The organism is Klebsiella sp. K4 (genome assembly GCF_014596785.2).
Lineage (GTDB): Bacteria > Pseudomonadota > Gammaproteobacteria > Enterobacterales > Enterobacteriaceae > Klebsiella > Klebsiella pneumoniae.
Window position 1 is genome coordinate 622,750 of the sequence record NZ_CP115021.1, and the last position, 55,945, is coordinate 678,694.

The following is a 55,945-nucleotide window of genomic DNA, read 5'->3' on the forward strand; positions in this document are numbered from 1 at the left end:
AAACGCTGGCGACGTCCGCCGCCGCGGCGGCCATGGTCGCCGTGTTCGCTAGGGTCACCGTGGCGCCCGCGTGGCCCACGCCCTTCTTCATGATGATGTCGCATGGTTACCTCCTGCTGTTTTGATATATCTAATTTATATCTAAAAAATGAATGTTCGCAATGCTGGTTGCTATTTATTTTTTAATATATTGATATATATGAAATTATTTTCTGACTGTGGATTTTGATGCGGTTTGTTTTGACTATATCAAAAAAAGACTTGCATTCTTATTAGTTGGCAATCATTATCATTTGCATCAAGTTTAGATATATCTATTTACCGTTCACGAAGGCAATCGATGATGACAAAAACCAAAGCAGACAAGTACCCGCAGCGTGTCCGCAATGAGCTGCGTTTCCGTGAGCTGACGGTGCTGCGCGTGGAGCGCGCAGGCGCGGCGTTCCAGCGTATCGTGCTGGGAGGCGAGGCGCTGGAAGGCTTCGCCTCTCACGGCTTTGACGACCATACCAAGCTTTTTTTCCCCGAGCCGGGCGCGGCATTTACCCCGCCGCAGGTGACCGAGGAGGGGATTGACTGGGGGGAAGGCGTGCGGCCTGCCACCCGCGACTATACGCCGCTGTACGATGCCGAACGTCACGAGCTGGCTTACGATTTCTATATCCACGATGGCGGTATCGCCAGCCGTTGGGCGCTGGAAGCAAAAGTGGGCGATAAGCTGGTGATCGGCGGCCCGCGCGGCTCGCTGGTGGTGCCGGAAGATTATGCCTGGCAGCTGTATGTTTGCGATGAGTCCGGCATGCCGGCGCTGCGCCGTCGTCTGCTGGGATTACGCCAGCTGCCGGCGAGGCCGCAGGTGACGGCCATCGTTACTATCGCCGATGCGTCGTATAAAGATTATCTGGCGGATCTCGACGGCTTTAACATCGAGTGGGTGGTGGGCCACAATCCGGCCTTCGTCGCCGAGCGTCTGGCGCAGGTGAAGGTGCCGGCGGAGGATTATTTTATCTGGCTGACCGGCGAAGGCGCGGTGGTGAAATCGCTGCTGGCGCGCTTTGAAGACGAGAGCATCGATCAGCAGCTGGTGCGTTCCCAGGCGTACTGGCACAGCAAGTAAAAAGCCATCGTGGTAAAACCCGGATAGCGGCGCGTCGCGCCCTATCCGGGCTACCGGCGGTGCCGTTTTTTGTCGGGTGGCGGCTTACGCCTTACCCGACCTGCTATTCGGCGGTGTTACGTCGCCCCGGTAAGCGCAGCGCCACCGGGGAAGGCTTAGCGTTCCGCCAGCGCCTTAAACACCATTGCCACCGCGTGGGCGCCGGGGTCCATATTGCCGAGCAGGCTCTCGCTGTTGAGATAGGAGGCGCGTCCGGCGCCGGCTTTGCTCGACTGGCAGGTGCGATCCGCCCCGGCCTGCGCCGCGGCGAAAGCGGCCTGCAGATTATCCGGTTCGGCCAGCAGCGCCGCCAGGGCCGGCTGTAGAGCATCAATCATTGTCCGGTCGCCCTCATCGGCGCCGCCGTAAAATTTCATCTGCCCCAGACCGGCGTTCAGCGCCTCGGCCACGCTGGCGCCTTGCCCCAGCTTCTGCCCGGCAGCGGTGAAGAAGATAGACATCAATACCCCGCTGGAGCCGCCCATCACCACCGTCAGGCGTTCGCCGATCAGCGCGAAGAGCGTTGGCAGATCGTTCAGCGGCAGCTGCTGACGCTCGAGCCGCTCGGCAATCTCGCGCGCCCCGGCGGCGAAGGTGGAGCCGGTATCGCCGTCGCCTACTTTGGCATCCAGCGCGTTGAGATGTTCTTCAAGATCGATGAGGGCGCCGGTCACCTGCGCCACGTAATCGCCCACCTGTGGGTTGGCCGAGGGCGTAAAATCCACCCGGGCGCTGTCGAGGGTGGACGGCACGACGTTGATAGTCCGCGGCTGCACCGGCTTCTGCCAGCTGGCGGTTTCCACATCCGACAGCAGCGCTTTCTCAATACTCTCCTCCAGCACGATGGCGGTCAGCGAGAAGCCTTTCATATCCAGCGCCGTCACCAGCGAGGCCGGGCCTATTAACCAGTCAATGCGCGCCTGCAGCGGGGTGTTGGCCAGCTCGCGGGTCAGGATCGCCATCTCAGCCACCGACACGCCGCCGAGGTTATTGAGCATCACCGCCAGGCGGCCGGTTTCCGGTAGGGCGGCGGTCAGTTTTTCCACCATCAGGTTAACGATCTCCGCACTGTTTTGCGTGGCGATCGTCGAGGCGCCCGGCTCACCGTGGATGCCCATTCCCAGCTCGGCGTGACCGGCCTGATGGCGCGGCGCGCTGTCGGCTTCCTGCGGCAGGTGGCAGCTGGCCAGCGCCACCCCGATGCTGGCGGTATGGCTGGCGGCGTATTGCGCTTCGCGCAGGACGGTGGCGAGGTTGAAGCCGCGCTCGGCGAAATAGCCAGCCACTTTATGCACCAGAATGGTCCCGGCGATGCCGCGCGGCTGTTTGTTATCCGGCAGCGAAATATCGTCGCCGACGATCAGCATCTCCACGTTGTAGCCGAGTCGGCGCGCTTTCTCCGCCGCCAGACCGAAGTTAAGCCGATCGCCGGTGTAGTTTTTGACGATCAGCAGGCAGCCCGCCTCGCCGGTCACTGCCTGAATGGCGGTGAGCACCGCGTCGACGCTCGGCGAGGCGAACAGATCGCCGCAGACCGCGGCGGTCAGCATGCCTTTACCAATAAAGCCGACGTGCGCCGGTTCATGGCCGGCGCCGCCGCCGGAGATCACCGCCACGTTGTTTTTATTCAGATCGCGACGGACCACCACCCGGATCGCCGGGTCGCTCTCCAGACGGGCGAGGTTATTCCACGGGCTGGCGATAATGGTACCCTCAATCACATCGTTGACGAGGCTGGCGCGCTGGTTAAAAAAGAATTGAGACATAGTGGTTCCTGAAGAGTAAGCGAAAACTCACCCTCCGGAGGCAGGCCCCCGGAGCGGTAACGGTCAACGTGAATTTTAGTCACGGATAAGGCGCTGGTGGCGCATATCGAGCACGATAGTCTCGCCGGGCTGCACGCTGTTCAGCGCCTCGCCCTGCTGGCTCAGCCAGGCGATCCCCGCCGCGCGGGCGATAATCGCGCCGTGAGCCTGTTCGCTGCCATCGCGCAGGCACAGGCCTTTAACGAAGCTGGCATCCAGCTGTAAGACGGTTGAGGGATAAATGTTGTCGGCAATAATAATTGTTGGCTCGCCGGGCGTCGGCACTCTCTCCTGAACGCCCTGCAGATGGCGCAGGGTGCGCTGCAAAATATCTTCGATATCGATATAGCGCGCCTGCAGGTAGGGGTCATCCAGCTGGCGATACTGCTGGCTGAGCTCCATCAACACCTGATGCCATGCCCATTCCGCCGTGCATTGTTCGGTGAGCAGACGATCGTTGGCGGCATCAAACAGATCGTCATCGTCGAGCAGGGTGTGGTGCCCGGCGAAGATCGCCGCGATATCGGCGTGAAATTTATTTTCCGCCAGCTCGGTCAGGGCGATAAGATCCGCCAGCGTCTGGTCAATGGCCTGGCGCAGGCGCTGCTGCTCGCGGGCGGCATCGGCGGCAGCCGGGCGGAGCGGCTGGATCAGGGCCAGCGGATAGCGCAGGGCAGCGCCTTCGACGCGCTCGGGCGTTGCCGGAGCCGCTGCCGGTTGCGCCGCAGGCGATTCACCGAAGTTATCGGCGGCCAGCGCCTGAAACGCCGCCAGCGCCGCGTCGGCATCCGGACCGCGGGCCAGCAGGCGCAGCTTATCGTTGCGGCGGACCTGCAATAGCGCGATTTGGTTGAGGCTGTCCGGTTTGACGCACTTCCCGTTTTTCTCCAGCAGCAGATCGGCGTTAAAGCCCGCCAGCGCGGCGACCAGCTTCGACGCCGGACGCACGTGCAGGCCGTTGTGATTGTTAATAATGACTGACACCGATTTTGTGTCGCCGTCGTCGGCAAGCATCGGCGCCGGCGCGGCGTCAGAAGTTGGCGAAGGTAAACCCAGCTGAACCCGCTTGGCCTCCAGGGCGCTCATGGCGTCGGCGATCACCTTGTCGATCCCCGCGCCGGAGGCAGCGCTGACGGTGGCCGCCAGCGTCCCTTCCACCAGCGGCGCGGCGCACAGTCGCACCTTCGCGGCAATCGCCGGATCGAGCAGATCGAGGGCGGTTTCGGCGCTGAGCAACGCGCTGCCGATATCCATCATCACCAGCACGTGATCGGTATCGGCCACGGATTCGATCGCCTCCATGACTTTAAGCGGATCGGTGCCGATCGGGCTGTCGGGATCGTCGATCCCGGCGGCGATCGCCAGTTTGCAGCCATCGTTGATTAACATCTGCCGGGCCAGTTCTCCGACACCTTCGCCCAGCCGGGCGCTATGAGAAACAATAACCAGGTTTACCATCGCGATTTCCTTACTCTTTGGCGGCGGCGGCCAGCATCTGAACCATAAACAGCACCGAGGTCGCGCCGGGATCCTGATGTCCGATGCTGCGCTCGCCGAGATAGCTGGCGCGGCCTTTACGCGCCTGCATAGTGATGGTGGCGTGGGCCGCACGCTCGGCCACTTCGCAGGCGGCATCCAGCGCGGCGGCGATCGACAGGTGCTGCTCGCTGGACTGGCGCAGGGAGTCCACCACCGGCAGCCAGACGTCGCACATGGTTTTATCCCCTGGCTCCGCTTTGCCGCGGTTGACGACACCGTCCGCACCTTCGCGGATCATCAGGTACAGCTCGTCGAGCGTCAGGCTCTGGTGGGCCTGGGTCACCTGCGCGGCGCGAATGAAGAAGGTGCCGAACAGCGGGCCGCTGGCGCCGCCGACGTTGGAGAGCAGCGTCATGCCGGTGTTTTTGAGGATAAAGCCAATATCTTTATCGGCAATCGACGGCAGCTTTTCGACCACTTTACTGAAACCGCGGTGCATATTGAGACCGTGGTCGGCGTCGCCAATCTCTTTATCGAGGCCGGTGAGAAAATCGCTCTCTTTGGTGAAAATATCGCCGCAGCGGTACAGCCAGTCGACGATTTGCGTTCTGTTCAGTGACATGTCGTGCTCCTTAGTTTCCCCAGTTCAGCGCCGGGGTGTGAACCGGGGCGTCCCATAGCGTCAGCGTCTCGTCATCCACTTTCAGCAGAGTGATGGAGAAGCCCGCCATATCCAGCGAAGTACAGTAGCTGCCGATGAGGTTGCGTTCGATGATGATGCCGGACGCTTCGCAGCGCTGGGCAAGGCGGTTATACACGCCATACAGTTCGGAAAGCGGAGTGGCGCCGAGGTTATTAACCAGCGCGATAACCCGGTCGCCGTTTTGCAGCGCGGTTTTGCTCTGCTGCACTTCCTGCCACGCGCCCTTGACGGTATCCCACTGGCGCAGCGTGCGGCTGTAAGCGCCGTTTTCCAGCAGGGTATCGAACATCTCATCGACGGTTTGGTCCAGCGAGCTGAAGCGGCGGCGGTCGATGCCCGGCTCGCCGTGAATGCCGACGCCGAACTCCATCTCGTCATCTTTCAGCGTAAAGGATGGCTGCCCGGCAGCCGGTACGGTGCAGGCGCCGAGGGCGATACCAATCGAGTGGCCGAGATTGTTCAGGCGGCGGCCCAGTTCAGCGCAGGCTTCCAGCGAGTCGCCGCGCTCGGCGGCGGCGCCGACCAGTTTTTCGATCAGTACGGTGTTGGCGACGCCGCGACGACCGGCGGTATAGAGGCTGTCTTTCACCGCCACGTCGTCGTCGACCACCACGGTGGTGACTTTAATGCCGCTCTCATGCAGCAGCTCGGTGGCGGTCTCAAAATTCAGGATGTCGCCGGTATAGTTTTTGATAATCAGCAAGACGCCTTCGCCGCCGTCAATTTGCATCGCGCATTCAAACATTTTGTCCGGCGTCGGCGAGGTGAAGATTTCCCCCGGACAGGCGCCGGAGAGCATGCCCTGGCCGATATAGCCGCAGTGCATCGGTTCATGTCCGCTGCCGCCGCCGGAGAGCAGGGCCACCTTGCCAGCCACCGGCGCGTCGGTGCGGGTCACATACAGCGGGTCCTGATGCAGGGTCAGCTGCGGATGGGCTTTAGCCAGCCCCTGTAATTGTTCATTCAGTACATCTTCAACACGGTTAATCAGCTTTTTCATTATTCAGTGCTCCGTTGGAGAAGGTTCGATGCCGCCTCTCTGCTGGCGGAGGCAGTCATCGCGTAGGGGTATCGTCTGACGGTGGAGCGTGCCTGGCGATATGATGATTCTGGCTGAGCGGACGAAAAAAAGAATGCCCCGACGATCGGGTTTCATTACGAAACATTGCCTCCTTGTTTTGTTTCTTTATGGAACGTTTTTGCTGAGGATATGGTGAAAATGCGAGCTGGCGCGCTTTTTTTCTTCTGCCATAAGCGGCGGTCAGGATAGCTGGCGAAGCGGGTGGGAAAAAATTTTTTGCTGATTTTCTGCCGACTGCGGGAGAAAAGGCGGTCAAATACGGAGGATTGTAAGGGCATTATGCGGCAAAGGAGCGGATCGGGATCGCAATCCTGACAGAGACTAGGGTTTTTTGTTCCAATATGGAACGTAAAAAATTAACCTGTGTTTCATATCAGAACAAAAAGGCGAAAGATTTTTTTGTTCCCTGCCGGCCCTACAGTGATCGCACTGCTCCGGTACGCTCCGTTCAGGCCGCGCTTCACTGGCCGGCGCGGATAACGCCAGGGCTCATCATGTCTACATGCGCACTTATTTGAGGGTGAAAGGAATGCTAAAAGTTATTCAATCTCCAGCCAAATATCTTCAGGGTCCTGATGCTGCTGTTCTGTTCGGTCAATATGCCAAAAACCTGGCGGAGAGCTTCTTCGTCATCGCCGACGATTTCGTAATGAAGCTGGCGGGAGAGAAAGTGGTGAATGGCCTGCAGAGCCACGATATTCGCTGCCATGCGGAACGGTTTAACGGCGAATGCAGCCATGCGGAAATCAACCGTCTGATGGCGATTTTGCAAAAACAGGGCTGCCGCGGCGTGGTCGGGATCGGCGGTGGTAAAACCCTCGATACCGCGAAGGCGATCGGTTACTACCAGAAGCTGCCGGTGGTGGTGATCCCGACCATCGCCTCGACCGATGCGCCGACCAGCGCGCTGTCGGTGATCTACACCGAAGCGGGCGAGTTTGAAGAGTATCTGATCTATCCGAAAAACCCGGATATGGTGGTGATGGACACGGCGATTATCGCCAAAGCGCCGGTACGCCTGCTGGTCTCCGGCATGGGCGATGCGCTCTCCACCTGGTTCGAGGCCAAAGCTTGCTACGATGCGCGCGCCACCAGCATGGCCGGAGGACAGTCCACCGAGGCGGCGTTGAGCCTCGCCCGCCTGTGCTATGATACGCTGCTGGCGGAGGGCGAAAAGGCCCGTCTGGCGGCGCAGGCCGGGGTAGTGACCGAAGCGCTGGAGCGCATCATCGAGGCGAACACTTACCTCAGCGGCATTGGCTTTGAAAGCAGTGGCCTGGCCGCCGCCCACGCAATCCACAACGGTTTCACCATTCTTGAAGAGTGCCATCACCTGTATCACGGTGAGAAAGTGGCCTTCGGTACCCTGGCGCAGCTGGTGCTGCAGAACAGCCCGATGGACGAGATTGAAACGGTGCTGGGCTTCTGCCAGCGCGTCGGCCTGCCGGTGACGCTCGCGCAGATGGGCGTCAAAGAGGGGATCGACGAGAAAATCGCCGCGGTGGCGAAAGCTACCTGCGCGGAAGGGGAAACCATCCATAATATGCCGTTTGCGGTGACCCCGGAGAGCGTCCATGCCGCTATCCTCACCGCCGATCTGTTAGGCCAGCAGTGGCTGGCGCGTTAATTCGCGGTGGCTAAACCGCTGGCCCAGGTCAGCGGTTTTTCTTTCTCCCCTCCGGCAGTCGCTGCCGGAGGGGTTCTCTATGGTACAACGCGGAAAAGGATATGACTGTTCAGACTCAGGATACCGGGAAGGCGGTCTCTTCCGTCATTGCCCAGTCATGGCACCGCTGCAGCAAGTTTATGCAGCGCGAAACCTGGCAAACGCCGCACCAGGCCCAGGGCCTGACCTTCGACTCCATCTGTCGGCGTAAAACCGCGCTGCTGACCATCGGCCAGGCGGCGCTGGAAGACGCCTGGGAGTTTATGGACGGCCGCCCCTGCGCGCTGTTTATTCTTGATGAGTCCGCCTGCATCCTGAGCCGTTGCGGCGAGCCGCAAACCCTGGCCCAGCTGGCTGCCCTGGGATTTCGCGACGGCAGCTACTGCGCGGAGAGCATTATCGGCACCTGCGCGCTGTCGCTGGCCGCGATGCAGGGCCAGCCGATCAACACCGCCGGCGATCGGCATTTTAAGCAGGCGCTACAGCCATGGAGTTTTTGCTCGACGCCGGTGTTTGATAACCACGGGCGGCTGTTCGGCTCTATCTCGCTTTGCTGTCTGGTCGAGCACCAGTCCAGCGCCGACCTCTCCCTGACGCTGGCCATCGCCCGCGAGGTGGGTAACTCCCTGCTTACCGACAGCCTGCTGGCGGAATCCAACCGCCACCTCAATCAGATGTACGGCCTGCTGGAGAGCATGGACGATGGGGTGATGGCGTGGAACGAACAGGGCGTGCTGCAGTTTCTCAATGTTCAGGCGGCGAGACTGTTGCATCTTGATGCTCAGGCCAGCCAGGGGAAAAATATCGCCGATCTGGTGACCCTCCCGGCGCTGCTGCGCCGCGCCATCAAACACGCCCGCGGCCTGAATCACGTCGAAGTCACCTTTGAAAGTCAGCATCAATTTGTCGACGCGGTGATCACCTTAAAACCGATTGTCGAGGCGCAAGGCAACAGTTTTATTCTGCTGCTGCATCCGGTGGAGCAGATGCGGCAGCTGATGACCAGCCAGCTCGGTAAAGTCAGCCACACCTTTGAGCAGATGTCTGCCGACGATCCGGAAACCCGACGCCTGATCCACTTTGGCCGCCAGGCGGCGCGCGGCGGCTTCCCGGTGCTACTGTGCGGCGAAGAGGGGGTCGGGAAAGAGCTGCTGAGCCAGGCTATTCACAATGAAAGCGAACGGGCGGGCGGCCCCTACATCGCCGTCAACTGCCAGCTATATGCCGACAGCGTGCTGGGCCAGGACTTTATGGGCAGCGCCCCTACCGACGATGAAAATGGTCGCCTGAGCCGCCTTGAGCTGGCCAACGGCGGCACCCTGTTTCTGGAAAAGATCGAGTATCTGGCGCCGGAGCTGCAGTCGGCCCTGCTGCAGGTCATTAAGCAGGGCGTGCTCACCCGCCTCGACGCCCGGCGCCTGATCCCGGTGGATGTGAAGGTGATTGCCACCACCACCGTCGATCTGGCCAATCTGGTGGAACAGAACCGCTTTAGCCGCCAGCTGTACTATGCGCTGCACTCCTTTGAGATCGTCATCCCGCCGCTGCGCGCCCGACGCAACAGTATTCCGTCGCTGGTGCATAACCGGTTGAAGAGCCTGGAGAAGCGTTTCTCTTCGCGACTGAAAGTGGACGATGACGCGCTGGCGCAGCTGGTGGCCTACTCGTGGCCGGGGAATGATTTTGAGCTCAATAGCGTCATTGAGAATATCGCCATCAGCAGCGACAACGGCCACATTCGCCTGAGTAATCTGCCGGAATATCTCTTTTCCGAGCGGCCGGGCGGGGATAGCGCGTCATCGCTGCTGCCGGCCAGCCTGACCTTTAGCGCCATCGAAAAGGAAGCTATTATTCACGCCGCCCGGGTGACCAGCGGGCGGGTGCAGGAGATGTCGCAGCTGCTCAATATCGGCCGCACCACCCTGTGGCGCAAAATGAAGCAGTACGATATTGACGCCAGCCAGTTCAAGCGCAAGCATCAGGCCTAGTCTCTTCGATTCGCGCCATGGAGAACAGGGCATCCGACAGGCGATTGCTGTAGCGTTTGAGCGCGTCGCGCAGCGGATGCGCGCGGTCCATGGCCGTCAGCAGGCGTTCGAGCCGACGGGACTGGGTGCGCGCCACGTGCAACTGGGCAGAGGCGAGATTCCTCCCCGGGATCACGAACTGTTTTAACGGGCCGCTATCGGCCATATTGCGGTCGATAAGCCGCTCCAGGGCGGTGATCTCCTCTTCGCCGATCGTCTGGCTCAGGCGGGTCAGGCCCCGCGCATCGCTGGCCAGTTCAGCCCCCAGCACGAACAGCGTCTGCTGAATATGGTGCAGGCTTTCCCGCAGCCCGGCGTCGCGGGTCGTGGCGTAGCAGACGCCCAGCTGGGATATCAGTTCATCGACGGTACCGTAGGCCTCGACGCGAATATGGTCTTTCTCGATGCGGCTGCCGCCGTACAGGGCGGTGGTGCCTTTATCCCCGGTGCGGGTATAGATACGATACATTCAGTTTCTCTCACTTAACGGCAGGACTTTAACCAGCTGCCCGGCGTTGGCGCCGAGCGTACGCAGATGATCGTCGCTATCGGTGACGTGTCCGGTAGCCAGCGGCGCGTCCGCCGGCAGCTGGGCATGAGTGAGGGCTATCTCGCCGGACGCGCTGAGCCCGATACCCACCCGCAGGGGCGAGCTTCTGGCCGCCAGGGCGCCCAGCGCAGCGGCGTCACCGCCTCCGTCATAGGTTATGGTCTGGCAGGGGACCCCCTGCTCCTCCAGCCCCCAGCACAGCTCATTGATGGCGCCGGCATGGTGCCCGCGCGGATCGTAAAACAGGCGTACGCCTGGCGGTGAAAGCGACATGACGGCCCCCTCGTTAACACTCAGAATGCCTGGCGGAAAATCGCGGCAATCTCCTGCTCGTTGCCTTTACGCGGGTTCGAGAACGCATTGCCGTCTTTCAGAGCCATCTCCGCCATGTAGGGGAAGTCGGCCTCTTTTACCCCCAGATCGCGCAGATGCTGCGGAATACCGATATCCATCGACAGACGCGTGATAGCGGCGATGGCTTTTTCCGCCGCGTCGAGAGTGGACAGTCCGGTGATATTTTCGCCCATCAGTTCAGCGATATCGGCGAATTTCTCCGGGTTGGCGATCAGGTTGTAGCGCGCCACATGCGGCAGCAGGACAGCGTTGGCCACGCCGTGCGGCATGTCGTACAGGCCGCCCAGCTGGTGCGCCATGGCGTGCACGTAGCCGAGGTTGGCGTTATTGAAAGCCATCCCGGCCAGCAGAGAAGCATAGGCCATGTTTTCCCGCGCCTGCAGATTGCTGCCGAGGGCCACGGCCTGGCGCAGGTTGCGGGCGATGAGGCGGATCGCCTGCATGGCGGCGGCGTCCGTCACCGGGTTAGCGTCTTTGGAGATATAGGCCTCTACGGCGTGGGTCAGGGCATCCATCCCGGTCGCCGCGGTCAGGGCGGCCGGTTTACCGATCATCAGCAGCGGATCGTTGATAGAGACCGACGGCAGGTTGCGCCAGCTGACGATCACAAACTTCACTTTGGTTTCGGTGTTGGTCAGGACGCAGTGGCGGGTGACCTCGCTGGCGGTGCCGGCGGTGGTATTGACCGCGACGATAGGCGGCAGTGGGTTGGTCAGGGTCTCGATTCCGGCATACTGGTACAGATCGCCCTCATGGGTGGCGGCGATGCCGATGCCTTTGCCGCAATCGTGCGGGCTGCCGCCGCCCACGGTGACGATGATGTCGCACTGTTCGCGGCGAAACACGGCGAGGCCGTCGCGCACGTTGGTGTCTTTCGGGTTCGGCTCGACGCCGTCAAAGATCGCCACCTCGATCCCGGCCTCCCGCAGATAATGCAGGGTTTTGTCCACCGCGCCATCTTTAATTGCCCGCAGGCCTTTGTCGGTGACCAGCAGGGCTTTTTTCCCCCCCAGCAGCTGGCAGCGTTCGCCGACTACGGAAATGGCGTTGGGGCCAAAAAAGTTAACGTTTGGCACCAGATAATCAAACATACGATAGCTCATAATATACCTTCTCGCTTCAGGTTATAATGCGGAAAAACAATCCAGGGCGCACTGGGCTAATAATTGATCCTGCTCGACCGTACCGCCGCTAACGCCGACGGCGCCAATTACCTGCTCATTAAAAATAACTGGCAGGCCGCCGCCAAAAATAATAATTCGCTGTTGGTTGGTAAGCTGCAGACCGTACAGAGATTGTCCTGGCTGGACCGCTGGCGTAATTTCATGGGTACCTTGCTTCAGGCTGCAGGCGCTCCAGGCTTTATTCAGGGAAATATCGCAGCTGGAGACGAAGGCCTCGTCCATCCGCTGGATAAGCAGCGTGTTGCCTCCGCGGTCAACCACGGAAAACACCACCGCCACGTTGATCTCAGTGGCTTTTTTTTCCACCGCCGCCGCCATTTGCTGGGCGGCGGCCAGGGTGATTGTCTGAACTTGTTGGCTCTTGTTCATCATTCTCTCCCGCACCAGGATAACGCTGGCGCGAATAGTCAGTAGGGGGCGATAGTAAAAAACTATTACCATTCGGTTGGCTTGCTTTATTTTTGTCAGCGTTATTTTGTCGCCCGCCATGATTTAGTCAATAGGGTTAAAATAGCGTCGGCAAAACGTAATTAAGGGCGTTTTTTATTAATTGATTTATATCATTGCGGGCGATCACATTTTTTATTTTTGCCGCCGGAGTAAAGTTTCATAGTGAAACTGTCGGTAGATTTCGTGTGCCAAATTGAAACGAAATTAAATTTATTTTTTTCACCACTGGCTCATTTAAAGTTCCGCTATTGCCGGTAATGGCCGGGCGGCAACGACGCTCGCCCGGCGTATTCGCTACCGTCTGCGGATTTCACCTTTTGAGCCGATGAACAATGAAAAGATCAAAACGATTTGCAGTACTGGCCCAGCGCCCCGTCAATCAGGACGGGCTGATTGGCGAGTGGCCTGAAGAGGGGCTGATCGCCATGGACAGCCCCTTTGACCCGGTCTCTTCAGTAAAAGTGGACAACGGTCTGATCGTCGAGCTGGACGGCAAACGCCGGGACCAGTTTGACATGATCGACCGGTTTATCGCCGATTACGCGATCAACGTTGAGCGCACAGAGCAGGCAATGCGCCTGGAGGCGGTGGAAATAGCCCGCATGCTGGTGGATATTCACGTCAGCCGGGAGGAGATCATTGCCATCACTACCGCCATCACGCCGGCCAAAGCGGTCGAGGTGATGGCGCAGATGAACGTGGTGGAGATGATGATGGCGCTGCAGAAGATGCGTGCCCGCCGGACCCCCTCCAACCAGTGCCACGTCACCAATCTCAAAGATAATCCGGTGCAGATTGCCGCTGACGCCGCCGAGGCCGGGATCCGCGGCTTCTCAGAACAGGAGACCACGGTCGGTATCGCGCGCTACGCGCCGTTTAACGCCCTGGCGCTGTTGGTCGGTTCGCAGTGCGGCCGCCCCGGCGTGTTGACGCAGTGCTCGGTGGAAGAGGCCACCGAGCTGGAGCTGGGCATGCGTGGCTTAACCAGCTACGCCGAGACGGTGTCGGTCTACGGCACGGAAGCGGTATTTACCGACGGCGATGATACTCCGTGGTCAAAGGCGTTCCTCGCCTCGGCCTACGCCTCCCGCGGGTTGAAAATGCGCTACACCTCCGGCACCGGATCCGAAGCGCTGATGGGCTATTCGGAGAGCAAGTCGATGCTCTACCTCGAATCGCGCTGCATCTTCATTACCAAAGGCGCCGGGGTTCAGGGGCTGCAAAACGGCGCGGTGAGCTGTATCGGTATGACCGGCGCTGTGCCGTCGGGTATTCGGGCGGTGCTGGCGGAAAACCTGATCGCCTCTATGCTCGACCTCGAAGTGGCGTCCGCCAACGACCAGACTTTCTCCCACTCGGATATTCGCCGCACCGCGCGCACCCTGATGCAGATGCTGCCGGGCACCGACTTTATTTTCTCCGGCTACAGCGCGGTGCCGAACTACGACAACATGTTCGCCGGCTCGAACTTCGATGCGGAAGATTTTGATGATTACAACATCCTGCAGCGTGACCTGATGGTTGACGGCGGCCTGCGTCCGGTGACCGAGGCGGAAACCATTGCCATTCGCCAGAAAGCGGCGCGGGCGATCCAGGCGGTTTTCCGCGAGCTGGGGCTGCCGCCAATCGCCGACGAGGAGGTGGAGGCCGCCACCTACGCGCACGGCAGCAACGAGATGCCGCCGCGTAACGTGGTGGAGGATCTGAGTGCGGTGGAAGAGATGATGAAGCGCAACATCACCGGCCTCGATATTGTCGGCGCGCTGAGCCGCAGCGGCTTTGAGGATATCGCCAGCAATATTCTCAATATGCTGCGCCAGCGGGTCACCGGCGATTACCTGCAGACCTCGGCCATTCTCGATCGGCAGTTCGAGGTGGTGAGTGCGGTCAACGACATCAATGACTATCAGGGGCCGGGCACCGGCTATCGCATCTCTGCCGAACGCTGGGCGGAGATCAAAAATATTCCGGGCGTGGTTCAGCCTGACACCATTGAATAAGGCGGTATTCCTGTGCAACAGACAACCCAAATTCAGCCCTCTTTTACCCTGAAAACCCGCGAGGGCGGGGTAGCTTCTGCCGATGAACGTGCCGATGAAGTGGTGATCGGCGTCGGCCCTGCCTTCGATAAACACCAGCATCACACTCTGATCGATATGCCCCATGGCGCGATCCTCAAAGAGCTGATTGCCGGGGTGGAAGAAGAGGGGCTTCACGCCCGGGTCGTGCGCATTCTGCGCACGTCCGACGTCTCCTTTATGGCCTGGGATGCGGCCAACCTGAGCGGCTCGGGGATCGGCATCGGTATCCAGTCGAAGGGGACCACGGTCATCCATCAGCGCGATCTGCTGCCGCTCAGCAACCTGGAGCTGTTCTCCCAGGCGCCGCTGCTGACGCTGGAGACCTACCGGCAGATTGGCAAAAACGCTGCGCGCTATGCGCGCAAAGAGTCACCTTCGCCGGTGCCGGTGGTGAACGATCAGATGGTGCGGCCGAAATTTATGGCCAAAGCCGCGCTATTTCATATCAAAGAGACCAAACATGTGGTGCAGGACGCCGAGCCCGTCACCCTGCACGTCGACTTAGTAAGGGAGTGACCATGAGCGAGAAAACCATGCGCGTGCAGGATTATCCGTTAGCCACCCGCTGCCCGGAGCATATCCTGACGCCTACCGGCAAACCATTGACCGATATTACCCTCGAGAAGGTGCTCTCTGGCGAGGTGGGCCCGCAGGATGTGCGGATCTCCCGCCAGACCCTTGAGTACCAGGCGCAGATTGCCGAGCAGATGCAGCGCCATGCGGTGGCGCGCAATTTCCGCCGCGCGGCGGAGCTTATCGCCATTCCTGACGAGCGCATTCTGGCTATCTATAACGCGCTGCGCCCGTTCCGCTCCTCGCAGGCGGAGCTGCTGGCGATCGCCGACGAGCTGGAGCACACCTGGCATGCGACAGTGAATGCCGCCTTTGTCCGGGAGTCGGCGGAAGTGTATCAGCAGCGGCATAAGCTGCGTAAAGGAAGCTAAGCGGAGGTCAGCATGCCGTTAATAGCCGGGATTGATATCGGCAACGCCACCACCGAGGTGGCGCTGGCGTCCGACGACCCGCAGGCGAGGGCGTTTGTTGCCAGCGGGATCGTCGCGACGACGGGCATGAAAGGGACGCGGGACAATATCGCCGGGACCCTCGCCGCGCTGGAGCAGGCCCTGGCGAAAACACCGTGGTCGATGAGCGATGTCTCTCGCATCTATCTTAACGAAGCCGCGCCGGTGATTGGCGATGTGGCGATGGAGACCATCACCGAGACCATTATCACCGAATCGACCATGATCGGTCATAACCCGCAGACGCCGGGCGGGGTGGGCGTTGGCGTGGGGACGACTATCGCCCTCGGGCGGCTGGCGACGCTGCCGGCGGCGCAGTATGCCGAGGGGTGGATCGTACTGATTGACGATGCCGTCGATTTCCTTGACGCCGTGTGGTGGCTCAATGAGGCGCTCGACCGGGGGATCAACGTGGTGGCGGCGATCCTTAAAAAGGACGACGGCGTGCTGGTGAACAACCGCCTGCGTAAAACCCTGCCGGTGGTGGATGAAGTGACGCTGCTGGAGCAGGTCCCCGAGGGGGTGATGGCGGCGGTGGAAGTGGCCGCGCCGGGCCAGGTGGTGCGGATCCTGTCGAATCCCTACGGGATCGCCACCTTCTTCGGGCTAAGCCCGGAAGAGACCCAGGCCATCGTCCCCATCGCCCGCGCCCTGATTGGCAACCGTTCCGCGGTGGTGCTCAAGACCCCGCAGGGGGACGTGCAGTCGCGGGTGATCCCGGCGGGCAACCTCTACATTAGCGGCGAAAAGCGCCGCGGAGAGGCCGATGTCGCCGAGGGCGCGGAAGCCATCATGCAGGCGATGAGCGCCTGCGCTCCGGTACGCGACATCCGCGGCGAACCGGGCACCCACGCCGGCGGCATGCTTGAGCGGGTGCGCAAGGTAATGGCGTCCCTGACCGGCCATGAGATGAGCGCGATATACATCCAGGATCTGCTGGCGGTGGATACGTTTATTCCGCGCAAGGTGCAGGGCGGGATGGCCGGCGAGTGCGCCATGGAAAATGCCGTCGGGATGGCGGCGATGGTGAAAGCGGATCGTCTGCAAATGCAGGTTATCGCCCGCGAACTGAGCGCCCGACTGCAGACCGAGGTGGTGGTGGGCGGCGTGGAGGCCAACATGGCCATCGCCGGGGCGTTAACCACTCCCGGCTGTGCGGCGCCGCTGGCGATCCTCGATCTCGGCGCCGGCTCGACGGATGCGGCGATCGTCAACGCGGAGGGGCAGATAACGGCGGTCCATCTCGCCGGGGCGGGGAATATGGTCAGCCTGTTGATTAAAACCGAGCTGGGCCTCGAGGATCTTTCGCTGGCGGAAGCGATAAAAAAATACCCGCTGGCCAAAGTGGAAAGCCTGTTCAGTATTCGTCACGAGAATGGCGCGGTGGAGTTCTTTCGGGAAGCCCTCAGCCCGGCGGTGTTCGCCAAAGTGGTGTACATCAAGGAGGGCGAACTGGTGCCGATCGATAACGCCAGCCCGCTGGAAAAAATTCGTCTCGTGCGCCGGCAGGCGAAAGAGAAAGTGTTTGTCACCAACTGCCTGCGCGCGCTGCGCCAGGTCTCACCCGGCGGTTCCATTCGCGATATCGCCTTTGTGGTGCTGGTGGGCGGCTCATCGCTGGACTTTGAGATCCCGCAGCTTATCACGGAAGCCTTGTCGCACTATGGCGTGGTCGCCGGGCAGGGCAATATTCGGGGAACAGAAGGGCCGCGCAATGCGGTCGCCACCGGGCTGCTACTGGCCGGTCAGGCGAATTAAACGGGCGCTCGCGCCAGCCTCTCTCTTTAACGTGCTATTTCAGGATGCCGATAATGAACCAGACTTCTACCTTAACCGGGCAGTGCGTGGCCGAGTTTCTTGGCACCGGATTGCTCATTTTCTTCGGCGCGGGCTGCGTCGCTGCGCTGCGGGTCGCCGGGGCCAGCTTTGGTCAGTGGGAGATCAGTATTATCTGGGGCCTTGGCGTCGCCATGGCCATCTACCTGACGGCCGGTGTCTCCGGCGCGCACCTTAATCCGGCGGTGACCATTGCCCTGTGGCTGTTCGCCTGTTTTGAACGCCGCAAGGTGCTGCCGTTTATTGTTGCCCAGACGGCCGGGGCCTTCTGCGCCGCCGCGCTGGTGTATGGGCTCTATCGCCAGCTGTTTCTCGATCTTGAACAGAGTCAGCATATCGTGCGCGGCACTGCCGCCAGTCTTAACCTGGCCGGGGTCTTTTCCACGTACCCGCATCCACATATCACTTTTATACAAGCGTTTGCCGTGGAGACCACCATCACGGCAATCCTGATGGCGATGATCATGGCCCTGACCGACGACGGCAACGGAATTCCGCGCGGGCCGCTGGCGCCGTTGCTGATTGGCTTGCTGATCGCCGTGATCGGCGCATCGATGGGGCCGCTAACCGGCTTTGCGCTGAATCCGGCGCGCGACTTCGGCCCAAAACTGTTTACCAGTCTGGCCGGGTGGGGCTCGATCGCTTTTACCGGTGGGCTGGCGATCCCTTACTTTCTGGTGCCGCTGCTGGCGCCGGTGGTGGGGGCGATTATCGGGGCGTTTTTGTATCGCAAGCTTATCGGCCGCCATCTGCCGTGCGAATGCGGTATCGATGAGTAAAGCGGGACCCGCCGCAGCGCGGCGGGTTTCCCCGGCCTGATGCCGGGGGGGGGGTTATTTTTTGATGACCGCGCTGAGATCGCCAAGTTTAGCGGCGGGGTTCTTGTGGCACTCCTGCAGCATTTTCGGTACCGAAACGGTCTCGACTTCATGCCAGTCAACATAGTCGCCGCCGCTAAAGTCGGTGTTGCGATTCACTACCCAGAAGGCCACCGGGGTCATGCTTTTTGGGTTCATATCCATAAATTCCTGACAGGTCATATTCTGCGGCGTGGTTTCCTCAACCGCGAACGCCGGGCTGGTCATCAGACAGAATGTGGTAGCCGCCACGGTCAATACGAGTGCTTTAGGTAAATTCATTTTCTTCTCCAGTGACAAAATAGGGCTTAAGCCTGAGCGTGCTTCATTTTATTGCGCAGGACCAACAAGCCGATGGCGCTAAATATCATTTCAACGCCGATAAAGGCGGTAATAAATAACCAGCTTTGCTGCGGGTTCATGGCCAGCCACAGGCAAGCGATAAGTAAATCCAACAGGCCGATAAAAATATTCCAGCCAGCGCCGCTTTGTTTGCGGGTTTGACATCCGTTAACGATGCGGGAAATACCGCCGAGAACAAATAAAAAGCCAAATAAAATGGCCAGACTGCTCATACCGTTGAGAGGATTGACGACAAAGCTCAGGCCGAGCACGATCCAGGCGATGGCGAAGATCAGCGCCACCAGGCGTGATTTCCAGTGCTGCTGGCGGAAGACAATCAGGCTGTACAGCGAATAGAAGCCGCAGATCATCAATAACATGCCGGTTACTGTGGCGAGATACCAGCCGGCGACCAACGGCCAGGCCAGACAACAGGCTCCGCAGATAAACAGCAATACCGCCATCAGGCAGGCATGCCGTTTATATCGAATGAAGACGCGTGGGCTAAACGCATTTAAGGTGTAATGGCTAAACATAAACATAATTGCTCCGCAGATCCCGGTTGGCGGCCTGACGCTGAATAAAAAGCGTGAGGGTTTATTCAGCGGGCCAAAAGAAAGGTCTGAGGAAAATAGTAGGCCGCGCGATCGGCAGGCGTAAATAAGAGCGCCGAGGCCACTTTATACGCCTGGTCTGACAGCTGTCAGACCAGGCCCGCAATATTACTTCCGGGCTCTGATTCTCAATGCCCACGATATTTTTTAAGCTGGCTGCGTTTGGTGATGCTTACCGATTTTAATCAGGAGTCAACGATGAAAAAAGTCATTCTGGCGAGCCTGCTGGCAACCATGATGAGTACCTCTCCGGTATGGGCAACAGATAGCGCGACGGCAGCGCCAGCCGCGGCAGCCACGACGCAGGTACAGAAAGAAGCCGCCGATGTGCTGCAGGTGGCGGTGCAGGGCGCGAATGCGATGCGCGACATCCAGTTCGCCCGTCTGGCGCTGTTCCATGGCCAGCCGGATAGCGCCAAAAAACTGACAGACGACGCCGCCGCGCTGCTGGCCGCCGATGATGCCAGCTGGGCGAAGTTTGTGAAAACTGATGCTAAAGCCAAAATGATCGCCGATCGCTATGTGATCATTAACGCCTCTATCGCCCTGTCTGAAGACTATGTGGCCACGCCGGAAAAAGAGAGCGCTATCCAATCCGCCAACGAAAAGCTGGCGAAAGGCGATCAGAAAGGGGCTATCGATACCCTGCGTCTGGCCGGTATTGGCGTGATTGAGAACCAGTATCTGATGCCGCTTAACCAGACCCGTAAGGCGGTAGCGCAGGCGCAAGAACTGCTGAAAGCCGGTAAATATTACGAAGCGAATCTGGTGCTGAAGGGCGCTGAAGAGGGCATTGTGGTGGATAGCGAGATGCTGGTGGCAGGCAACTGATACTTGTTCCACCCTGAGAGAGCGCAGAGGAAAAAACTGACAAGGATGTCCCCTTAACGCTCGGGCAGGCGGACTGCCCGAGCGGAACGGCTAGCGGCCGATCAGGGCGTCGATTTCGCCATCGATCTCGCGCATGACGCCGGTGATGCGCTGTACCACCTCCAGACAGCTTGCCGGCGTCAGCGAATCAGGCCGCTTTGCCTCAAAAGGGGCGCACAGTTGTTGTAGCGCAGTAATCCCCATAATTTGTGCTGAACCGTGCAGACGGTGCAGCGCCCGCAGAAAGATCTGCGGCTCATGCCGGGCGATTGCCTGTCCGGCAGCCTGTAAATCCGCGGCCGACGCATCGCGGAACGTCTCCAGCATCTCATTCATCAGCGCCTGGTCTCCCCCCGTATTCTCGCTCAGCACGCTGAGCTTCAGGTGCCGGGTAGCGTGAGGTGATGCGCGGCCCACCGCTAAACGGCTGAGCTCATGACTCAGCGTCTGGACCGACACCGGCTTAAACAGACACATATTCATGCCGCTGGCCAGACACGCCTCCCGCGACTGCGGCAGCGCGCTGGCAGTCACGCCCCAAATTACCAGGCCCGGATAGCGACGGCGTAGCGAGGCCGCCAGCGCCAGGCCATCTTTCTTCGGCATATTGAGGTCCGTTATCAGCAGATCGTAATGTTTGCTGGCGAGCTTATTCTCTGCCTCTTCACCGTCGCAGGCTTCATCGACGCTATAGCCGATAGTGCTGAGCTGGCGCTTGAGCAGTAGCCGGTTGGTGGGGTGATCGTCCGCTATCAGTATCGCCAGCCCGGGTAGAGCCTGCGGTCTGGCGGGCGACGCCTGCGGCGCGTGGATCGCGCAGCGGCTCGCCTTGACCGGCAGCGTGATGGTGAAAGTGGTCCCCACGCCCGGACGGCTGACCATCTCCAGGCGACCCTGCATCAGCGCAACCAGCTCTTTGCAAATGACCAGCCCCAGTCCGGAGCCGGTCTGCTGGCGTCCCTGGCGCGCTTGGGCATAGCGGTGGAAGAGGGTGGCCTGCTCTGCTTCACTGATCCCGCAGCCGCTGTCGCTAACCATGAGGGCCAGCTCTCCCTGTGTCTCATTCGCCGGCGTCAGCCGGCAGGAGACCTGAATTGCGCCTTCGACGGTAAACTTCAGCGCATTGCCGATGAGATTATTGAGGATTTGCCGTAGCGCCTGCGGGTCGACCCACAGCATGGTCCCTTCCTGCAGCGCGTTATGGTAGTGCAGAACGATGCCCTTTTGCTGCGCCAGCGCGTCGAAGGTATGACACTGCTGCGACACTAACTGTGCGACATCGCTCCACTGCGGGGTAACCTGGTATTTTCCCGATTCAATCTTGTCGATATCAAGAATATTGCCGATAAGTCCCAGCAGGGTTTGCGCCGTCGACCCCGCCAGCTCGATCGCCTCTTTACGCTGGCCGACGTTCAGCTCAGGTTTCGCCAGCAGCTCCAGAAAGCCGACGATGGCGCTCACCGGCGTGCGCAGCTCGTGGCTCATGCTGGCCAGAAAGCGGCTCTTGGCTTTTGTCGCCTGAATCGCTTTGTCTTTTTCGCGCTCCAGCGCACAGGAGAGGGCCTCCTTCTGCGCCAGCTCCTCCTCGAGCCGCTGCTGGGAGTCTTTGCGTTTGCGCACTTCCCGACACAGGGAGAGTCCCCAGCCGAGGCTGATGGCGATCAGCACCAGCGCAAAGGCGATCAGCTGGTAAAACTGGCGGCTGTACTGGCTCCAGTTCTCTATTTGCTGACTGGAGATTTTCGACCACTTCTCGGTCATCTGCAGAATATCCCGTGGCGGAATAACCTGCAGCGCTTTGTTAAGAATGGCGGCCAGCACCGGTTCATCGCGCGGGATGGCCAGCCGAATGGCCGCGACGGGGAGTCCATCAATGCGGGTGTAGTGCAGACCCTGTGGATAGTAGTGGTCGATCATATAGCGGGCGGAAAGCTCCGAGGCTACGGCGGCATCCACTTCGCCTTCCTCTACCATCTTCATGGCGACGCCAACGTTATCCGTTTCCACCCAGTTAATCAGCGGAAAACGCGCTTTCAGATCATGGGCGGCGATAGGCCCGACCGGCAGGGCGATCCGCGCCGAGCGCGTCAGCAGATGCTGGTTGGGGGCGCTGCCGCGGGCGACCAGCACAAAGGCCACGTTAATAAGCGGATCGCTGAGGGTGACGTAGGCCTGCGGCTGTGGGGTCAGGGTGGCGGCGGGCATGATCGCCCAGTCCTCTTTTTCCATGCGCTTTGCCAGAGCCTGACGGTTGCGCACCAGAATGGGGTCAAACTGCAGGCCGGTCTGGAGTGAGACAATATTCAGCATATCGGCCATGATGCCGCGCAGTTCATCCTCGTTATCCACCAGGGTAAATGGCGGAAAATACGGGTTCACCAGCAGGCGGACGCGACGATGCTTCTGCAGCCAGCGCTGCTCTTCGGGGCTAAAGGTAAGCGGGGTATTGAGAAACGACAGATCGCCACGGTTGAGCCAGTTTTGCATGATCCGCATCGCGGTGTCGCTGTCGACGGCATGGATAAAACGGTCGAAGAGTTGATGCAGCTCTGGCCGATCGTCACGGGTGACAAAGCGGTTGTGTTGCTCCTGCTGACGAAAATAGTGCGCGATAACCAGCGATTGCGAGAAATATTTCGAGATGCAGTGGCCAGTGGTGATGTTGTTGCCGATAAAATACTGATTCTCGCCGCTGACCACCGAGGCGAGAGCCTGATAGTCGCTATCATAAAGTGTGATTTTGGCGTTGGGAAACGCCTGCTGAATAATATCGAAAAAAGCGCAATCGCGGGTGCAGGCCAGCGTGACGCGGCGGTCAGTGGTCAGCGGCGGCAGAGGGGATTTCAGCGAGGTGACCAGCGTCGGCCAGGTTTTAAGCAGCGGCGCGGATTGATCCAGGCCCGGGGCGAGCGCATCCCGGTGCGCCACCTGAGTGAGCAGGGTATCCACCTGGCGGTCGGCCAGGGCGGTGAGCGCCTGCTGCTCGGTGTCATACTGGCGGATAATCACCTTCAGTCCGAGGCTGTGCGCCATCAGCGCCAGATAGTCGGCGTTAATGCCCTGATAACTTTTCTCGTCGCCGTCATAGACGATGGGCGTCCTCTCGGGAAGCCAGGTCCCGACGGTCAGCGTAGGCTGCGCCGCCAGCCATGCTTTCTCCTTACCGCTAAGCGGGATATCGATCGCCGCGATATGAGAATGGCTCTTCAGCTCCAGCTGTTTCATGGCATACGCGGCAGGCGAGAGGCTCAGCGCCAGCCCGACAACGACGGATAAAATAAGACGAACCGCCATGCCATCACCCTATTTTATTGCGTTGCGCAAAGTCATATAGCTCAAGCAGGGTGCTGCAGCCTAATTTATCCATCAGACGGACCTTATAGGTACTTACTGTTTTATTGCTGATATTCATTTTGCTGCCGATGGTGGTGTAGTCGACGCCGCTGAGAATATAGCGGAACACCTTCATCTCCTGCGTTGACAGCGTATCCAGCCGGTCCTGATCGGTGATGCCGTGGGTGCAGAAGCGTTCCAGTGAAAAGGGGAAATAGCTGTAGCCATTATTGGCTGCGTCGATGGCGGCGAGGATATTATTCATTCCCTCTTTTTTACTCACAAAACCATTTGCTCCGCAGTCGGCGCTGCGTTTGCCGTAGAACAGTTCATTCTTGGCGGAAATGATGATGATTGTTCCCTGGTAGCGGCGTTTGCGCAGCTGCTCCAGCACCTCGATACCGCTGAGCTCCGGAATATCGACGTCGACGATGAGCAGGTCAGGCTGCATGCTTTCCGCGGTCTGCACGGCATGAGCGCCGCTGTCGAGCTCTGCCGCGACGGTAATACCGTTGCTGTCGAGAAGGTTGCGAATGGCGATACGTGCCAATGGATGATCGTCAATGATTATCGCATTCATGGGGGCGTAAATCCTGATATGAAAAAAGAAGGGCGATGCCTGGTGCAGGTGCGGCGGGGGTTATTTTTATCGATGCCGTTATAAGGCGTAATTGTAACACAAATCGTTTTGGGCCAGGGAAATATTGTGGAGCTGAGCCAGACGAATATATTTGCATAGCTGGATGACAGCTGTAGGAACGGGCGTTCACTTGCTTCAGCGCGGTCTGCTGTTAAAAAAAATGCAAACGATTAATCTGCTCTTATTAAGGTGAGTTCTCGGGAATATCGTCCGGCGACAACTGGCAGGTAAAATAATAACAATGGCGAAAGAAAAACGCGCCTTCTGGCGAAAATGGGTTTGGAAACATCTGATGGTAGGAATAACAGTACTGGCAATGAGTAGCGCCGCGGTGGGAAAGGATGTCGTCCCCGATGAGGCGCGGACCCGAGATATGATGCGCTGTCAGGATTATCTGCAACTGGATCCGCGCGCCTGGACGCCGATGGTGATTTGGCTGATGAACGATCCTTTTTCACTGGAGCCGCCGGAGTGGACCGACTTCCATGAAGCCGAGCTGGTGCTGACGCCGATCCTCACCGAAATCTGCCGTCAGGAGCCGGATGTCTGGCTCACCTCGCTGCGGGAACGGCTCAATTCTTATCAGCAGGTGCGGTCACTGAACTAAGCGACCGCGGTAAAACGGCAGAAAAAGTGACTAAATGGGCAGTTAGCGGCCTTCTTCTGCGCAAAGGCTCAGCAGCGGCCCGCTTTTTGCGACAGGGCGTCGCAGGTTTTGCTCGCTAGCGTCGGGTTGGCGCCGGCGCAGATGGCATTCAGAGGCGCTGTCATCTGCGCGCTTTCACATTTATTTCCCGGTGGCAGAAAAATTCAGCGTTAATCCAACGCCGACCTCGTTAATTTTGATAAAACGCGCCAGGCTAACCTTCGCCGCAAGATCGGTACAATGGCACGGATAGACGGAGTCTGGGGACAATACTTTAAGGTAATCCCCTGTCTGGGTGAGGCGATCTTCATCAGCATTTTGCAAATGGAACCCGCCAATGACCGAAACAATGTGATTTTCTCCGGTAACCTGTTTTGCATATTCAATAATGTTAGCTATTCCCGCGTGAGAACAGCCTGTGACTACCACCAGTCCATCTTCTGTTTTTATTGCCAGCGCAGAATCATCCATAACGTAATCATCTGTGATTTCGCTTTTATCATCCACCGTTTGGCCTACCGGTGTCAGCATCTCAAATTTATTGTCCCTTGGTATTTGACCGAGGAAGATAATGTTTTCAGTGAGTGGATAAGGTTTTTTGCTGCAAATTTTGTCAAAAAAGGGATCATTTTGATCGAATCTGTAGTTTATCCCGATGGCTTTTGCATCAAAGTATTTTGGGGTTAATGCATCTGGGTGACAGATTAAGTTTATCTTTCTTTCAGGAATGAAATTTATCCGGTCATAATATTGAACTAAATGATTTAGCCCCCAGGTATGATCGTTATGCCCATGAGAAAAAACGATGCTATCGATACTGGTTAAATCAATTTTCAGCGTCTGCGCATTCTTCAGGAAAACATCCGAATATCCGGTATCGAAAAGGATTTTTTGACCATCATACTCAATCAGATAAGACACACCAGGTTCACCGATAAGGTACCTGTCAATTAATGTATTATTATCAACCAGAACCGTCAATCTCATCAGCCAATCCTCGATGTGGAGCCAATAATATAAAAAACTACATCTTTCTATTCTGGACTGGTGTTATGCCACATTGATTGCGGATAAGCAATTCACCAACATTTGTCATGAAAGACAGGGCTGACCAGATACCGCCGGGAAAAGAATGAGCTTAACTAAAAAAGTTGCATAGTGCCGTTTCTCGCTTGCGTTAGCCTTTTATGCAACCGCGGCCATGCTCATCACAAGGGAGACGGTAGTCATGCAATCGCTGTCTTTCATCCCTGACAACATAACCGGTCTAAGGGCATACCGATATCGCGCCATGCCCTCATAGTCGACCGATGGAACGCTACCGTCAAGCCGAACCGTTCGACATCAACGCTCCTGAGGGCAGTAGGAATAGGAATGCGCAGTTATCCGCATCGCTGACCTGACTTGAGAAACGTCGTATCCAGTAGCCTTGCTAATACTGATATATCTTATTTCCATTAGTTATTAATGAATCATTGACAGTGTTTTGCTGAACTGATTCAGCTAATGGCTCGCAGGATAATGTTTTGTAAAAATTATGTGATTAAAATTTAAGGGTTTGTAGTAAGCTCTAAAGATAGAAAGATCGTCTGGATTTTATCCGCTACCTTGAAGGGATTAATAAATCTGCGTTATAAATTAATCGCACTATTTAGAATACAATGGAAATATCTGAATGAACAATTCAGATAAATAGTGAAATAAATCTTATTATGCTGGTAGCTTCAGGACAGGGTATGTTTATGAAGAATGGAATTATTCTATCAATCGCAGATCGTATCAAAGACGCGTTTCCCATACCAACTGACGAATTCAGAAAAAGGCTTGAAGAGGACTGTTATGTAATATGGAAGTTGCCGCAATTTTATACCTGGCAAATCACCCTATCCTCCATCATTCCCGCCTGTACTGATTATATTGAAGCAATAAATGCAGAGGTACATGGCGCTTATGGTTCTGCCCGCCATTAAAACCAATGGTGAAATCATTCGCAAAGTTCTGTTTGTCACCGTGGGTGCGATGATGGTGACGCTTTCAGTAAAATATTTTACAGGAGTATGAAATGGCAATGGTCAATGAAAATATCGTCATTCGTCTGGCGCAAGACGTAGACATCCCTGAGGTGAAACAACTGCTGGAGCGCTATCACGCAAAAAATCTTGCAGGCGAGCAACGGGCGAATGGATTTGTCACCACCGATATGACGGAGCAGCAATTAAGCGAACTAAGTTCAGCCGAAAGTGGTGTGGTGATCGCCGTTGATCGTTCATGTGACAAGGTCATTGGTCTGCTGCTCGGCGGATCGTGGGAATTTCTCAGCCCGTGGCCCATGTTTAAATACATGGCAAGTATTCTCAACGAATATCGCTACCAGGGGGAAAAACTGGATGCAGTAAGCTCATATCAGTATGGCCCCATCTGCGTCGCAGAAGAGTATCGTGGCCGGGGCGTGGGCGAGATGCTGCTTGAGTATCAGCGCAAGGTGTTTGCACCGCGTTATCCCGTCATCGTTACCTTTGTCAATGTGCTGAACCCGCGCTCGTATGCGTTTCATACCCGCAACCAGTTCGAAGACGTCGGTTTCTTTAACTTCAATGGCAATAAGTACCACATGATGGCATTACCGACCTCCTGAGCGTTGGGCTGAAATAGTGCGGTATACCCGGCGGGCGTCTTCGGCGCCTGCCGGTATAAGCATAGGTCCAGGTTTGGCCGGTGGCTGACCGATCTCTGCTATTTTGAGGGCGTCTGGAAAAGGAAAAGGGCCTACGTTTGCACATAAACCCTTGATATCTGGGGGCCCCTGTTGGGTTTGAACCAACGACCAAGCGATTATGAGTTCCTACCAGAACAACCGAAAATCAATAGTTTGCGTTATTTATCATTGACATAGATTGCCACTATTTACCAATGATTACCAATTATTCGCCATTTCTACCGCCCCTTAATTTAGCCATCAAGTTGCAATTTGTTTTTAGTCTTATGTGACTTAATACATACCGGCTTTTACTGTGCTCAAAGTGATTGACCTGTAAGGCTCGCTCCAAGAATAGATTCAAAGTGAGAGAACTAGGTATGCGGGAAAGAAAATGGCTATCAATGATTCAGGCGATTATACCAATATGAACTCCTCCCTGAAAACAGTGCCAAGCTAAACCAGAAGTCTCCGGAAAGACGAAGATCTCTGATTTAGCACTACACTGAATTTGGGCCAAGGTCAGAAAACTTGAGCAATTAAAAATAGCGTGCAACTAAAACAGGGATTCTTACATTAGCTACTCAACCCATAAATAACATTGCTAGTCAAACACTAACTGATATATCCCGTATTTTCATCCTATTGTGCGAGTCAGTAGTTGTATCTATGAGGGACACAAGGGATTCATTATGCACTGGTTTCATGAAAGGGTAACTCAGCCTATCCGAACAAGTCTTTAGAAATCTTGAACGCATTTTAGTTTAGTTGAAGTCTAATTTTTGATCGATTCAAAAAGGCTTTTTCAGGGTGAAAAAGCCTTTGTAAAGCTGAAAAAATGCAAATACTGGGACTATAAGATCTCGCCTACAGGGAGTGGCATCATATTCTGTTAACGAAGTTTACTTATTGTTCTGTGCAGTAAAAAGCAGGAGTAAACTCTTTAACAAAAATGTACCCACCGGGTTTTTGTGCGTATACTTGAAAACTGGTGCGGGCCCCATGTTCAGTATAGAATTCTGGAAGCAACTTTTTTAGACCATCTGGGCCTGCAGTATCTTGTAATGATATAGTAGTGGTTGTATTTTCAAGATAAACTCCCTCATTAATACGCTTATATTTGAAAAGAACAGTTCTGCTTATACTAAAAATACCTTTATTACCGTTATTCAGCACGCCAGATAAATTTGCTACTCCTTCATGACCAAGGAAAGAGTATTTCAAACGAATGGACAGTAGTTGATGCTCTTTATGAACATTAATGATAGCATCACAAGTCATTGTATCTGAGTGTTGTGCCTTCCATTCAGTCCAGTTGTCGATTGCCAACGAAACGAAAGTGATAAATAGGATAATTGCGGTAATTGAACCGACTATATTCATTCGAGATAGTAATCTGATTCGCATTCTTCCCCCGGCAGGAAAGTCCCGATACAGCGTATTACTGACATCCTTTGTATCGGATAGACTGAAGATAAGTATAAAGTTTCTCCTTCTTCACAGTCAGGAGGGTTCTGTTTTAGCAATTCATTTAATTCATGTTCATTCAGCAGGGCTGGATCTGTATATATGTCGCAATTTTTAACTTTAAGCTTTGTTTTTGTATAATGACTAAAGTAATTTTCCCTCTTTAAATTGTGAGCAGTATAGAACATCAGGATGCAGAAAAACAAAAGTAGCAGATTAGTTATCAGTATCATACCGTGCTTGTACCGGTTTTTTTTGATGATACCTTTTTCTTCTAACTGCTTAAAGTTATTTAGAAAGTGCTCATCAGCAGTGTTAATAGCTTCAGATGTGCTGAAAGGTATGTTCTTGGTGCCATTCATAGGTTCCAGGCAATTACTCACTGAAGTTACTATTGGGGTTATATCTAACCCATTGTCTATAGTTACACCTTTCCCATAATGAGTTGAAATTAGGCGTTTACCGGCACCTACTTTTTCCAGGCCTCTTCTGAGGTTCAGCATGTTTTGATAAAAAGTATTACTGCTAACAATCACTCCACGCTTACCCCACACTAGCTCTTTCATTTCATCTCTTGAGATCACTCTACCTTGATTCTCTATCAGGATCTTAAAACATTCTGATGCTGTACTCAGGAGGGTTACAGTTCGCCCATCAATTACATTACGAAGAGTATTTTCATTAGGACAAAAATGAATGTTACCTTCAATTGTGTATAAAGTCGGTTCTGAATGACACACCGACTCCTCTTCAAGCATGTTGCGCTCCTGTTAAGCAAAAAGAGAGGTTTTACTTAGTAAATCTTGTAATCAGGTTAATATAAGGAAAAATCTTAATCAAGATCAAGTTTAACCAGTTGATTTATCTAGGTAGTTGGGTTGGTTCTTAAGATTCTTTATCGCTTTTTCATATCAGCATCCTTATTACAAATGAGTTGTGTTGCAGAATTGTTAAATTTTATGTGTTGTACAAAGTCTATCGTCAAGGGATAAGAATCTCAATTATAAACTTAAGACTATTCTTTCATTTTTTTGGGGAGCTATCCGAGGGTAATCTTTGGGAAAGCCATCGTACAGATGATGCCAATTTCCATCTGCTGAGTTCAGCAGTGCTTATTTGTGACATAAGGAACATCCTGCGTTGAGGATAGCTGAAGGCGGTTAAATGAAGATAGTCGTTATTAGTGACAACTTTTTTTTTCGGAACGCGTTCGCTACTACTATTAAATCTAGTAAGACGGTAATGTCTGAGGATGCCTTTATTGTGAGCTCAAAGAGTTATGATGGAGCTATTGTGATCATCAGTATCGCAAATAAAGATGTCATGCTTAAAATTCTGGGTGAAGTAATGAAAATGAATGTGCTCAAAATATTTTTAGAACCGTTGCATTGGCCATCTAGAATGAATGTATTTAAAATGCACAATGTATATATAGTTCCCTACAGAATGAAACTAAATCAGTTTATAGAGACTATAGAAAGTTGTATGTTGGCATTGGCAAGCGTGATAAGCATCAATCCAGAAAAGATAAGAGGTTCGGAATGGAGCACGATGCTATATTTAATGAGCGGTATTTCAAACCGTCAACTTGCTTATATGCTTAAGACTTCAGAAAAAACCCTAAGCGGGAGAGTAAACAACTTAGCTATCAAACTCGGTTTGGTTGGTTTTAATAAAGCTTTGCAATTGAGAGCAATGAATTTGTTTTACCTGATTTATACCTTAAATAAGCCAGTTGAAAAAAGAAACTATTTTATGAAACAGCAAAAGGCCATTTTAGAATCTGTCAAAAAATGGTTTGCAATTGTGTAGTTTTTTATATTGGTTATGTGGCTGTTTTTTGATTTTTATTAATAAGCCATACTCAATTCATTTGTTGTGTATGGGATCCGTTGATATTGGCAAAAGGAAAAAGATGACATTAATTATACGATGATTTTTATTGTTAAGTAACATGCAGTTATTGAATTAGATGAAATTGAGTACATGACTAATTTTACTGAAAATAAGGATTTTTTATGAATGCAAAAATTTTTGTAATTGCAGCGATGTCTGCTCTATCTTTGAGCTCCGCCGCGGCTTTGGCTAATACCACCACCGTTAATGGCGGTACAGTGCATTTTAAAGGCGAAGTCGTTAACGCAGCTTGTGCAGTAGATGCTGGTTCCATCGATCAAACTGTTCAGCTTGGCCAAGTTCGTTCGGCGAAACTGGCTACGGCAGGTAGCACTAGCTCCGCTGTTGGCTTCAATATTCAGTTAGACGATTGCGATACTTCCGTTGCTACCAAAGCGTCTGTTGCTTTCTCCGGTACCTCAGTTGATACAACTAACACCAGCGTTCTGGCGCTTCAGAATTCTGCTGCTGGTAGCGCTACCAATGTAGGCGTACAAATCCTTGATAAAACCGGTACCCCGCTGGCACTAGATGGAGCATCCTTCAGTGCAGCGACCACGTTGAACGACGGCACCAATATCATTCCTTTCCAGGCTCGTTATTACGCCACTGGCGCGGCGACAGCGGGTACTGCTAACGCTGACGCCACCTTCAAAGTGCAATACGAGTAATTTCAATATCAGACAGGGATGCGTTTTGGGCCAGGACGGCCCGTTATCCACAACGGGATTGGGGTAATAACGTGCAAGGAATGAAAACAGGTTTCCTGATGTTTCTGCTACCCCCGCTGGCGCTAGCTGGTGATCACTGGAACGTCATGGTAGCTGGGGCAAGTTTGCAATTCCATGGGGTCATTATTGCAGAGTCTTGCCGCGTGGAAGTAGGTGATCAGCAGATGACTGTGAATATGGGGCAAGTCAGCAGTAATCGCTTTCATTCAACAGGGGAGGATGCCAGCCCTGTGCCATTCGATATACACCTTCAAGATTGTAGTACAAAGGTCAGCCAGCAAGTCGGAGTATCGTTTCGCGGCGTAGCTGATGGAAAAAATCCAGATGTGCTCTCTGTAGGGGAGGGGCCGGGCATCGCTACTGGCATAGGTATCGCGTTTTTTAATAAAGAAGATCAGCTGATTCCCTTGAATGGTCCACCTTCCCTCTGGCAGAGGCTCTATACCGGTCCAACCACACTACATTTTGTAGCCAAGTATCGGGCAACTGGTAAGCAGGTCACTGGGGGGATGGCAAACGCACAAGTATGGTTTTCTCTCACCTACCAGTAATAAACCTGCGGACATTTGACAAATAGGTAATACCGTAAGCACAAAAGGAGTGAATGTGAATAAAAGATTGCGAATTACAAGAAGATTTTGGGTGGGGCTCTTTTTACTAGCCACAAGCAGTTATTCGACCATGGTACAGGCTGGTGTCGCGCTCGGTGCTACCCGGGTTATTTATCCAGCTGGACAAAAACAAGTGCAGTTGGGTGTAACAAATAATGATGATAGTAATACCTATTTGATCCAGTCTTGGATAGAAAATTCTGAAAATGAAAAAGATGGTCGTTTCGTCATTACACCACCACTTTTCGCTATGCAAGGAAAAAAAGAGAATATTTTACGGATTATTGACGCTACTAATAACCAGTTGCCGCAGGATCGGGAAAGTTTATTTTGGGTTAATGTTAAAGCCATCCCATCAATGGACAAATCCAAACTTAGCGATAATACCTTACAGTTAGCGATTATCAGTCGCATTAAACTCTATTATCGTCCGGCGAAATTAGCGCTAGCGCCTGATCAAGCAGCGGAAAAGCTCACTTTTAGCCGCAGTGGATCATCGTTGACGCTTACGAATCCTACTCCTTATTACCTGACGGTGACCGAGCTCAACGCCGGAACCCGGATACTGGAAAACGCGTTGGTGCCGCCGATGGGTAAAACTTCAGTTAAATTGCCTCCAGATGCTGGTAGCCGCATCACTTATCGCACAATTAATGATTACGGAGCACTGACTCCAACGATGAATGGTGTATTGCGTTAATGTCGGAGCGGTCCGTTGGCGGGCCACGTCACAAATAACAATAAGAACTGACAACCGGGCGAATTCAGACCGGAGGGACTATGTCACATCTCAAATATGGACTGGACCGTTTTGGTTCCTCTAGCACAAGGTTTCTTCCTTGCGCTATCTCTGCTATGGCTAAACTCTTTATGGCGTTCTTTTTTATTCTGTCGGAGGGGCATGCGCAGACAGAGATCTATTTCAACCCGCGCTTTTTAGCTGACGATCCTGCTTCAGTGGCGGATCTGTCTGACTTTGAAAATGGACAGGAGGTACCGCCCGGCACTTACCGCGTCGATATCTACCTGAACGATGGATTTATTACCACGCGCGATGTCACCTTTAACCTCGGCGAAAAAGGTCATGGATTAGATCCTTGCCTGGCCCGCAGCCAGCTGGCTGGGATGGGCGTGAACATCGAGGGGATAAAAGGAATCGATCGCCCTACCGCCGATACCTGCGTTCCGCTAACCAAACTTATAAACGGTGCGACGACTCATTTTGATGTTGGTCTGCAACGGTTATATCTCACCGTACCTCAGGCTTTTATGGGCAATCGTGCGCGTGGCTATATTCCGCCCGAACAATGGGATGCCGGCATTAATGCTGGATTGCTCAACTATAACTTCACTGGTAACAATGTGCATAACGATACCGGCGGCGGCAGCAATTATGCTTGGTTAAACTTGCAAAGTGGACTTAACCTCGGTGCCTGGCGGCTACGCGATAATACTACCTGGAATTACACTAGTGACGACGGTACTTCACGCAACAAAAATAAGTGGCAACACGTTAATACTTGGCTGGAGCGCGATATTACGCCCCTACGTTCACGCCTGACCCTAGGAGATAGTTATACCAATGGAGATATTTTTGACGGCTTCAATTTCCGTGGTACTCAACTCGCCAGCGATGACAACATGTTGCCGGATAGCCAGAGAGGCTTTGCGCCAGTAATCCATGGTATTGCCCGTAGCACTGCTCAGGTCTCTATCAAACAAAATGGCTATGAGATTTATCAGAGTACAGTACCGCCTGGTCCCTTCGCAATTAACGATCTTTATGCTGCGAGTAGTGGTGGCGACCTACAGGTCACAATTAAAGAAAACGATGGTACCCGTCAGGTCTTTAGCGTGCCGTGGTCAACGGTACCCGTGCTACAGCGTGAAGGGTATACCCGCTATGCGTTGACAGCCGGAGAGTATCGTAGTGGCAACGTTCAGCAGGAAGAGCCTAAGTTCTTTCAGGGGACTGTTTTACATGGTTTACCCACCGGATGGACAATTTATGGTGGCGCTCAACTTGCTGAACGTTACCGAGCCGTGAACCTCGGCATGGGAAAAAATATGGGTGATTTTGGTGCCCTTTCACTGGACATTACTCAGGCGAACGCCACGTTGTCTGACTACAGCGATCATCAGGGACAGTCAATTCGCTTTCTGTATAACAAGGCGCTGAGCGATGTAGGTACTAATATCCAGTTAGTGGGTTATCGCTATTCTACAAAAGGTTATTACAATTTTGCTGATACTGCCTATCGCCGGATGAGCGGTTACGACGTACAGACTCAGGATGGCGTTATTCAGGTGAAACCGAAATTCACTGATTACTACAACCTTACCTGGAACAAGCGCGGCAAAGTACAGGTGAATGTTACCCAACAGTTAGGACGTACTGCCACGCTTTATTTGAGCGGCAGCAATCAAACCTACTGGACAACAGGTAAGGCAGACCAGCAGTTGCAAGCAGGACTGAGCGCCGCGGTTGAAGATATCAACTGGACGCTAAGTTACAGCCTGACCAAAAACGCTTGGCAGCAAGGACGTGACCAGATGCTGGCGGTTAACGTCAATATTCCATTTAGTCATTGGCTTCGTTCTGACAGCCAATCCTTATGGCGCCACACCTCCGCTAGCTACAGTATGTCACACGATCTTAATGGCCGAATGACCAATCTGGCCGGGATTTACGGCACTCTTCTGGAAGATAACAACCTGAGCTATAGCGTACAAACTGGCTATGCCAATGGAGGAGAAACCGATACTAGCAGCACTGGCTATGCCGCACTGAACTACCGTGGCGGCTACGGTAGTGCCAATCTTGGCTACAGTCGCAATGATGGATTCAGGCAACTCTATTATGGCGTCAGTGGAGGCGTGCTGGCTCACGGGGACGGTGTGACCTTAAGCCAACCGCTGAATGATACAGTGGTACTAGTGAAAGCGCCGGGTGCGGATGGGGTCAAAGTGGAAAACCAGACCGGTGTGACCACCGACTGGCGTGGTTATGCGGTTGTGCCTTACGCCACTGAGTATCGGGAAAACCGAGTGGCTCTTGATACCAATACACTTGCAGATAATGTTGACCTTGATGATGCAGTAGTCAGCGTGGTGCCCACCCACGGCGCGATTGTGCGAGCAGATTTCAAAGCCCATGTTGGTGTCAAGTTGCTGATAACCCTGACCCGTAAAGGTAAACCGGTACCGTTCGGTGCAATGGTGACTTCAGGCAGCAGTCAGAGCGGCAGTATTGTAGCTGATAACGGTCAGGCCTATATGAGTGGCATGCCGCTTGCTGGAAGCCTACAGGTTAAATGGGGTGAAGGGGTGGGAGCTAGCTGTGTAGCCCGTTACCGCTTGCCGGAGGAGAGTCAGCGGCAGTCGCTGAGCCAGCTATCGGCAGAATGCCGTTAAGGAACGCATGATAATGGATACACCACTTAACCTTCTGAGAGCTGCACTGATCTTAATCTGTGCGAACGCTTTTGCGGCTGACAGTACCATATCAATCAGCGGCTATGTGCGCGATAACGCTTGTGCGGTCGCCATCGAATCGAAAGAATTTACCGTCGACCTGATGAATAATGCTGTGAAACAGTTCAGTGCCGTTGGATCTGTCACTCCAGCGTTACCGTTTCGCATCGTGTTATCACCTTGCGGCAGCTCGGCTACGGCAGTGAAAGTTGGCTTTACCGGCACTCCGGATAGCAATAATGACAAACTTTTAAAAATCGATAGTGATGCTTTTGCCGCATCGGGGATGGCGGTACAGATCCTGGACAATCAGCAAACGATGCTGCCCATAAATGCGGCTGCATCATCAATCGCTTGGACGAATTTGACACCTGGGCAGACCAATATCTTGGGTTTTTATGCGCGGCTGATGGCAACCCGTGTACCAGTCACCGCTGGCCATGTTTATGCGACAGCAACCTTTACCCTTGAATTCCAGTAACCGGAGGTTTTAATGAAATATCGATTTGCAGGAGCGCTACTGGTGGGGTTACTGTCCATGAGCGTCAGCACGTCACAGGGCGCCGATATCAACATTACGGTGAACGGTCGAGTGGTGGCCAGGCCGTGTAATATCGCAACTACCAACGCTAGTATAGATCTCGGCGATCTCTTTACCTTCAGCCTAAAGTCAGCTGGTTCCACTTCAGCGTGGCACGACACGGCGCTTAGTTTAACCAACTGTCCAATTGGCACCTCGCGGGTGGTCGCTACCTTTAGCGGTATGGTGGACAATACAGGTTATTACAAAAATCAGGGAACAGCGGGCAATATTCAGCTCGAATTGCAGGACGACAGCGGTAGGAGACTTAATAATGGGGCAGCGAAGTTAGTACAAGTTGACGATAGCTCTCAGTCGGCGAGTTTTCCGCTCAAGGTACGGGTACTATCTGTGAAAGGTGGTGCTACCCAGGGAACTATTCAGGCGGTTATTAACGTCACCTACAGCTATGCTTGAGCAAGGAGAATATGTGAATGAATAAACTTATCCCTCAGTTTACCGTCTTGCTATTAGCAGGCTGGTCTATCAATGTTTGGGCATTTTCTTGTATGGATGCTTCAGGCCAAACTCTTCACAGTATGGCTGGTCCTGGTTCTGTGAATGTATACGTCAATCTTCAGCCCACTATTGCAGTAGGGCAGAACTTAGTTGTTGATATTTCCCGTTCAGTGGTGTGTAGGAATGATGCTCCTACACATCGTAATGATAATGTTATGATGCTTTTTGGTTCGATGTATGGTGGGGCTCTATCTAACTTTACTGGTACTCTTCGATACTATGGCTCTTCCTATACTTTTCCATTGAGAAGCGCTACATCTCCTCATAATTTTACATCAGGTAGTTATGTACCCTGGAATACTCAGCTTTACTTAACTCCAATTTCTGCAGCGAGTAGTGTCGCGATTAAAGGTGGTACGAGATTCGCACAGTTAGTAATGTATCAGGTAGGGTCTGATATTACGAGCGGAGGTAATATTCAGACCGTAAAATTTACATGGAATTTATACTCAATGAGAGATGTAGTCGTCCCTACTGGTGGCTGCGATGTTTCCGCCAGAGATGTCACAATGACGCTTCCTAATTATCCGGGATCGATGGCCGTGCCGGTTAGCGTTCATTGCGCACAGAATCAAAATCTTAGTTACTATCTCTCCGGTACGACTACAGATAGTGCAAATTCGATATTTGCTAACACTGCTTCTGCCTCTCCAGCACAGGGCGTTGGCGTGCAAATGACACGTAATGGAGCGATTGTTTCTGCAAACAACACTATCTCTTTGGGGACGGTAGGCCCTTCACCGGTAAATCTCGGTTTAACTGCGAATTATGCCCGTACCATAGGTCAGGTTACTGCGGGAAATGTTCAGTCCCTCATCGGAGTAACATTTATCTATCAGTAAATTTACGGTCAGTGAAAGATATATAATATTCTGTTTTACGGCTTGAAAAATTCAATGTCGCCATTTGGATATATATATTTACGGCGTCGCCCAAACTCTACTTTAAGTAAAGATCTTCAGGATTAATAATGATGGTTGAGTCTTTTACGCAGCAGGTCAACTGCTTTACGGATAGCCGAAAAGAATGCCAGGCAGTGCAAGCTTTGGCCACGCCCACCCCTTTCGAAAGCGAGCTAGTTCATGCCATTCAGAACGGTCAGGTCTATCCTGTCTTCCAGCCCATTGTCGATATCCATCTGCATATTAAAGGCATTGAAGTGCTCTCGCGTTGGCGAAAGGACGGCGTCGTTCTGCTACCAACCGAGTTTCTGCCGAACATACAGTCAGAAGCCATTTGGTTCTCGCTTACAGCTTTCGTTCTGCAAGAAGCGGTGCAGGGTATCAATCGCTATCAGGGCGAATTTTATTTTACCGTCAATATACCGACCTGCATCGCGCACCATCACCATCTTATCTGTTTGATGGAAACTGCATGGTTGCAGTTGCATAATCCGCTGTGGGCCGATTGTCTGGTGTTAGAATTTGCTGAAACTGTCGACCTCACACAACAAGGAAATACGATAGCGAATATGCGAAAAATTCAAGAACGAGGCTTTCGTATCTTTCTTGATGACTGTTTTTCGCAAAACAGCGTGATTTTTCCGATAAGGTTGGCACGTTTTTGCGGTTACAAACTGGATAAGAGTATTATTAACGATTTCCAACGCGACCCACATGCTATGGCATTGATGAAAAGTCTTATCTATTACTGCCAGTTAACGCAGAGCGATTGCATCGCAGAGGGGGTAGACAGTTTGGAAAAGTTCAATAAATTGAAGGGGATGGGGTTGGTTTTTTTCCAAGGCTATTTGTTTTCGCAGCCGGTTGAACTTGAACACATGATGTGCATGATAAAGAAATCTAAATATTGTTTTAATATTCAATAAATTGATAAAAGTAATTGTTGTATGTGCATATTGCCAGACTTTTCTTGTTAGTTTTAACGATACCGGAGTTATCTTTTATCGATGGCTGCGCTGAAAATGGGAATAAAGGACGAGTTATTCTGGTTTTGTTAACTTAACGGGATGTTTACAAAGCATCAATGTCAGAGAATTGCCTGGCGGTTTGTGCAGCTGTCCTGTCGCCATCCCATTACGAGGCAACAAAAAAGCCACTCGAAAAAGTGGCTTTTTTGTTTGATTTTAAAGCTAAAATTTGGTGGCCCCTGTTGGGTTTGAACCAACGACCAAGCGATTATGAGTCGCCTGCTCTAACCACTGAGCTAAGGGGCCGTGGCGAGGGATTATAAAGTAACTGGCGATTGCAATCCAGCGTAAAGCGCGCAGCTGCTGTTTTTATAAACAATGCATTTTCAATCCTTTATAATCATGTTTTAGCCATACAGCCGGAGAAAACATGATTAGCGATATCCTTGCGCCGGGCCTGCGCGTTGTCTTTTGCGGTATCAACCCGGGGAAGTCCTCCGCCCATACTGGCTTTCATTTTGCCCATCCTGGCAATCGCTTCTGGAAGGTCATCCATCAGGCCGGGTTCACCGATCGGCAGCTCAGGCCGGAAGAGGAGCTGCAGCTGCTGGATACGCGCTGCGGCATCACCATGCTGGTAGAGCGTCCGACGGTGCAGGCTAGCGAGGTCGCCTTGCAGGAGTTACGCAGCGGCGGCCGTGAGCTGGTGCGGAAAATTGAGGAGTATCAGCCGCAGGCGCTGGCGGTGCTCGGCAAGCAGGCCTTCGAGCTGGCCTTTAACCAGCGCGGCGCGAAGTGGGGGAAACAGGCCATGACCATCGGGACGACCCAGGTGTGGGTGCTGCCTAATCCCAGCGGCTTAAACCGGGCGACGCTCGATAAGCTGGTGGCGGCCTATCGTGAACTGGACGATGCCCTGGCAACCCGCGGCCAGTAGCGGAGAGAGGCGACTTTCCCGGGATGGCCAACTGAACGCCATAAAAAAAGCTCCCCGCAGGGAGCTTTTTAACAGGCTGTAGACGATGCCCCGCGACGATTAATCGTCGAGGAAGCTACGCAGCACTTCAGAACGGCTCGGGTGGCGCAGTTTACGCAGCGCCTTCGCTTCGATCTGACGGATACGTTCGCGGGTAACGTCGAACTGTTTACCCACTTCTTCCAGCGTGTGGTCGGTGTTCATGTCGATACCGAAACGCATACGCAGCACTTTCGCTTCACGAGCGGTGAGGCCGGCCAGCACGTCATGCGTTGCCGCGCGCAGGCTCTCGGTGGTCGCAGAATCCAGCGGCAGCTCGAGGGTGGTATCCTCGATGAAATCCCCCAGATGCGAATCTTCATCGTCGCCGATCGGCGTTTCCATGGAGATAGGCTCTTTGGCGATCTTCAGCACTTTACGGATTTTGTCTTCCGGCATCAGCATACGCTCAGCCAGCTCTTCCGGGGTCGGTTCACGGCCCATCTCCTGCAGCATCTGACGGGAGATACGGTTGAGCTTGTTAATGGTCTCAATCATATGCACCGGAATACGGATGGTGCGCGCCTGGTCCGCGATAGAGCGGGTGATGGCCTGACGGATCCACCAGGTGGCGTAGGTCGAGAACTTGTAGCCGCGACGGTATTCGAACTTATCGACCGCTTTCATCAGACCGATGTTGCCTTCCTGAATCAGGTCGAGGAACTGCAGACCGCGGTTGGTGTATTTCTTGGCGATAGAGATAACCAGACGCAGGTTCGCTTCAACCATCTCTTTCTTCGCACGACGGGCTTTCGCTTCGCCGATGGACATGCGACGGTTGATATCTTTAACCTGCTCGATGGTCAGGCCGGTCTCTTCTTCAATCTGCTGCAGCTTCTGCAGGCCGCGCTGCACATCTTCTTTCACTTCCAGCAGCTTCTCAGACCACGGCTTGTTCATTGCCACCGCGGCGTTGAACCAGGTCTCGCTGGTTTCGTTGCCGGTGAACAGGGTGATGAAGTTTTTCTTCGGCATTTTGCACTGCTCAACGCACAGCTTCATGATGATACGTTCCTGAGTACGAACGCGATCCATCATGCTGCGCATGCTGTTGACCAGGTAATCGAACTGCTTCGGCACCAGGCGGAACTGCTTGAAGACTTCAGACAGCTTCAGGATCTCTTCCTGGGCGGCGGCATGGCTACGACCTTTGGCTTTGATGGTGTCGCGCGTCAGCTCGTACTGGGTACGCAGCTCGGCGAATTTCTCACGGGCCAGCTCTGGGTCGATGCTGTTGTCGTCATCGCTGTTGTCGTCGGCGTCTTCATCTTCGTCTTCGTCTTCGTCGTCATCCATCTCTTCCTGAGACAGCTCGGAGCCAACGTGGGTGGCGGTTGGCGCCATATCTTCTTCGGCGTTCGGATCGACGAAACCGGTGATCAGATCGGACAGACGGGCTTCTTCCGCTTCAACGCGGTCGTACTGCTCAAGCAGGTAGGTGATCGCTTCCGGATATTCGGCAACGGAGCACTGCACCTGATTGATGCCGTCTTCGATGCGTTTGGCGATGTCAATTTCGCCTTCACGGGTCAGCAGCTCTACGGTACCCATTTCACGCATGTACATACGCACCGGGTCGGTCGTGCGCCCGATTTCGGATTCCACGCTGGAGAGCACCTGCGCGGCGGCTTCGGCAGCATCTTCATCCGCGGTGTTTTCGGCAAGCATCAGATCATCGGCATCCGGTGCTTCTTCCATCACCTGAATACCCATGTCGTTGATCATTTGGATGATGTCTTCGATCTGATCGGAATCGACGATATCTTCCGGCAGATGGTCATTGACCTCGGCATAGGTCAGATAGCCTTGCTCCTTACCACGTTGGACAAGAAGCTTCAGCTGTGACTGCGGGTTTTGCTCCATAAGACGGTATCCACACTTAATTCGTTTGATTGGTGTCGGCAGACGGGCTGTCGACATTTAAAGCGAGGGCGTACTTATATTATTGCCGCTGCGCCTCTGCGCGGCTGTCGGGGGCTTCCCGATCGATACTCGGCACTTAAGCCGTTAAATACTTTTCCTTCACGTTGTTCTGCGTTTTCTTACTGCTTTGATACAACGTGAAGGATATTGTCTGTCATTTATTTTTTCGCCAGCTCCTGGCTGATGGTCCAGAGCTCCCGGCGTTCTTCACTGCTTAAACCGTGTGTGCGATCGCGAGCTATCAACTCTTCCTGTCGCAGTTCCAGCAGTGAATCAAACATATGGTTGAGCGAGTCGGTGAAGGTTTGTTCAGCGATGTCTTTATCTGCTATATCGTCCCACATCGACAGTTTTTCAAGGGTTGCCGCCTCTTTTGTGCCGCGATATTGCTCTAAAAGTTGCCCGGTTGTCAGACCAGGCTGCGCCAGACAGCTCTTCACCAGTTCGCTGAACAGGCTCAGCCCCGGCATTTTGCGCGAGTCCAGTCCCTCCAGCGGCGGGACTAACGGCGCCAGATCCGGGTTTTGCACCAGCAGTCCTATCAGTATACGCATGGTCGTGCGTTTTAGCTGCGGTGCGGGACGCGGCGCGCCATTTTCCGCCTGTTTTGGCATTAATCGTTCAAGCTGCGCGTCATCTAAAATGCCCAGCTTATTGCCCAACTCCTGACGCAAATAGATGCGCAGCGTTTCGCCCGGGACCTGGGTTATCAGCGGCAGCGCCAGCGTGCTCAGCTGCGCGCGCCCGTCCGGAGTACTCAGATCGACCTGCGGCAGCAGGCTGTTAAACAAGAACGTGGAGAGCGGCTGAGCCTGCTCCATCCGCGCCTCGAACGCCGCTTTGCCCTCTTTACGCACCAGCGTATCCGGGTCTTCGCCGTCAGGCAGAAACATAAAGCGTAGCTGGCGACCATCGGTCATGTACGGCAGCGCCGTCTCCAGCGCGCGCCAGGCGGCATCGCGGCCGGCCCGGTCGCCGTCGTAGCAGCAGATGACGTTATTCGTCACCCGGAACAGCAGCTGGATATGGTCGGCCGTGGTCGAGGTACCCAGCGAGGCCACGGCATAATTAATGTCGTACTGCGCCAGCGCCACGACGTCCATATACCCTTCGACAACCAGCAAACGCGGTGGTTCGGGGTTATCCTGCTGCGCTTCATACAGGCCATACAGCTGGCGGCCTTTATGGAATATGTCGGTTTCCGGGGAGTTCAGATACTTCGGCAGGGCATCGCCCAGCACCCGTCCGCCAAACCCAATCACCCGGCCTCGCTTATCGCGGATGGGGAACATCACCCGTTCGCGGAAGCGGTCGTAACTGCGTCCCTGATCGTTGGTGACCAGCATGCCGGCATCAATAAGCGACTGGCGGTTTTCCTGATTGCCGCCAAACCGTTTTAAAACGTTATCCCAACCTGGGGGAGCATAGCCGATGGCAAAGCGCGTAATCACCTCGCTGCTTAACCCCCGTTTCGCCAGGTACTGGCGCGCAGGATCGGCGGCGGGCTGCATCAGAGACTGTTGATAAAACGCATTCAGACCATCCAGTAACTGGTAGAGGTTCTGCCGTTGATGGCGCTCTATCTGGCTGGGTCCGTTGCCTGCTTCATAAGGCACTTCGAGGTTGTGCATGGCGGCCAGCTCTTCGACCGTTTCCACGAACTCGAGCTTGTCGTAGTTCATCAGGAAGTCGATAGCATTGCCGTGCGCCCCGCAGCCGAAGCAGTGGTAAAACTGTTTTTCACCGTTGACGGTGAAAGAGGGGGTTTTTTCGTTATGGAACGGACAGCACGCGTGAAAATTTTTGCCCTGCTTTTTCAGCTTTACCCGCGCATCGATCAGATCGACGATGTCGGTTCTGGCAAGCAGATCGCTAATAAATACACGTGGAATTCGTCCAGCCATAAGCCCCGTTATTTCTGATGACTATAAACGAAAATAAGCCGCGCATTCCTTTCGGAAGCACGGCCTTACAACTACAACTCGGTCTGAATTGAGAGCGTCGCTCTCAACAGATTAGTACAGACGAGTACGGCGTGCGTTTTCGCGAGCCAGTTTCTTCGCGTGACGTTTCACTGCAGAAGCTTTAGCGCGCTTACGTTCGGTAGTCGGTTTTTCATAGAACTCACGACGACGAACTTCCGCCAGAACACCTGCTTTTTCGCAGGAACGCTTGAAGCGACGCAGAGCTACGTCGAACGGCTCGTTTTCACGTACTTTAATTACCGGCATGTGCCTCTCACCTTTGATTAATTCGGTTTGCCGCTGGCCGCAATGCCAGCTTATTTCAAAATGGTGCGGAATTTTACTGCAACTACTGCTGCTTTGTAAAGCACCGGCGCCTTTTTTGAAAGGGACTTTTATAAGGGTGAGGAGTATACACGAAGAGAGCACCAGGGGTGAGCAAAGTTTTACATCGCCGGTCATTGGACCTACACTGCGCGGTATTGAAGCGAGGTAAAACAACTCATGCGTGTACTGGGCATTGAAACATCCTGCGATGAAACCGGCATCGCGATTTATGACGACCTGCAAGGTCTGTTAGCCAACCAATTGTATAGTCAGGTGAAACTGCATGCGGATTACGGCGGCGTGGTGCCAGAGCTGGCATCGCGCGACCACGTGCGCAAAACGGTGCCGCTGATCCAGGCGGCGCTGAAAGAAGCCGGTCTGACGGCGAAAGATATCGACGCCGTCGCCTATACGGCGGGTCCAGGCCTGGTCGGCGCGCTGCTGGTCGGGGCGACCGTTGGCCGGGCGCTGGCCTTCGCCTGGAACGTGCCGGCGATCCCGGTACACCATATGGAAGGGCATCTGCTGGCGCCGATGCTGGAAGATAATCCGCCGGCGTTCCCGTTCGTCGCGCTGCTGGTTTCCGGCGGCCACACCCAGTTGATTAGCGTCACCGGTATTGGTCAGTATGAACTGCTGGGCGAGTCGATTGACGATGCGGCGGGCGAAGCCTTTGATAAGACGGCGAAGCTGCTGGGACTGGATTATCCCGGCGGGCCGATGCTGTCGAAAATGGCGTCCCAGGGCACCGAAGGCCGCTTTGTCTTCCCGCGGCCGATGACCGACCGTCCGGGGCTGGACTTCAGCTTCTCCGGCCTGAAGACCTTCGCCGCCAACACCATTCGCAGCAACGGCGACGATGAGCAAACCCGCGCCGACATCGCCCGGGCGTTTGAGGATGCGGTCGTCGATACACTAATGATTAAATGTCGCCGCGCGCTGGAGCAAACCGGCTTTAAGCGTCTGGTGATGGCGGGAGGCGTGAGCGCCAACCGTACCCTGCGGGCGAAGCTGGCGGAGATGATGCAAAAACGCGGCGGCGAGGTGTTCTACGCCCGCCCTGAGTTCTGTACTGACAACGGCGCGATGATCGCCTACGCCGGCATGGTGCGTCTGCAAACCGGCGCCAAAGCCGAGCTCGGCGTGACGGTTCGCCCGCGCTGGCCGCTGGCCGAGCTGCCTGCCGCCTAACGCATCCTGAAACAGGCCGACGTCACGTCGGCCTGCCTTCCTGACTACTCCATACTTTTACACAGCGAGCAGATGGCTCCCTGATGCTTGTGCGAGTGCATCACGTCCGGGCGCTCGTACTCTTCCTCACAGCTAACGCATTGATACACGGTGGTGGAGGCATTTCCCGCCGCGTCATAGCGCGGCTCGGCGATGCCGTCATCCACCTGCTTAATATAGTAGCGCCCGCGGGTAAGGAGCCCCATCAGCGGGGTCATGACAAAGGCAACGACCAGCGCAATCAGCGGCGAGAACGGCGCCAGCGTCGCCCCCAGCAGACCGAAGAAGGCGCAGATCGACAGCCCGGCGGCCAGACCAAAGGAGACCACGCCCACCGGGTTAACGTTGTAGATCATGCCGCGACGATACTCCGGCTGCGCCGGCGCCAGCTTGAGCAAGCCTTTATTAAAGGTGATGTCGGTCGCCACCACCACGACCCAGGCGATGGCGAAGTTGGAGTAAAAGCCGAGGATCCACGACAGGGCGCTGAACATATCGCCCTCCATCAGTGCCAGGGCAATCGCCAGGTTGACCACCACAAAAATAATCCGTCCCGGATAGCGTTTGGTGGTGCGGGTCCAGGCGCTGGTCCACGCCAGCGAGCCGGAGTAGGCATTGGTGACGTTAATTTTGATCTGCGAGATCACCACCAGCACCACCGCCAGCGTCAGGGCCAGCCAGCCGGGCACCAGGTTATCGAAGACGCTGACGAACTGCTGCACCGGTTCGGTATTGTGCACCGCCGGGAAACGGGTCAACAGATAGAAGCCGAGGAAGGCGCCGATGATCTGTTTGATCGCCCCTAACACCACCCAGCCCGGGCCGGCGGAAAAGACCGCCAGCCACCAGCTTTTACGATTCTCCGCGGTCTTAGGCGGCATAAAGCGCAGGTAATCAATTTGCTCGCCAATCTGCATGATCAGCGACAGGCATACCCCGGCGCCGAGCATGATGGCGGTAATGTCCACCGTCGACGCGCTGTTTTTACCGGCGAAATGCAGGAAGCCGTCCACCAGCTGCGGATCTTTGACAATCAGCCACACCACCGGCACCACCATCAGCACCAGCCACAGCGGCGTGGTCCACACCTGCAGGCGGGTCAGGGCTTTCATGCCATAGACCACCAGCGGGAGCACCATCAGGGTGGCGATCAGATATCCCATCCACAGCGGGATCCCGAGGCCCACCAGCAGGCCCTGGGCCATGATCGAGCCTTCGAGGGCGAAGAAGATAAAGGTGAAGCCGGCAAAAATAATGCTGGTGATCACCGAGCCGAAATAGCCGAAGCCGGCGCTGCGGGTGATCAGGTCAAGGTCAATGTTGTAGCGCGCGGCGGTGATCGCCAGCGGAATGCCGGTGAGGAAGATCACCAGCGCCGCCACCAGGATCGAATAGATGGCGTTGCTGGTGCCCCAGGCCATACCGATGCTGGCGCCGATGGAAAAGTCGGCCAGATAGGCGATGCCGCCCAGCGCGGTGACAGCGACGACGCCCGGACCCCAGCGGCGAAAGCTCAGCGGGGCGTAACGTAAGGTGTAATCTTCTAAGGTTTCCCGGGAGCCGGAAGTCCGCGTTGTCGCGGGTAATTCAGGGTTAAGATCCAGTGATGACATAGTCATTCCTTAATGGTTAGGCATGACTTGAATTAGCAAACCTTATGCCATATTGCAGGGCAGGCGTGGCGCGGAGGTGGAGGCAGGATGATATAAAGAGAGAGCAGAGGCTGCACCATCCGGACGCGCTTGCGCCCGGCTGGTGCAACAGGCCTATTTGCCAAGCATGCCTTTGTCTTCGAGGAAGGCGATAATGGTGCTCAGGCCGTCGCCCTGCTTCAGATTGGTGAAGGTCCATGGGCGATCGCCGCGCATACGCTGGGTATCGCTCGCCATCACCTCCAGCGACGCGCCCACATAGGGGGCAAGGTCGGTTTTATTGATCACCAGGAAATCGGATTTGGTGATCCCCGGTCCGCCTTTGCGCGGGATCTTCTCCCCTTCGGCCACATCGATGACGTAGATGGTCAGATCCGCCAGCTCCGGGCTGAAGGTGGCGCTCAGGTTATCGCCGCCGCTTTCCACGAAGATAAGGTCGAGGTTACCGAACTTTTCACTCAGCGCTTCCACGGCGGCGAGGTTCATTGAGGCATCTTCGCGGATCGCCGTATGCGGGCAGCCGCCGGTTTCCACACCGACGATGCGTTCAGGCGCCAGCGCGCCCGCTTCGGTGAGGATGCGCTGATCTTCTTTGGTATAGATGTCGTTAGTGACCACCGCCAGCTGCCAGGTATCGCGCATCGCTTTACACAGTGCTTCCAGCAGAGCGGTTTTACCGGAGCCGACCGGGCCGCCGACGCCGACGCGCAGCGGGTGTTTATAAGAGTTCATGGCTTCTCCTAGGAACGGAATAATCGAGAGTATTGGGTTTCATGCCGGGCAGAGGCGATGGCGGCGAGCGGGGTGGCCGATCCGATATCGCCGTCCGGCGCGGCCAGCGCGCGGGGCATCTCGGCCGCGTAGTGGTCACAAAGACGTAAAATCAGCTGCTGGGCGGCCTGCTGGCCGAAGGGGACCAGCTTGACGCCGGCCATCACGGCGCTCTCAATCCAGCTGTAGCCCAGGCTGAGGGTCATCTCGGGCAGGGCGATACGCCAGCGCACGCCGAGCCAGGCCATCCCGGCGAGCTGGCTTTGCTGGCACAGGGAGCGCCACGGCGGCGGACAGTCCGGCTGCCAGTCGCTCAGCAGACGGGCAAACGCCGCGCCGCGGTTGCGCTCTTCCTCCCGCAGTTCACGAGTTTCCCGGCAGGCCAGCAGATAGGCGGTCCAGCGCTGGGCCGCAGCGATATCGCCTTGTTCGCAGGCGCGGTACAGGCGGGCGAACAGCGGCAGGTCAACGGTAAAAAAGCCTTCCGTCATCTGGCGTCGCTGCCAGCGCTCGAAGGCCGCGACGTCCGGCACCCAGCCGGCTTCCACAGCCCACTCCAGCCCCTGGGACCAGCTGTAACCCCCTACCGGCAGGTTGCTGCTGGCCAGCTGCATCAGCCGCAGGCGTTGTTCCGCTGTCGACATGCTAGTGGCTGTGAGCGTGGTGGTCATGATGAGCATGATGATGACCGTGGCTCTCGCTGGCGTAAGCGCCGGCTTCCGGCTCGAACGGCAGCTGGCCAAAGGTCACCGTCAGGCCGAACTGGCGCAGCATATCGTCCAGCACGTGATCGTGATGGTAGCGCAGCTCGCCCGGCATAATCTGCAGCGGCACGTGACGGTTGCCGAGGTGGTAGCAGGCCTTCGCCAGCATAAAGGGATCGTCGCAGCGCACTACCGACACCCCTTCATCAGCGGCAATCACCTGCACAAACTCGGTGCCTTCTTCGTTGCTGAGCACATCGCCGCCGCGCAGCAGCAGGCCGCGGGGCAGCAGCAGGCCGGCTTCCCGGCCATCGTTGAGGGTGACCTTAACCCGGCTTTTGACGCGAACATCAATCGGCAGCGTAACGCTGGCGGTCGCGGCGGCGGGGATCTCCAGACGTTGAGTTAAATAAAGCATCCGCTCTCCTTAAAACAGAAAATATCGTTGCGCCATCGGCAGAACGTCTGCCGGCTCGCTGGTGATAAGTTCGCCATCCACCCGCACCTCATAGGTCTGGGCGTCGACGGTGATGTTAGGCTGCAGACTGTTGTGCACCATGTCGGCTTTCTGCACCGTACGGCAGCCTTTCACCACGGCGATCGCGCTGCGCAGGTTCAGCCGCTCGGCAACGCCATTGGCTGCCGCCGCCTGCGACAGGAAGGTGAGGCGGCAGTGATGGCGGGCGCTGCCCAGCGCGCCAAACATCGGGCGGTAGTGCACCGGCTGCGGGGTCGGAATAGAGGCATTGATATCGCCCATCGGCGCGATGGCGATCATGCCGCCTTTGATCACGGTGGCCGGTTTCACGCCGAAGAAGGCTGGTGACCAGACCACGAGGTCAGCCAGCTTACCCACCTCAATGGATCCGACTTCGTGTGCGATGCCGTGGGTCAGCGCCGGGTTGATGGTGTATTTGGCGATGTAGCGCTTCACGCGGAAGTTGTCGTTATCCCCGGTCTCCTCCGCCAGCGCTCCGCGCTGCACCTTCATGCGATGCGCCACCTGCCAGGTGCGGAGAATCACTTCTCCGACGCGGCCCATGGCCTGCGAATCGGAGGAGGTGAGCGAGAAGGCGCCGAGATCGTGCAGCACGTCTTCCGCAGCGATGGTTTCCCGGCGAATGCGCGACTCGGCAAAGGCCACGTCCTCAGCGATGTCCGGGTCCAGATGGTGGCAGACCATCAGCATATCGAGATGTTCATCGATGGTGTTGAGGGTGTAGGGCAGCGTTGGGTTGGTGGACGACGGCAAAATGTTCGGGTGGGCGCAGGCGGTGATGATGTCCGGCGCATGGCCGCCGCCGGCCCCTTCGGTATGGAAGGTGTGGATGGTGCGCCCGCCGATGGCGGCGAGGGTGTCTTCCACAAATCCGGATTCATTCAGGGTGTCGCTGTGCAGGGCGACCTGGATGTCCATTTCATCGGCGACGGTTAACGCACAGTCGATCGCCGCCGGGGTGGCGCCCCAGTCCTCATGGATCTTCAGGCCAATAACGCCCGCCGCCACCTGCTCGCGCAGGGCATCCGGCTGAGAAACGTTGCCCTTGCCCAGCAGGCCGATATTGACCGGCAGGCTGTCGGCCGCCTGCAGCATGCGTGAGATATACCACGGGCCCGGGGTGCAGGTGGTGGCATGGGTGCCCGCGGCCGGGCCGGTGCCGCCGCCGACCATGGTGGTCACGCCGGAGACCAGCGCCTCTTCCGCCTGCTGCGGACAGATCCAGTGAATATGGGTATCGATCCCGCCGGCGGTGACAATTTTTCCTTCGGCGGCGATCACTTCCGTCGCGGCGCCGATGGGGATGGTGACGTTGGGCTGGATGTCGGGGTTGCCGGCTTTGCCGATGGCGAAGATCCGGCCGTCCTTCACGCCGATATCGGCCTTAACGATCCCCCAGTGATCGACGATCAACGCGTTGGTGAGCACCAGGTCGACACAGTCGGCGGCCAGCATCTTTCCCTGGCCCATGCCGTCGCGGATCACTTTGCCGCCGCCGAATTTGACCTCTTCCCCGTAGGTGGTCAAATCGTCCTCCACCTCGATCCACAGCTCGGTATCCGCCAGGCGCACCTTGTCGCCGACGGTGGGGCCGAACATATCGGCATAGGCCTGGCGTGAAATATTACTCATCGTTTACCTCCAGAGGGCCCATGACCTCGCCGCGGAAGCCGAAGACGGCGCGGTGACCGGCGAAGGCCACCAGCTCGACCTCGCGTTTCTGGCCGGGTTCAAAGCGTACCGCCGTGCCCGCCGGGATATTCAGGCGATAGCCGGCGGCCTGCTGACGGTCGAACTTCAGCGCCGGGTTAACCTCGGCGAAATGGTAGTGCGAACCGACCTGAATCGGCCGATCGCCGTGGTTCTCAACGACCACGCGACAGGTTGCCCGGCCGGTATTCAGGGCTATCTGACCGGGCTTAACGTGATATTCACCGGGGATCATGGCGCTACCTCAGATAATCGGGTTGTGAACGGTGACCAGCTTCGAGCCGTCCGGGAAGGTGGCTTCGACCTGGATATCCGGGATCATTTCCGGGACGCCCTCCATCACCTGCTCGCGGGTCAGGACGTGACGGCCTTCCTCCATCAGCGAGGCCACGCTTTTGCCGTCCCGAGCGCCTTCCATAATAAAGGCGCTGATCAGGGCCACGGACTCCGGATAGTTGAGCTTCAGGCCGCGGGCCAGGCGACGCTCCGCCACCAGCGCGGCGGTAAACAGCAACAGCTTGTCTTTTTCTCGGGGGGTCAGTTCCATAACGTTCTCTTAAGTCAGCCAGATTCGGGGAAGTACGGGAGATTTGCCGGTAAGATGAGGGCGCAGAAACTGCCATACGTCGCGCATCACCCGCTGGCAAATCAGATTATCGTCACTGAGGAAACGCACCGTCAGCAGGCGGTCGGTCAGGCTGGCGCCGGCGTAGAGACCGAGCGGCGCCAGCGCGTCGCGCACCCCGTCGAGCAGGGCATCGGTAGCCGGATAGCACAGTAAAGTGCCGACCCAGGGACGTTCGGCGACGCTGGAGAGCTCTCCCTCCTGCAGCTGCAGGCGCTCGACCAGCAGCGGCTCATCGTCCACCCATACCTCCAGCCGGTTGCTGAGGGTGCCGTGGCTGAAGGTTTCGCCAATCACCGGGCGGCCAAGGCAGAGCAGATCCCAGGCCAGCAGCCTGCTGGAGGCGCAAAGATGAAAGGTAGTGAACAGCCGGGCATTCGCCCCGGGAAAGAAGATGGCATCCTGCGGGAGCCACTCCAGGGTCGCCTGCGGGGCAAGGGTCAACTGCTGGCGAACTAGCGCTTGCGCGCCGCTGCTGCGGTAAAACTTGCTGGCGCCAGGCATGGTTATCAGCGTATGGCAGCCGGGGGCAAGGTGCGCGCTAATTGTCAGCTCATCACCGCCGACGATGCCGCCGGGCGGGTGAAGCAGATAGAGGTGACAGGTCTCTTCTTCCGGGTAAAACGGGCGCTGGACGGTCAGCGGGCCGACGTGTTGGGCGCTGGCGAGAACGGTCTTGCCGCCGGCCTGGTGAAAGCGGAGATCCAGCGTGGCCTGCCAGCCTTTTTTGAGTGGTGGTAACACGGTGCCGTGCAATGTTGCGCCCCTGCAAAATCAAGATAAAACAGCAGCAATGAGTATTGATCGGCGGGAGTTTATCCCGGTCATACGAAACGCTTATGTCATCCGTAACCCGGAGCGTCGCGACGGGCGCGAGGGGAAAGCGGCATAACCGCTCCGGATTATTCACCCGGATAATCTTTGCCGTCAATATCCTGATCCGCAGCCTGGGCGCGGCGGAAAAGCCGGCGGATCGGGTTGCGCCGCGCCGCCAGCCGCCAGCGAAACTTTTGCCTTTCCATGCTGCTAACGTATTGTTACAAAAGGGGGATATGACGATGATCGCCTTTGATGGCGAGGAAGCGTAAAAGGGCGGGTGAAAGGCGCGATTAGCGCAGGAGAGTTCCCCGGCTGGCGGAGCCGGGAGGGGAGATTACTTCTGCTCTGGCGTTTTTTTCTTCTTCACGCGGGTCCAGATTTTGCTCTCCTGGCGACGCCACAGACGCTGAATGTTGTCGTGATGGCGCAGGAGGATCAGGCAGGAGAGCATCGACACCGGAAAGGTATACTGCGGTTTGAACCACCAGACGTAGAACGGGGCGATCAGCGCGCTGACGATAGCGCCCAGGGAAGAGTAGCCGCTGAGCAGGATGGTCAGCAGCCAGGTCCCGGCCATCACCCCGGTGAGATCGAGCCCGATGGGGGCGATAGCGCCGAAGGCCGTGGCGACGCCTTTACCGCCGCGGAAATGAAAGAAGACTGGCCAGATATGGCCCACGCAGGCGGCAATCGCCACTAACCCCAGCCAGAACGGCGTAAGGCCCAGCGCCCAGGCGCCCCACACCGGGAGCATGCCCTTCAGCACATCAAAAATAAGTACCGCTACGGCCGCCCCTTTTCCGCCAATTCGTAGTACGTTAGTGGCCCCGGGGTTGCCTGAGCCGCTGTCGCGTGGGTCGGGCAGGCCAGCAAGGCGACATACCAGAATGGCGCTGGAAATGGAGCCGCAGAGGTAGGCGAGGAGTACCAGTCCAGGCGCGATTGCACTCATAACGCTGTTCCGTTTTGAAAATGTCGTTGTATTCTCTGCATCTGTGGATAATACGCATAATTCGCCGGAAGTGGTATCCGGTTTAGCTAAAAAGCAGGCAGGGCGTGATGGATATTGTATTTATAGAGCAACTTTCGGTAATCACCACCATTGGTGTTTATGACTGGGAACAAACCATTGAGCAGAAGCTGGTGTTCGATATCGAAATTGCATGGGATAACCGCAAGGCGGCCGCCAGCGATGATGTCAGCGATTGCCTCAGCTATGCTGATATCAGCGAGCGCGTGATCGCGCATGTGGAGGGGGGGAAATTTGCGTTAGTGGAGCGGGTGGCGGAAGAGGTGGCCGACCTGCTGCTGGAAACATTCCAGTCGCCATGGGTGCGCATAAAAGTCAGCAAACCTGGCGCCGTGGCTCGCGCGGCAAACGTCGGGGTGATTATTGAACGTGGCCTTAATCTGAAACAAAACTTTTCAGGTCATACTTGTTAAACAAATTGCGTTTATACCGGTCATAGCATCCGGTCATCAGGCAATTTTACTGGCGATGTCCTTCCAGAACGGTGGACGAATCCGTGTGTACTTCCTGTACGCTGCGGATTACGCGCGCTCTGGCAGCCGGGTTATGCCTGTTGAACGATACCGTGTTCCTGGTTTTTTTCATTTTACTTTTTTAAAGGGTTTAATTGGATGAGCGATATACACTCGCTGCTGGTGGCGGCAATATTGGGTGTGGTTGAGGGTTTGACAGAGTTTTTACCTGTTTCCAGTACCGGTCATATGATTATTGTTGGTCACCTGCTGGGGTTTGAAGGTGATACCGCAAATACCTTTGAAGTGGTGATTCAGTTAGGTTCGATACTCGCCGTGGTGGTGATGTTCTGGCGTCGCCTGTTCGGCCTGATCGGCATCCATTTCGGGAAACCGCCGGCGCATGAAGGCCAGGGCAGCGGCCGTTTGTCGCTTATCCATATCCTTCTCGGCATGATCCCCGCGGTGGTGATGGGGCTGATTTTCCATGACACCATTAAATCCTTGTTTAACCCGGTGAACGTGATGTACGCCCTGATTGTCGGCGGCGTATTGCTGATTGCAGCGGAAGTGCTGAAGCCGAAACAGCCGCGCGCGGTCGGGATTGACGATATGACCTACCGTCAGGCGTTCGTCATCGGCTGCTTTCAGTGCCTGGCGCTGTGGCCAGGTTTCTCCCGCTCGGGGGCGACTATCTCCGGCGGCATGCTGATGGGCGTCAGCCGCTATGCGGCCTCGGAGTTCTCTTTCCTGCTGGCGGTACCGATGATGATGGGCGCCACCGTGCTGGACGTCTACAAGAGCATCGGCTTCCTGAACATGGGCGACGTCCCGATGTTCGCCGTCGGCTTCGTGATGGCGTTTATCGTGGCGCTGATTGCGATTAAAACCTTCCTGCAGCTGATCAAACGGATCTCGTTCATTCCGTTCGCTATCTACCGCTTTATCGTCGCGGCAGCGGTGTACGTGGTCTTCTTCTAAGGCCTGCGCCCTCAGCCTTGCGGCTGGGGGCAACGCTGTTCCTTCCACTGCGCTACCGCCGCAATTCTCCGCCGCGTCAGCTCCTCGCGAATTTCCGCCCCTTTAAAGCCCGCCGCCACGACCTCTTTAGTGGAGACCGACTGCGCCACTTCCCAGGCCTCCAGCAGCAGGCGCCCCTGCGGGTAATCGCTGGCCTCGAAACCGGTGCGTCCGCGGACGTCGGCTTCGCTGGTGAGCGCGATCTGCTGCACGCGCTGCGGTTTGCGCCACGCGTCAATGCTGTCGAAGAGTTTGACGAGGGTTTTCGGCTGCAGAATTGGCAGGGTGTGGATTAGGTCATGGTACTCCGCCACCAGTTTCGCGAGATCGCGGATATCGTTCGGCACCCGCAGACGCGCGCAGAGCTGCTCCACCAGCTTGACTCCCGCCGGACCATGGCCGTGGTGACGCGGCCAGAGCGCCTTCGGCGTCAGCCCTTTGCCGAGGTCATGGCACAGGGTGGCGAAACGTACGTCGACATCCGGCGACAGCATCGCGGCCATCGTGACGGTCATCAGGGTGTGCAGGCCGGTGTCGATTTCCGGATGCCATTTCGCCGGGGCCGGCACGCCGTACAGGGCGTCAATCTCCGGGAACAGCACCTTGAGGGCCTGACAGTCGCGCAGCGTCTGGAAAAAGACCTGCGGGTTGCGAGTAGTTAATGCGCTTTCCGTCTCCTTCCACACCCGCTCCGGCGTTAAATGCGCCAGCTCGCCGGCCTCAACCATCGCGGCCATCAGGGCCTGAGTCTCTTCGGCAATGCGAAAACCGAGGTGGGCGTAGCGGGCGGCAAAACGCGCGACGCGCAGCACGCGCAGCGGATCTTCACTAAACGCGGGAGAGACATGGCGCAGCAGGCGCTGACGGAGATCGTTCTGTCCGCCGTAGGGGTCGATAATTGCGCCGTCGGCATCCTGGGCGAGGGCGTTGACCGTCAGGTCGCGGCGCAGCAGATCGGCTTCGAGGGTGACGTCCGGGGCGGCATAGCAGGTAAAACCGGTATAGCCCGCGCCGGATTTGCGCTCGGTGCGGGCCAGGGCATACTCTTCCCGGCTTTGCGGATGGAGGAACACGGGAAAATCGCGGCCTACCTGTTGATAGCCCGCGTCTAGCATCTGTTGCGGGGTGGCGCCCACCACCACCCAGTCTCGGTCTTTGACCGGCAGCCCTAACAGCGCGTCACGCACCGCGCCACCGACCAGATAACTCTTCACGCCTGATTCTCCCGTATCCGTTTTTCGCAAGATGATACGTAAGTCTGGCAGAGAAGACGAATTAGTTCATCCACCGGTCTTTACGTTTGCGGCTTGGCACCAGATGCGGCAGCACCAGACCGAGCAGCAGACCGACGCCCAGCACACCGCCGCCGTACATAAACCACTGCATGATAATGGTGCGCTGTTTATCATCAAGCTGCAGATTTGCCGCATTCACCTTCTTCTGCGCGACAACCAGCTCGTTTTTCAACTTTTGGTTCTCGTCCTTCAGCGCGTTAATCACGCTGTCGCTGCCGGCGACTTTCTTCTGCATATCCGCCGTGCGCTGGTTCCAGGTGGCATCGATGTTATTCAGCTTATCGGTCAGCGTTTTGACCTGGTTTTCCAGATCCGGGACGCGGGTGCGCAGGCTGGGCTCGTTGCTCAGCTCTTTCAGCGGGATCCAGGC

58 protein-coding genes, 1 tRNA gene and 1 pseudogene (2 of these 60 running past the window's edge) are annotated in these 55,945 nt (G+C 55.7%); 26 read left to right on the forward strand and 34 right to left on the reverse strand.

Annotation, left to right across the window (positions count from 1 at the left end; genetic code table 11):
* Positions 1-104 carry the start of a PadR family transcriptional regulator gene (locus IB144_RS03070; protein ID WP_002917718.1) on the reverse strand. 451 nt of this gene lie to the left of the window's left edge, so only the first 104 of its 555 coding nucleotides appear in the window; its start codon is at positions 102-104; its stop codon lies off the left edge, out of view.
* Positions 105-340: 236 nt separating this feature from the next.
* On the opposite strand from IB144_RS03070, the gene IB144_RS03075 reads away from it, so the two are divergent.
* Complete coding sequence (locus tag IB144_RS03075; protein WP_004144829.1) at positions 341-1,117, forward strand: siderophore-interacting protein; 777 nt, start codon at positions 341-343, stop codon at positions 1,115-1,117.
* Positions 1,118-1,272: 155 nt separating this feature from the next.
* Here the strand turns inward: IB144_RS03075 and IB144_RS03080 are convergent, their stop codons facing one another.
* From IB144_RS03080 to IB144_RS03100, 5 genes are all read right to left on the reverse strand, one after another.
* Positions 1,273-2,922: a glycerone kinase gene (locus IB144_RS03080; protein ID WP_004174228.1), complete on the reverse strand. Its 1,650-nt coding sequence runs from the start codon at positions 2,920-2,922 to the stop codon at positions 1,273-1,275.
* A gap of 75 nt (positions 2,923-2,997) precedes the next feature.
* A complete protein-coding gene (dhaM, locus tag IB144_RS03085) occupies positions 2,998-4,419 on the reverse strand; it encodes a dihydroxyacetone kinase phosphoryl donor subunit DhaM (protein WP_004174229.1) in 1,422 nt (473 codons plus the stop codon).
* Between the two features lie 10 nt (positions 4,420-4,429).
* Positions 4,430-5,062 carry a dihydroxyacetone kinase subunit DhaL gene (gene dhaL, locus IB144_RS03090; RefSeq protein WP_004181378.1) on the reverse strand — a complete coding sequence of 211 codons (633 nt, stop codon included), beginning with the start codon at positions 5,060-5,062 and terminating at the stop codon, positions 4,430-4,432.
* 10 nt (positions 5,063-5,072) lie between these two features.
* Positions 5,073-6,143: a dihydroxyacetone kinase subunit DhaK gene (gene dhaK, locus IB144_RS03095; RefSeq protein ID WP_002917682.1), complete on the reverse strand. Its 1,071-nt coding sequence runs from the start codon at positions 6,141-6,143 to the stop codon at positions 5,073-5,075.
* A 155-nt stretch (positions 6,144-6,298) separates the two neighbouring features.
* Complete coding sequence (locus IB144_RS03100; RefSeq protein ID WP_019704944.1) at positions 6,299-6,502, reverse strand: hypothetical protein; 204 nt, start codon at positions 6,500-6,502, stop codon at positions 6,299-6,301.
* 251 nt (positions 6,503-6,753) lie between these two features.
* Between IB144_RS03100 and IB144_RS03105 the strand changes: the two genes are divergently transcribed.
* Both IB144_RS03105 and dhaR read left to right on the forward strand, forming a co-directional pair.
* A complete protein-coding gene (locus IB144_RS03105; RefSeq protein ID WP_002917681.1) occupies positions 6,754-7,851 on the forward strand; it encodes a glycerol dehydrogenase in 1,098 nt (365 codons plus the stop codon).
* 101 nt (positions 7,852-7,952) lie between these two features.
* A complete protein-coding gene (gene dhaR / locus IB144_RS03110; protein ID WP_002917680.1) occupies positions 7,953-9,878 on the forward strand; it encodes a dihydroxyacetone kinase operon transcriptional regulator DhaR in 1,926 nt (641 codons plus the stop codon).
* Here the strand turns inward: dhaR and IB144_RS03115 are convergent.
* From IB144_RS03115 to IB144_RS03130, 4 genes are read right to left on the reverse strand one after another with little or no spacing between them, the layout of a single operon-like run.
* Positions 9,856-10,386, reverse strand: coding sequence for a cob(I)yrinic acid a,c-diamide adenosyltransferase (locus tag IB144_RS03115; protein WP_021465181.1), 531 nt, complete (start codon positions 10,384-10,386; stop codon positions 9,856-9,858). The genes dhaR and IB144_RS03115 overlap by 23 nt on opposite strands.
* A complete protein-coding gene (locus IB144_RS03120) occupies positions 10,387-10,740 on the reverse strand; it encodes a glycerol dehydratase reactivase beta/small subunit family protein (RefSeq protein WP_002917678.1) in 354 nt (117 codons plus the stop codon).
* Positions 10,741-10,760: 20 nt separating this feature from the next.
* Entirely contained in the window at positions 10,761-11,924 is a 1,164-nt protein-coding gene (gene dhaT / locus IB144_RS03125; protein WP_004150927.1) for a 1,3-propanediol dehydrogenase, read from the reverse strand.
* Positions 11,925-11,945: 21 nt separating this feature from the next.
* Positions 11,946-12,374 carry a heme-binding protein gene (locus tag IB144_RS03130; protein ID WP_014599267.1) on the reverse strand — a complete coding sequence of 143 codons (429 nt, stop codon included), beginning with the start codon at positions 12,372-12,374 and terminating at the stop codon, positions 11,946-11,948.
* A 413-nt stretch (positions 12,375-12,787) separates the two neighbouring features.
* Between IB144_RS03130 and IB144_RS03135 the strand changes: the two genes are divergently transcribed.
* From IB144_RS03135 to IB144_RS03155, 5 genes are read left to right on the forward strand one after another with little or no spacing between them, the layout of a single operon-like run.
* Positions 12,788-14,455 carry a propanediol/glycerol family dehydratase large subunit gene (locus tag IB144_RS03135; RefSeq protein ID WP_002917676.1) on the forward strand — a complete coding sequence of 556 codons (1,668 nt, stop codon included), beginning with the start codon at positions 12,788-12,790 and terminating at the stop codon, positions 14,453-14,455.
* A gap of 12 nt (positions 14,456-14,467) precedes the next feature.
* On the forward strand, positions 14,468-15,052 hold the full coding sequence (locus IB144_RS03140; protein ID WP_002917672.1) for a propanediol/glycerol family dehydratase medium subunit: 585 nt from the start codon (positions 14,468-14,470) through the stop codon (positions 15,050-15,052).
* Between the two features lie 2 nt (positions 15,053-15,054).
* Positions 15,055-15,480 (forward strand): glycerol dehydratase small subunit DhaB3, encoded by a 426-nt coding sequence (locus tag IB144_RS03145; RefSeq protein ID WP_002917670.1) that lies wholly within the window; start codon positions 15,055-15,057, stop codon positions 15,478-15,480.
* 12 nt (positions 15,481-15,492) lie between these two features.
* A complete protein-coding gene (locus IB144_RS03150; RefSeq protein ID WP_002917661.1) occupies positions 15,493-17,316 on the forward strand; it encodes a diol dehydratase reactivase subunit alpha in 1,824 nt (607 codons plus the stop codon).
* Between the two features lie 53 nt (positions 17,317-17,369).
* Positions 17,370-18,173 carry an MIP/aquaporin family protein gene (locus tag IB144_RS03155; RefSeq protein ID WP_002917658.1) on the forward strand — a complete coding sequence of 268 codons (804 nt, stop codon included), beginning with the start codon at positions 17,370-17,372 and terminating at the stop codon, positions 18,171-18,173.
* 54 nt (positions 18,174-18,227) lie between these two features.
* Here IB144_RS03155 and hdeB read toward each other — a convergent pair whose 3' ends face one another.
* Both hdeB and IB144_RS03165 read right to left on the reverse strand, forming a co-directional pair.
* Positions 18,228-18,533 carry an acid-activated periplasmic chaperone HdeB gene (gene hdeB / locus IB144_RS03160; RefSeq protein ID WP_002917655.1) on the reverse strand — a complete coding sequence of 102 codons (306 nt, stop codon included), beginning with the start codon at positions 18,531-18,533 and terminating at the stop codon, positions 18,228-18,230.
* A gap of 26 nt (positions 18,534-18,559) precedes the next feature.
* A complete protein-coding gene (locus IB144_RS03165) occupies positions 18,560-19,135 on the reverse strand; it encodes an HdeD family acid-resistance protein (protein WP_002917651.1) in 576 nt (191 codons plus the stop codon).
* 240 nt (positions 19,136-19,375) lie between these two features.
* Here IB144_RS03165 and IB144_RS03170 point away from each other — a divergent pair, with 240 nt between their 5' ends.
* Positions 19,376-20,038 (forward strand): YfdX family protein, encoded by a 663-nt coding sequence (locus IB144_RS03170; protein ID WP_004144810.1) that lies wholly within the window; start codon positions 19,376-19,378, stop codon positions 20,036-20,038.
* A gap of 90 nt (positions 20,039-20,128) precedes the next feature.
* On the opposite strand, the gene IB144_RS03175 is transcribed toward IB144_RS03170, so the two are convergent.
* Both IB144_RS03175 and evgA read right to left on the reverse strand, forming a co-directional pair.
* On the reverse strand, positions 20,129-23,371 hold the full coding sequence (locus tag IB144_RS03175; RefSeq protein WP_065888804.1) for a transporter substrate-binding domain-containing protein: 3,243 nt from the start codon (positions 23,369-23,371) through the stop codon (positions 20,129-20,131).
* A 4-nt stretch (positions 23,372-23,375) separates the two neighbouring features.
* Positions 23,376-23,990 carry an acid-sensing system DNA-binding response regulator EvgA gene (gene evgA, locus IB144_RS03180; RefSeq protein WP_004174237.1) on the reverse strand — a complete coding sequence of 205 codons (615 nt, stop codon included), beginning with the start codon at positions 23,988-23,990 and terminating at the stop codon, positions 23,376-23,378.
* Positions 23,991-24,291: 301 nt separating this feature from the next.
* Here evgA and IB144_RS03185 point away from each other — a divergent pair, with 301 nt between their 5' ends.
* On the forward strand, positions 24,292-24,657 hold the full coding sequence (locus IB144_RS03185; protein ID WP_072198349.1) for an HdeA/HdeB family chaperone: 366 nt from the start codon (positions 24,292-24,294) through the stop codon (positions 24,655-24,657).
* A gap of 68 nt (positions 24,658-24,725) precedes the next feature.
* Here IB144_RS03185 and IB144_RS03190 read toward each other — a convergent pair.
* Positions 24,726-24,806, reverse strand: a pseudogene (locus tag IB144_RS03190) (hypothetical protein); the annotation flags it as partial.
* Between the two features lie 31 nt (positions 24,807-24,837).
* The gene (locus IB144_RS03195) at positions 24,838-25,683 is read right to left on the reverse strand and encodes an MBL fold metallo-hydrolase (RefSeq protein WP_046653336.1); all 846 of its coding nucleotides are present in this window, start codon (positions 25,681-25,683) and stop codon (positions 24,838-24,840) included.
* 749 nt (positions 25,684-26,432) lie between these two features.
* Here IB144_RS03195 and IB144_RS03200 point away from each other — a divergent pair.
* The gene (locus IB144_RS03200) at positions 26,433-26,666 is read left to right on the forward strand and encodes a hypothetical protein (RefSeq protein WP_071579674.1); all 234 of its coding nucleotides are present in this window, start codon (positions 26,433-26,435) and stop codon (positions 26,664-26,666) included.
* Between the two features lie 92 nt (positions 26,667-26,758).
* A complete protein-coding gene (locus IB144_RS03205) occupies positions 26,759-27,331 on the forward strand; it encodes a GNAT family N-acetyltransferase (RefSeq protein WP_022631436.1) in 573 nt (190 codons plus the stop codon).
* A 966-nt stretch (positions 27,332-28,297) separates the two neighbouring features.
* Here IB144_RS03205 and IB144_RS03210 read toward each other — a convergent pair.
* Entirely contained in the window at positions 28,298-28,774 is a 477-nt protein-coding gene (locus IB144_RS03210) for a hypothetical protein (protein ID WP_048337905.1), read from the reverse strand.
* The gene (locus IB144_RS03215; RefSeq protein ID WP_077256711.1) at positions 28,771-29,616 is read right to left on the reverse strand and encodes a winged helix-turn-helix domain-containing protein; all 846 of its coding nucleotides are present in this window, start codon (positions 29,614-29,616) and stop codon (positions 28,771-28,773) included. The genes IB144_RS03210 and IB144_RS03215 overlap by 4 nt, the downstream gene beginning before the upstream one ends.
* A gap of 484 nt (positions 29,617-30,100) precedes the next feature.
* Between IB144_RS03215 and IB144_RS03220 the strand changes: the two genes are divergently transcribed.
* The 9 genes from IB144_RS03220 to IB144_RS03260 all read left to right on the forward strand — a co-directional run bounded on the left by IB144_RS03220 (position 30,101) and on the right by IB144_RS03260 (position 38,497).
* On the forward strand, positions 30,101-30,670 hold the full coding sequence (locus tag IB144_RS03220; protein ID WP_153591369.1) for a hypothetical protein: 570 nt from the start codon (positions 30,101-30,103) through the stop codon (positions 30,668-30,670).
* Positions 30,671-30,876: 206 nt separating this feature from the next.
* Positions 30,877-31,425 (forward strand): type 1 fimbrial major subunit FimA, encoded by a 549-nt coding sequence (fimA, locus tag IB144_RS03225; RefSeq protein ID WP_020325031.1) that lies wholly within the window; start codon positions 30,877-30,879, stop codon positions 31,423-31,425.
* A 71-nt stretch (positions 31,426-31,496) separates the two neighbouring features.
* Positions 31,497-32,036, forward strand: coding sequence for a fimbrial protein (locus IB144_RS03230; RefSeq protein WP_149358930.1), 540 nt, complete (start codon positions 31,497-31,499; stop codon positions 32,034-32,036).
* Positions 32,037-32,166: 130 nt separating this feature from the next.
* Positions 32,167-32,796 (forward strand): fimbria/pilus periplasmic chaperone, encoded by a 630-nt coding sequence (locus IB144_RS03235; RefSeq protein ID WP_020806202.1) that lies wholly within the window; start codon positions 32,167-32,169, stop codon positions 32,794-32,796.
* 155 nt (positions 32,797-32,951) lie between these two features.
* Positions 32,952-35,510: a fimbrial biogenesis usher protein gene (locus IB144_RS03240; RefSeq protein WP_223168732.1), complete on the forward strand. Its 2,559-nt coding sequence runs from the start codon at positions 32,952-32,954 to the stop codon at positions 35,508-35,510.
* 13 nt (positions 35,511-35,523) lie between these two features.
* Positions 35,524-36,051 carry a fimbrial protein gene (locus IB144_RS03245; RefSeq protein ID WP_031281108.1) on the forward strand — a complete coding sequence of 176 codons (528 nt, stop codon included), beginning with the start codon at positions 35,524-35,526 and terminating at the stop codon, positions 36,049-36,051.
* Positions 36,052-36,063: 12 nt separating this feature from the next.
* On the forward strand, positions 36,064-36,567 hold the full coding sequence (locus IB144_RS03250; RefSeq protein WP_022631404.1) for a fimbrial protein: 504 nt from the start codon (positions 36,064-36,066) through the stop codon (positions 36,565-36,567).
* A gap of 17 nt (positions 36,568-36,584) precedes the next feature.
* On the forward strand, positions 36,585-37,511 hold the full coding sequence (locus IB144_RS03255; RefSeq protein WP_032440348.1) for a fimbrial protein: 927 nt from the start codon (positions 36,585-36,587) through the stop codon (positions 37,509-37,511).
* Positions 37,512-37,639: 128 nt separating this feature from the next.
* Entirely contained in the window at positions 37,640-38,497 is an 858-nt protein-coding gene (locus tag IB144_RS03260; protein WP_020324779.1) for an EAL domain-containing protein, read from the forward strand.
* A 272-nt stretch (positions 38,498-38,769) separates the two neighbouring features.
* Here the strand turns inward: IB144_RS03260 and IB144_RS03265 are convergent.
* Positions 38,770-38,845: transfer RNA gene (locus IB144_RS03265), tRNA-Ile, on the reverse strand.
* Between the two features lie 124 nt (positions 38,846-38,969).
* Here IB144_RS03265 and mug point away from each other — a divergent pair.
* Positions 38,970-39,476, forward strand: a complete 507-nt coding sequence (gene mug / locus IB144_RS03270) for a G/U mismatch-specific DNA glycosylase (protein WP_002917636.1) — start codon at positions 38,970-38,972, stop codon at positions 39,474-39,476.
* Positions 39,477-39,575: 99 nt separating this feature from the next.
* Here mug and rpoD read toward each other — a convergent pair whose 3' ends face one another.
* From rpoD to rpsU, 3 genes are all read right to left on the reverse strand, one after another.
* Positions 39,576-41,417 carry an RNA polymerase sigma factor RpoD gene (gene rpoD, locus IB144_RS03275; RefSeq protein ID WP_004174339.1) on the reverse strand — a complete coding sequence of 614 codons (1,842 nt, stop codon included), beginning with the start codon at positions 41,415-41,417 and terminating at the stop codon, positions 39,576-39,578.
* Positions 41,418-41,635: 218 nt separating this feature from the next.
* Positions 41,636-43,381, reverse strand: coding sequence for a DNA primase (gene dnaG / locus IB144_RS03280; RefSeq protein ID WP_004149864.1), 1,746 nt, complete (start codon positions 43,379-43,381; stop codon positions 41,636-41,638).
* Positions 43,382-43,492: 111 nt separating this feature from the next.
* Entirely contained in the window at positions 43,493-43,708 is a 216-nt protein-coding gene (gene rpsU, locus IB144_RS03285) for a 30S ribosomal protein S21 (RefSeq protein WP_001144069.1), read from the reverse strand.
* Between the two features lie 237 nt (positions 43,709-43,945).
* On the opposite strand from rpsU, the gene tsaD reads away from it, so the two are divergent.
* The gene (gene tsaD / locus IB144_RS03290; RefSeq protein WP_040215074.1) at positions 43,946-44,959 is read left to right on the forward strand and encodes a tRNA (adenosine(37)-N6)-threonylcarbamoyltransferase complex transferase subunit TsaD; all 1,014 of its coding nucleotides are present in this window, start codon (positions 43,946-43,948) and stop codon (positions 44,957-44,959) included.
* 44 nt (positions 44,960-45,003) lie between these two features.
* Here tsaD and IB144_RS03295 read toward each other — a convergent pair whose 3' ends face one another.
* The 8 genes from IB144_RS03295 to IB144_RS03330 form a co-directional block, all read right to left on the reverse strand.
* A complete protein-coding gene (locus IB144_RS03295) occupies positions 45,004-46,611 on the reverse strand; it encodes a cytosine permease (RefSeq protein ID WP_004181356.1) in 1,608 nt (535 codons plus the stop codon).
* Between the two features lie 153 nt (positions 46,612-46,764).
* Positions 46,765-47,382 (reverse strand): urease accessory protein UreG, encoded by a 618-nt coding sequence (gene ureG, locus IB144_RS03300; protein ID WP_002916877.1) that lies wholly within the window; start codon positions 47,380-47,382, stop codon positions 46,765-46,767.
* Positions 47,383-47,390: 8 nt separating this feature from the next.
* Entirely contained in the window at positions 47,391-48,065 is a 675-nt protein-coding gene (locus IB144_RS03305) for an urease accessory protein UreF (protein WP_040188890.1), read from the reverse strand.
* Position 48,066: 1 nt separating this feature from the next.
* Positions 48,067-48,543, reverse strand: coding sequence for an urease accessory protein UreE (gene ureE, locus IB144_RS03310; RefSeq protein ID WP_002916875.1), 477 nt, complete (start codon positions 48,541-48,543; stop codon positions 48,067-48,069).
* A 9-nt stretch (positions 48,544-48,552) separates the two neighbouring features.
* Positions 48,553-50,256 carry an urease subunit alpha gene (gene ureC, locus IB144_RS03315; protein WP_046653362.1) on the reverse strand — a complete coding sequence of 568 codons (1,704 nt, stop codon included), beginning with the start codon at positions 50,254-50,256 and terminating at the stop codon, positions 48,553-48,555.
* Complete coding sequence (locus tag IB144_RS03320) at positions 50,249-50,569, reverse strand: urease subunit beta (RefSeq protein WP_002916872.1); 321 nt, start codon at positions 50,567-50,569, stop codon at positions 50,249-50,251. The genes ureC and IB144_RS03320 overlap by 8 nt, the downstream gene beginning before the upstream one ends.
* 9 nt (positions 50,570-50,578) lie before the next feature.
* The gene (locus IB144_RS03325; RefSeq protein ID WP_002916871.1) at positions 50,579-50,881 is read right to left on the reverse strand and encodes an urease subunit gamma; all 303 of its coding nucleotides are present in this window, start codon (positions 50,879-50,881) and stop codon (positions 50,579-50,581) included.
* Positions 50,882-50,890: 9 nt separating this feature from the next.
* Positions 50,891-51,715: an urease accessory protein UreD gene (locus IB144_RS03330; RefSeq protein WP_002916869.1), complete on the reverse strand. Its 825-nt coding sequence runs from the start codon at positions 51,713-51,715 to the stop codon at positions 50,891-50,893.
* On the opposite strand from IB144_RS03330, the gene IB144_RS03335 reads away from it, so the two are divergent.
* Positions 51,705-51,851, forward strand: a complete 147-nt coding sequence (locus IB144_RS03335; protein ID WP_004144529.1) for a short-chain dehydrogenase — start codon at positions 51,705-51,707, stop codon at positions 51,849-51,851. The two genes, IB144_RS03330 and IB144_RS03335, sit on opposite strands and share 11 nt — an antisense overlap.
* Positions 51,852-51,861: 10 nt before the next feature.
* Here IB144_RS03335 and IB144_RS03340 read toward each other — a convergent pair whose 3' ends face one another.
* Both IB144_RS03340 and plsY read right to left on the reverse strand, forming a co-directional pair.
* The gene (locus IB144_RS03340; protein ID WP_064081252.1) at positions 51,862-51,981 is read right to left on the reverse strand and encodes a hypothetical protein; all 120 of its coding nucleotides are present in this window, start codon (positions 51,979-51,981) and stop codon (positions 51,862-51,864) included.
* A 131-nt stretch (positions 51,982-52,112) separates the two neighbouring features.
* Positions 52,113-52,730: a glycerol-3-phosphate 1-O-acyltransferase PlsY gene (gene plsY / locus IB144_RS03345; RefSeq protein WP_004144530.1), complete on the reverse strand. Its 618-nt coding sequence runs from the start codon at positions 52,728-52,730 to the stop codon at positions 52,113-52,115.
* Positions 52,731-52,837: 107 nt separating this feature from the next.
* Between plsY and folB the strand changes: the two genes are divergently transcribed.
* Both folB and bacA read left to right on the forward strand, forming a co-directional pair.
* Positions 52,838-53,221 carry a bifunctional dihydroneopterin aldolase/7,8-dihydroneopterin epimerase gene (gene folB / locus IB144_RS03350; RefSeq protein WP_004150923.1) on the forward strand — a complete coding sequence of 128 codons (384 nt, stop codon included), beginning with the start codon at positions 52,838-52,840 and terminating at the stop codon, positions 53,219-53,221.
* Positions 53,222-53,419: 198 nt separating this feature from the next.
* Positions 53,420-54,241 (forward strand): undecaprenyl-diphosphate phosphatase, encoded by an 822-nt coding sequence (gene bacA, locus IB144_RS03355; RefSeq protein ID WP_004144532.1) that lies wholly within the window; start codon positions 53,420-53,422, stop codon positions 54,239-54,241.
* Positions 54,242-54,252: 11 nt separating this feature from the next.
* Here bacA and IB144_RS03360 read toward each other — a convergent pair whose 3' ends face one another.
* On the reverse strand, positions 54,253-55,494 hold the full coding sequence (locus IB144_RS03360; protein WP_002916864.1) for a multifunctional CCA addition/repair protein: 1,242 nt from the start codon (positions 55,492-55,494) through the stop codon (positions 54,253-54,255).
* A gap of 61 nt (positions 55,495-55,555) precedes the next feature.
* On the reverse strand, positions 55,556-55,945 hold the 3' portion of the coding sequence (locus IB144_RS03365) for a TIGR04211 family SH3 domain-containing protein (RefSeq protein WP_002916862.1). The gene runs 231 nt beyond the window's last position; the window shows 390 of its 621 coding nt (coding positions 232-621); the start codon falls outside the window, past its right edge; it ends in the stop codon at positions 55,556-55,558.

Excerpts from the sequence above, each read along its gene's own strand:
- IB144_RS03105 (WP_002917681.1), top strand. The coding sequence starts at position 6,754 with ATGCTAAAAGTTATTCAATCTCCAGCCAAATATCTTCAGGGTCCTGAT.
- IB144_RS03120 (WP_002917678.1), bottom strand. The coding sequence starts at position 10,740 with ATGTCGCTTTCACCGCCAGGCGTACGCCTGTTTTACGATCCGCGCGGG.
- IB144_RS03130 (WP_014599267.1), bottom strand. The coding sequence starts at position 12,374 with ATGAACAAGAGCCAACAAGTTCAGACAATCACCCTGGCCGCCGCCCAG.
- IB144_RS03175 (WP_065888804.1), bottom strand. The coding sequence starts at position 23,371 with ATGGCGGTTCGTCTTATTTTATCCGTCGTTGTCGGGCTGGCGCTGAGC.
- IB144_RS03320 (WP_002916872.1), bottom strand. The coding sequence starts at position 50,569 with ATGATCCCCGGTGAATATCACGTTAAGCCCGGTCAGATAGCCCTGAAT.
- IB144_RS03305 (WP_040188890.1), bottom strand. The coding sequence starts at position 48,065 with ATGTCGACAGCGGAACAACGCCTGCGGCTGATGCAGCTGGCCAGCAGC.
- IB144_RS03325 (WP_002916871.1), bottom strand. The coding sequence starts at position 50,881 with ATGGAACTGACCCCCCGAGAAAAAGACAAGCTGTTGCTGTTTACCGCC.
- evgA (WP_004174237.1), bottom strand. The coding sequence starts at position 23,990 with ATGAATGCGATAATCATTGACGATCATCCATTGGCACGTATCGCCATT.
- IB144_RS03165 (WP_002917651.1), bottom strand. The coding sequence starts at position 19,135 with ATGTTTATGTTTAGCCATTACACCTTAAATGCGTTTAGCCCACGCGTC.
- IB144_RS03235 (WP_020806202.1), top strand. The coding sequence starts at position 32,167 with ATGGTACAGGCTGGTGTCGCGCTCGGTGCTACCCGGGTTATTTATCCA.
- IB144_RS03240 (WP_223168732.1), top strand. The coding sequence starts at position 32,952 with ATGGCTAAACTCTTTATGGCGTTCTTTTTTATTCTGTCGGAGGGGCAT.
- IB144_RS03340 (WP_064081252.1), bottom strand. The coding sequence starts at position 51,981 with ATGGAAAGGCAAAAGTTTCGCTGGCGGCTGGCGGCGCGGCGCAACCCG.
- IB144_RS03155 (WP_002917658.1), top strand. The coding sequence starts at position 17,370 with ATGAACCAGACTTCTACCTTAACCGGGCAGTGCGTGGCCGAGTTTCTT.
- dhaK (WP_002917682.1), bottom strand. The coding sequence starts at position 6,143 with ATGAAAAAGCTGATTAACCGTGTTGAAGATGTACTGAATGAACAATTA.
- dhaT (WP_004150927.1), bottom strand. The coding sequence starts at position 11,924 with ATGAGCTATCGTATGTTTGATTATCTGGTGCCAAACGTTAACTTTTTT.
- IB144_RS03195 (WP_046653336.1), bottom strand. The coding sequence starts at position 25,683 with ATGAGATTGACGGTTCTGGTTGATAATAATACATTAATTGACAGGTAC.
- IB144_RS03295 (WP_004181356.1), bottom strand. The coding sequence starts at position 46,611 with ATGTCATCACTGGATCTTAACCCTGAATTACCCGCGACAACGCGGACT.
- bacA (WP_004144532.1), top strand. The coding sequence starts at position 53,420 with ATGAGCGATATACACTCGCTGCTGGTGGCGGCAATATTGGGTGTGGTT.
- plsY (WP_004144530.1), bottom strand. The coding sequence starts at position 52,730 with ATGAGTGCAATCGCGCCTGGACTGGTACTCCTCGCCTACCTCTGCGGC.
- folB (WP_004150923.1), top strand. The coding sequence starts at position 52,838 with ATGGATATTGTATTTATAGAGCAACTTTCGGTAATCACCACCATTGGT.
- mug (WP_002917636.1), top strand. The coding sequence starts at position 38,970 with ATGATTAGCGATATCCTTGCGCCGGGCCTGCGCGTTGTCTTTTGCGGT.
- dhaL (WP_004181378.1), bottom strand. The coding sequence starts at position 5,062 with ATGTCACTGAACAGAACGCAAATCGTCGACTGGCTGTACCGCTGCGGC.
- rpsU (WP_001144069.1), bottom strand. The coding sequence starts at position 43,708 with ATGCCGGTAATTAAAGTACGTGAAAACGAGCCGTTCGACGTAGCTCTG.
- ureC (WP_046653362.1), bottom strand. The coding sequence starts at position 50,256 with ATGAGTAATATTTCACGCCAGGCCTATGCCGATATGTTCGGCCCCACC.
- tsaD (WP_040215074.1), top strand. The coding sequence starts at position 43,946 with ATGCGTGTACTGGGCATTGAAACATCCTGCGATGAAACCGGCATCGCG.
- IB144_RS03100 (WP_019704944.1), bottom strand. The coding sequence starts at position 6,502 with ATGCCCTTACAATCCTCCGTATTTGACCGCCTTTTCTCCCGCAGTCGG.
- IB144_RS03210 (WP_048337905.1), bottom strand. The coding sequence starts at position 28,774 with ATGAATATAGTCGGTTCAATTACCGCAATTATCCTATTTATCACTTTC.
- IB144_RS03220 (WP_153591369.1), top strand. The coding sequence starts at position 30,101 with ATGTCTGAGGATGCCTTTATTGTGAGCTCAAAGAGTTATGATGGAGCT.
- IB144_RS03145 (WP_002917670.1), top strand. The coding sequence starts at position 15,055 with ATGAGCGAGAAAACCATGCGCGTGCAGGATTATCCGTTAGCCACCCGC.
- ureG (WP_002916877.1), bottom strand. The coding sequence starts at position 47,382 with ATGAACTCTTATAAACACCCGCTGCGCGTCGGCGTCGGCGGCCCGGTC.
- dhaM (WP_004174229.1), bottom strand. The coding sequence starts at position 4,419 with ATGGTAAACCTGGTTATTGTTTCTCATAGCGCCCGGCTGGGCGAAGGT.
- IB144_RS03080 (WP_004174228.1), bottom strand. The coding sequence starts at position 2,922 with ATGTCTCAATTCTTTTTTAACCAGCGCGCCAGCCTCGTCAACGATGTG.
- IB144_RS03170 (WP_004144810.1), top strand. The coding sequence starts at position 19,376 with ATGCTTACCGATTTTAATCAGGAGTCAACGATGAAAAAAGTCATTCTG.
- IB144_RS03115 (WP_021465181.1), bottom strand. The coding sequence starts at position 10,386 with ATGTATCGTATCTATACCCGCACCGGGGATAAAGGCACCACCGCCCTG.
- IB144_RS03135 (WP_002917676.1), top strand. The coding sequence starts at position 12,788 with ATGAAAAGATCAAAACGATTTGCAGTACTGGCCCAGCGCCCCGTCAAT.
- IB144_RS03215 (WP_077256711.1), bottom strand. The coding sequence starts at position 29,616 with ATGCTTGAAGAGGAGTCGGTGTGTCATTCAGAACCGACTTTATACACA.
- IB144_RS03150 (WP_002917661.1), top strand. The coding sequence starts at position 15,493 with ATGCCGTTAATAGCCGGGATTGATATCGGCAACGCCACCACCGAGGTG.
- IB144_RS03255 (WP_032440348.1), top strand. The coding sequence starts at position 36,585 with ATGAATAAACTTATCCCTCAGTTTACCGTCTTGCTATTAGCAGGCTGG.
- dnaG (WP_004149864.1), bottom strand. The coding sequence starts at position 43,381 with ATGGCTGGACGAATTCCACGTGTATTTATTAGCGATCTGCTTGCCAGA.
- IB144_RS03245 (WP_031281108.1), top strand. The coding sequence starts at position 35,524 with ATGGATACACCACTTAACCTTCTGAGAGCTGCACTGATCTTAATCTGT.
- hdeB (WP_002917655.1), bottom strand. The coding sequence starts at position 18,533 with ATGAATTTACCTAAAGCACTCGTATTGACCGTGGCGGCTACCACATTC.
- IB144_RS03075 (WP_004144829.1), top strand. The coding sequence starts at position 341 with ATGATGACAAAAACCAAAGCAGACAAGTACCCGCAGCGTGTCCGCAAT.
- IB144_RS03185 (WP_072198349.1), top strand. The coding sequence starts at position 24,292 with ATGGCGAAAGAAAAACGCGCCTTCTGGCGAAAATGGGTTTGGAAACAT.
- fimA (WP_020325031.1), top strand. The coding sequence starts at position 30,877 with ATGAATGCAAAAATTTTTGTAATTGCAGCGATGTCTGCTCTATCTTTG.
- IB144_RS03250 (WP_022631404.1), top strand. The coding sequence starts at position 36,064 with ATGAAATATCGATTTGCAGGAGCGCTACTGGTGGGGTTACTGTCCATG.
- ureE (WP_002916875.1), bottom strand. The coding sequence starts at position 48,543 with ATGCTTTATTTAACTCAACGTCTGGAGATCCCCGCCGCCGCGACCGCC.
- dhaR (WP_002917680.1), top strand. The coding sequence starts at position 7,953 with ATGACTGTTCAGACTCAGGATACCGGGAAGGCGGTCTCTTCCGTCATT.
- IB144_RS03200 (WP_071579674.1), top strand. The coding sequence starts at position 26,433 with ATGTTTATGAAGAATGGAATTATTCTATCAATCGCAGATCGTATCAAA.
- IB144_RS03205 (WP_022631436.1), top strand. The coding sequence starts at position 26,759 with ATGGCAATGGTCAATGAAAATATCGTCATTCGTCTGGCGCAAGACGTA.
- IB144_RS03260 (WP_020324779.1), top strand. The coding sequence starts at position 37,640 with ATGATGGTTGAGTCTTTTACGCAGCAGGTCAACTGCTTTACGGATAGC.
- rpoD (WP_004174339.1), bottom strand. The coding sequence starts at position 41,417 with ATGGAGCAAAACCCGCAGTCACAGCTGAAGCTTCTTGTCCAACGTGGT.